Here is a 57,208-nt window from a genome sequence, read left to right as displayed (position 1 = left end):
CGGCGTCAACGGCGTCGCCCGGAGCACCGCTCGGGTTGTAGCGCGGTACCACGGGACATTTCGGCACAGATACGGACGCGGAGCAGACACATGGTTGATATCGGGGCAATGGATTCCGGATCGGTCGACATGGTCGCATGGCCGACGGCGGGAAATCTCGTCGTCTCACCCGCGATGCTGGACGACCTGACATATCTGCGGGGCGAGTTGGCGGCCGCCGAGGTGCCGTTCCTGCTCATCCGCGATTGCGAACATCGGTTGGCGCTGGCGGCGGATGCGGCGCATCAGGCGATGATGCGTCGGGTGACGGCCACCGCAATCGCCACCGGCTTCACTTGTGATGAGGTGCGGCACAACGTCTTCCGATTCAGTCGCAATACCGATCCGGCGCACTATGTGGATCTGGAGTTGTGGGAGTTCCACGGCGATACCGTCGAATGCCCGCGCCCGAATGCCTTTACCCGCAACGTCTTCGACCTCGCCGATATCGAACGCACGGAAGTTAGTCTGTTCGATCGCAATTGGCCGACGATAACCGATATGTTCGCGCCGCAGCCGAACGATGTCGGCTTCGATATCGACCTGGTGTTTTCCTGGGTCGACGGCTCCGATCCCGAATTCCGCGCCCGCCGTGCGGGAATGCTGGCCCAAGTGGTGGTCGGGGAGGGCGATGCCGCCGATGCCAGGATCCGCCAGGTCGACGAATTGAAGTATGCGCTGCGCGCGGTGTACACGAACGCTCCGTGGATCCGCCGGATCTTCATCGCCACCGACTCCACGGTGCCGAACTGGCTCGACGAACATCCGCGAGTGACGGTGGTGCGCGCGGTCGATCATTTCAGCGATATCAGTGGGCTGCCCACCTTCAATTCCCATGCGGTGGAATGCCAACTGCAGCATATCGATGGGCTCAGCGAGCACTTCCTGTATTCCAATGACGATATGTTCTTCGCGCGGCCGGTGCGTCCATCGATGTTCTTCACCCCGGCCGGGGTGAGCCGGTTCATCGAGGCGGGCACCCGAATCGGTCCCGGCCGAAATAATGAGCGGCGCAGTGGTTTCGAGAATGCCGCGCGGGTGAACCGGGAACTGCTGGCCGGACGGTTCGGACATGTCATCACCCGGCATCTGGAGCACACCCCGGCGCCATTGCGACGAAGCGTATTACTCGAGATGGAGCAGGAATTCGCGGCCGATTTCGCGCGGACGAGAGCCAGCAGATTCCGTGCGGCCACCGACATTTCGGTGACCAACTCGCTGTACCACTATTACGCCATGCTCACCGGCCGGGCGGTACCGCATGAAGTGGCGCGGATGCGCTACGTCGACACCACGAGTCGACGCGGGCTCGCGCTGCTCGACGGTCTCGCCGAACATCGCGACGTCGACTTCTTCTGCCTCAACGACGGCAGTTTTCCGGAAATCCCCGAGGCGGAGCGGGTGCGCGCGGTGTCGGAGTTCCTGTCCGCCTACTTCCCGGACCGCGCGCCGTGGGAACGGGTCAGCGCACCGCCTCGTCGTCAGATTCCGGAGTCTGCGCCTGGCGCCGCATGACCCGTGGGATGCGCGCGGCGGGCGGGATCACGATGCCCTCCTCGGCGAGCGTGCGTGCCGCCGCCTTCGGGGTGGACGGGGAGCCGACAGTCGGGCCGCGATCGATCGGGACCACCGAGTGGACGATGGTGTCCGGGTAGATGTGCACGTAATTGAAGGCCTGCGCGCCGTCGCGGCCGCGCAGGCCGCCCTCGGCGACGGCAAGATCCTGGCTGTAGCAGGTCGCCGAGGCGACCGAAACCGGAATGCCGGCGAAGGTGGCGCTGGTCGAAAAGTGCAGGTGCCCGGCCAGAATCGCGCGCACATCACTGCCGTCGAGCACATCGGCCAGCCTGCGCTGATCGCGTAATTCCACGGTGACAGCGAGATCGAGCACGCACGGCACCGGCGGGTGGTGCATCGCGAGGATCGTGCCGAACGGCGCGGGTTCGGCCAGTATCGAACGCAGCCAGGCCAGTTGCTCGTCGCGGATTTCGCCGTAGTGGTGGCCGGGGACGGTGGTATCGAGAGCGATGATCCGCAGACCATCGATCATGTGCACCCGATCCATTGGCTTCGTCGACGCGTGCTCACCGAGCAGGGTCCGGCGCAACACACCGCGATCGTCATGATTACCGGTGACCCATACGATCGGCGCGCGCAATTGGCGTGCGAAGGGCTCGACCATCGCGCGCAGCTTCTCGTAAGCCTCCGGCTCGCCCTTATCGGTGAGGTCACCGGTGAATACCAGCGCGGTCGGCCGGATCCGGCTGGCCGCGGCCTGGTCGAGCAACTGTCGCAGCCGCTGATCAGCGTCCACGTCACCGTATAGATCGCCGTCGCCGATCAAATGGGTATCGCTGAAATGAAACAGCACATGATTCGGTCGCGGGTGCTCCGCGACTCTGCTGATGGGCACCGAACCGAACATCCTTCCCCGGCGGCTCTACCCGCCATTGGCTTCGGGTTCCATCGCCAGGATAGCGAAGACCTATTGACAAACTTCCCGACGCACGGTGACAACATGCTTGCGGGTAGATGAGAGTTCGGTGTCATCTTTTGCGGCGGCTACGGATGGCGAAATAGCGGCGACACCCACCGATAGATGTTTTCGGCGGGGGCGACCGAACTCAGCGCGTGCCGAGGGCGTCGGCGGTGCGCAGGGCGTCGAGCACCATTGGCGCGTCGACGGTGAACGGCTCGTTGTGGATGGTTTCGCCCGGTGCGATGGCGCGTTCGGCGATCGCGGTCAGGATCCGGTTATCGGCGTCGGCCAGGCCCAGCGCGGCGAAGGTCGTCGGCAGTCCGACCGCCGCACAGAACTCGAGGACCGTCGAAATCTCTTCGGCGGCGGCACCTTCCAGTACCAGTTGGGTGAGTACGCCGAAGGCGACCTTTTCGCCGTGCAGGTAGGGGTGGGTTTGCGGGGCGGCGGTGAGGCCGTTGTGGACCGCGTGGGCGGCGGCGAGGCCGGAGGATTCGAAGCCGAGGCCGGAGAGCAGGGTGTTGGCCTCGACGATGCGCTCGAGTGCCGGGGTGACGGTATGTTTGCGGACCGCGGCAAGAGCTTGGGATCCGTCGGCGAGCAACGTGTAGTAGCAGAGTTCGGCCAATGCGGTGGCGCTGCGCGTGGAGGCGCCGCCGCGCATATTTCGCACCCGCGCGACACTGCAGGTCCGCGCCTCGAACCAGGTCGCGAGCGCGTCACCCATCCCCGCGGTGAGCAGCCGCGCCGGAGCCTGCGCGACAGCGGAGGTATCGACCAGCACCAACGCCGGATTCCGCCGCACCAACTGATAAGCCTCGAATTCCCCACTGTCGGTATAGATCACCGATAGAGCACTGCAGGGCGCATCACTCGACGCCGCCGTCGGACAACTGATCATCGGCAGATCCAGATCATCGGCCACCGCCCGCGCGGTATCGAGGACTTTGCCCCCGCCCGCCCCCAACACCACGGTGCTCGCACTCTCCTGCACCGCCGCGGTTGCCCGCGCGATCTCGGCCCGACTGCACTCACCCCCGGACCGATGCACGGAATACTCGATTTTCGCCTCGGTAAGCGACTCCCGCCACGTATCGGCCAACAGCCGATACGCGCTCCCCCCAGCCACAATCGTCACCGGCCCCCCGATCCCCAACCGCGTCATCTCCGCCCCCAGCGCGGCAGTCGCATCTCGCCCCTGCACGTAATGTCCGGGCGAAGAAAATACGCTCAGCATTTGCCACCTCCCGATCCCGGGCACCCACCCGGTAGCGCCGCAACGCCCGCGCACCACCGCTGCCCAACAGCCGCTCTCGTATCGGCAACGCTACGCGCACCATGACCCGCGCTGCCCCCAGTTCGAGCCACCATGCATCAGCCAGCGAGGAATGGGCTGGCTGCGGCTACCGGACTTGATAGACCGTCGAGGCGACCGCGGCCCACGATCACGAAGAGGTCCATCGTTTGGTGGACCGAATGTCGCCTGCTCAGGTTCATCGGCACACTCGATGCCGAGCCTGACCCAGCCGAGCCTGCCTACCGCGGCCAGTAGTCGCGCCATTCCGCGGCCGACAGCGGCGCCCGGTCACCGCGGGCGGCCTCGGCGGCATCTTCTGCGGCGCGGATTTCGGAGGCGAAGGACAGCGTTGCCTTGCGGAGGCGTTCTTCGGCGCTGTCTTCGCCGCCGAGGTGGATGACGCGCAGTTCGGCGGGGATCAGATCTTCGGGTAGGCCGGCTTTGAGGCTGCGGAAGCGGATCTTTTCGGCCAGCGCGAGGGCGGGTTGGGCCATGGCTATGCCGTCGAGGCAGGAGCGGCGGGACTTTTCGGCGGATTTGCGTTCCTCCCAGGCTTTTTCCTGGGCGGCGATTTTTTCGGCGACGGTGGCTGATGGATCGATGGGCTCGTCGGCGAGGTGGGGGCTGCGGTTGACGAGTTTGGCGACCAGTGCGGCGGCGACATCGTCGACGGTGAATTCGCCTGCGGCCTGGGCGATTCGGGAGTGGAACAACACCTGTAGCAGCAGGTCGCCGAGTTCTTCCTTGATGGTTTCGGCATCGTTGTGCTGGATGGCGTCGAGGAGTTCGTAGGTTTCCTCGAGCAGGTAGGGGCGCAGGGAGTCGTGGGTTTGGGTTACTTCCCAGCCGCCGAATTTCCAGAGGCGGTCCATTACTTCGACGGCGTCGGCGAGGCCCGCGGCGACTACCGCGGCATCGGTTGTCGGCTGATGACCGCCGTCGGCCGAACGCCGCGCGCCGGAAGCCTGCGCCGCACCGTTCGGCGGGGCATTGGACGCCGCGGAACGGGCGGCCCGCAGTACCGACTCGTCGCGGTCCGCACTCATGCCCGCGCTCCGCCCGGCACCGGCATGCGTGATGCGCGCTGGCACATGATTCGCTCGCTCATCGGGCCGTGGCCTCGGTATCGACCCGCAAATCGACAAAACCCTGCGGCTTTCCATCCAACTGCAGCAGCAGGTCGGCGACGAATTGCAGCAGGACCAGATCGCGGACCCGGTCCGCACCGACACTGTCCTCGACCCGGGGCAGCGGCAGTTGCACGACGCCACTGGCGGCGCGATAGCCCGCACTGGGATACAGACGCTTCAAACGCATCTGCTTGGAATCGGGCAGACTCAGCGGCGAAACCTTCAAGGTCGTTCCGGTCACCGCGATTTCGGTGACTTCGTAATCGCGAGCCAGCAGCCGCAGTTTCGCCACCGACACCAACCTGCCGACCTCAACGGGCAGCGGGCCATAGCGGTCGACGAGCTCCTCGACGACCGAAGCCAGCGCCGGATGATCTTGTGCGGCAGCCAGTTTCCGGTAGGCCTCCAGCCGGAGCCGGTCACTGGTGATGTAGTCGGGCGGAATATGCGCGTCCACCGGGAGGTCGATGCGGACCTCCTTGATCTCCTCGGTGGTGATCGGCTTACCGTCGGCGGCGGCGCGATACGCCTCCACCGCCTCACCGACCAACCGCACATACAGATCGAACCCGACACCGGCCACATGACCCGACTGTTCTGCACCGAGCACATTTCCGGCACCGCGGATTTCGAGGTCCTTCATGGCCACGGCCATACCGGCCCCGAGATCCGAATTCTGGGAAATAGTGGCGAGCCGGTCGTAGGCCATCTCGGTGAGCGGCTTCTCGGGCGGGTAGAGGAAGTACGCATACCCGCGCTCCCGGCTGCGCCCGACCCGGCCACGCAGCTGGTGCAACTGCGAAAGTCCCAGGGCGTCGGCGCGTTCCACGACCAGCGTATTCGCATTGGAGATATCGAGGCCGGTTTCGATAATGGTGGTGCAGACCAGCACATCGAATTCGCGCTCCCAGAATCCCTGCACGGTCTGTTCCAGCATGTCCTCGTGCATCTGGCCGTGCGCGACCACCACCCGCGCCTCGGGCACCAGATCCCGAATTCGCTTGGCCGCCTTGTCGATCGAGGAGACCCGGTTGTGCACGTAGAACACCTGACCGTCACGCAGCAGTTCGCGCCGAATGGCCGCGGTGACCTGCTTGTCGTTGTAGCCACCGACGTAGGTGAGCACCGGATGGCGCTCCTCCGGCGGGGTGAGAATGGTCGACATCTCGCGGATGCCGGCCAGACTCATCTCCAGGGTGCGCGGAATCGGCGTGGCAGACATGGTCAGCACGTCCACATGGGTGCGCAACGCCTTGATGTGTTCCTTGTGCTCGACACCGAAGCGCTGTTCCTCGTCGACGACGACCAGGCCGAGGTCCTTCCACCGCACACCGGTCTGCAGCAGACGGTGCGTACCGACCACGATATCGACGGAGCCCTCCGCCATCCCTTCCAGCACCGCGCGGGATTCGGCCGGATCGGTGAAGCGCGACAGACCCTTCACCGTGACCGGGAATCCGGCGACGCGTTCGGTGAACGTCTGCAGATGCTGTTGCGCCAGTAGGGTCGTCGGCACCAGCACGACGACCTGCTTACCGTCCTGCACCGCCTTGAATGCGGCGCGCACGGCGATTTCGGTCTTGCCGTAGCCGACGTCGCCACAGACCACGCGGTCCATCGGGACCGCCTTCTCCATATCCGACTTCACCTCGGCGATGGCGGTCATCTGGTCGACGGTCTCGGTGAACGCGAATGCGTCCTCCATCTCCTTCTGCCACGGACTGTCCGGACCGAACGCGTGACCCGGCGCAGCCTGGCGCGCGGCATACAACTGCACCAGCTCACCTGCGATCTCGCGAACCGCCTTGCGCGCCTTGCGTTTCGTATTCGCCCAGTCGGAACCGCCGAGTTTGGACAGGCTCGGCATCTCGCCGCCGACATAGCGTGAGAGCTGATCGAGCGATTCCATCGGCACGAACAGCCGGTCGCCGGGCTGGCCACGTTTCCCGGGTGCGTACTCGATGACGAGATATTCGCGCCGGGCCCCGCCGACGGTGCGCTCGATCATTTCCACGAACCGGCCGATGCCGTGCTGATCGTGCACGACCATATCGCCCGCGTTCAGTGCCAGCGGGTCGACCTGGTTGCGGCGCTTGGCCGGTAGTCGCTTCCCCTCCGCCGGTGCGGTGACCCGGTTGCCGGTGAGGTCGGATTCGGCGACGACGACCAGACCGGCATCGTCGAAAATCAACCCGTCGTGCAGCGAACCGCACAGCACACCGACCAGCCCGGGCGTCGGCTCGACACCGGCCGCCAATGCGGCGGACGGCACATCGGCATCGCCGAGTCGTTCCAGAATGCGTTGCGCCGTACCGTGACCCGCGACGACCACCACGGCGCGGCCGCCGGTGAGCACATGCGCGCGCAGCGACGCGAAGATCGTCGCCACCAGTTCCTCGGAGCCGCGCGCCGCCGGACCGGCCAGCACCGGCAACACCACCTCGGCGGGATCTCCGGAGGTCAGCGGGCTCAGACTCCACCAGGGCAGGCCGTGCTGGTTTGCGCTGTCATGGATTTCGGGCAGCGCGCGGTAGCCGGAGGCGGCCAGATCGAGCCCGTGCCCGCCGAGCGGAGCCGCGCCACCGAATGACGCGGCGGTCCACGAGGCTTCCAGGAACTCCTCGCCGGTGCGCACCAAATCGGCCGCCCGCGTGCGGATCTTCTCCGGATCGCACAGCAGCAGCTGGGTGCCATCGGGCAAAACCTCGGTGAGCAGCCGCAATTCGCCGGGCTGCAGCACCGGCAGCAGCGCCTCCATACCCTCGACCGGAATGCCCTCGGCCAGCTTCTCCAACATCTCGACCAGCGCGGCATCGGCGGCATTGGCCACCGCGACCTCGGCGGCGCGCTCGCGAACGGCCGCGGTGAGCAGCAGTTCTCGACACGGCGGCGCGACGACCACATCCACCGTCACATCAGTGAGCGACCGTTGGTCGGCGACCGCGAAGGGCCGCAGCTCGGTCACCTCATCGCCCCAGAACTCCACGCGCACCGGATGATCCGCGGTCGGCGGGAAGACGTCGAGGATGCCGCCGCGCACCGCGAACTCACCGCGCTTGCCGACCATATCGACACGGGTGTAGGCGAATTCGACCAGGCGCATGAGCAATTCGTCGAAATCGAATTCGGCGCCGACGCGCAGCACGATCGGTTCGATATCGCCGAGGCTCGCCGCCATCGGCTGCATCAGGGAACGAACGGTGGTCACCACAACCCGCAGCGGTACCGGGAATACCGGATCCTCCGGATGCGCGAGCCGCCGCAAAACCGCTAGCCTGCGTCCCACGGTGTCCGCACCCGGCGACAGCCGTTCATGCGGCAGCGTCTCCCAGGACGGGAACTGCGCGACCGCCGCGCCGAGCATCTCTTCGAGCTCGACCGTCAGATCATCGGCCTCTCGCCCGGTCGCCGTCACCACAACCAGCGGCCGCTGCGCGGCAATGGTCGCCGCGACGAACGGCCGCACCGCCGACGGGCCAACCAACTCGACCGGCGACTTCCCGACCAGGTCAGCGACGGTCCGCAAGGCAGAATCGGCCCCGGCCACCGTGGCCAGTCCTGCGAGAGGTGGACGGTGGGTGGGCATCAAACACTCCCTGAGCTCAGGTGGGGTTTTCAGGATGGCAACCGAGTCTAATCACCACCACCGACACCCGAACTTCCCGCACCGGGGTCACGCCCCGACCCTCCCCGCACATCTCGCGACGCCGTCGCATATCTCCTGACTGCGTCGCACAAACTATGGCCCTATGCGAGGCAGTCCCACGTCATGCGTCAATTCGCATGGCGGCAGTGCGCCGCCGGGCGACGGCTCGTCTTGGAGGCGTCAGCGCTAAGGGACGTAGCGCCGGAGGCGGCGGGCGGCGAATTCTCGGAAGTAGGAGAGCTTCTCTGCGGGCACGATCGAGGGCAGCAGGAAATACCAGGCCCGTTCCATTCGCGTCGCCATTTGATCGATGGAATCGGTGCCGACTGCCGTGATGTGCACACCCGCGGTCATCTCCTGCAGCAGCAGGCCGATCACCTCGGCGTCCAGATCGGCCTCTAGATCGCCCTGGGCAATGGCGCGTTCGGACAGGACACGGTAGGTATCGCCCCAGGTCTTGGCGATATTGTCGCCTTGGGCGCCGCGGTAGTCGCCGATCTGATGGGTCAGCTTGAGCATCGCGCCGACCATCGGATCGTTCATGGATAGGTCGGCGACGACGTAGGTGATCCCGATACATGCCTCGAGCGCGGGCACTCTCGGATCGAAGAAGCCCTGGCACGAACTGACCAGGCGCTCATTGCCCTGGTCGACCACGGCGCGCGCTAGCTCTTCCTTCGAGCCGAAGTGAAAGTACAAGGCGCCCTTGGTCACGTTCGACTGCGCGATGATCTCGCTCAGGCTCGCATTCGCATATCCCAAGCGCAGAAAGACATCGGCAGCGCCCGCAAGGACGGAATCGCGGGTAATCTCCGCGCGCGCTTGCCTAGCCATCAGATCCGCCTGTCATCCTTAAAACCAGCCATCCTGAAGTAGACCGACATCCCGAAGTAGACCGACTTACCGCTCGAACAGCACCCTGAGGATGGGTGAACCGTACCACCAGGTGGGCGCCCGCCAGCGAATTCGAGCATTCGGACGGGCATACTGCGCAATTCACTGGCTACCAATGCGGTCAATCCCTCTTACCGGCGCGCCATTCCGAGCTGAGCTGAGGTTCGGCTTCCAAATGACTGAGCCCGTTCCAGCACAGGTTCACCAGATGTGCCGCCACAACCTCTTTCGACGGTGTGCGCTCGTCCAGCCACCAGGTCGCGGCGGTCGACACCATGCCGACCAACGCCTGCGCGTACAGACCGGTCAGACTGGTATCGAATCCGCGGCGCTCGAAATCCCCGCCGAGGATGTGCGCGACCTGGTTGGTGGCCTCATTGAGCAGGCTCGAGTAGCGCCCCTCTGCGGTGGCGGCGGGCTGGTCGCGCACCAGGATTCGAAATCCGTCGGTGCGTTCTTCGATATAGGTCAGCAGCGCGAGCGCGACCTGTTCGAGCCGGATCCGGGACCGGTTCTGGGTCAGCGAGGAGGTGATCATGTCCAGCAACATCGACATCTCGCGATCGACGACCACCGCGTAGAGCCCCTCTTTACCACCGAAATGTTCGTAAACCACGGGTTTGGAGACCTGAGCCCGCTGCGCGATCTCCTCGATCGATGTCGCGTCGTATCCGCGCTCGGCGAATAACGCGCGACCGATCTCGATCAACTGCTGCCGCCGTTGCGTTCCCGTCATCCGCGGCCGGGACACCTTGGGCGGCTCCTCCGAAGACACCGTCCCGCCTCCTCGCGCATGCCAATAGTCGTCGGCCTCAACTGTTCCAGACAGCATCGCGCCGTCGTGCGTCGCCCCGCCCAACAGCCTTGATCATCTCGCCGACGCAACAACTGATCTCGCATGAACATGGGTAACTCGCCGGGAACGCCCAGAACCCGATCACCTGCTCATCCGCCGGCCCGCAACGGCACTCGCGATGCGCCCCACGACCGGCAAAAGACGCGGGGAGGCGGGCTAGCTCGACTAACCGGAGGTCTTCATGCGAGGATTCATGCCGTGCCGCTGGCGCAGCGGCGGGTTTCAGAGATCCGCCGGTGTGACAATCCGCCGTAGTGTAATGGCAGCACCTCTGATTTTGGTTCAGATAGTTCAGGTTCGAGTCCTGGCGGCGGAGCGCATCGGCACGATGGCTTATCGTTGGCCGCGCACATCACTGGCACGATGACAGGCAGCCGAGGGAGATCCATGCCACAGCAGACCGCCGTCGTCGTTCTCGCAGCCGGTGCCGGGACGCGAATGCGGTCGAAGACTCCTAAAGTGCTGCATTCGCTGGCCGGTCGAAGCATGCTCGCGCACGCGCTGCATGCGGCCAACGAGATCGACCCCGCGTTCCTCATTACCGTGGTGGGACACGACCGCGAACAAGTCGGCGCAGCGGTCGCCGATGTCGCCGCCGAACTGGGCCGCGACATCACCACCGCCATCCAAGAAGAACAACTCGGCACCGGCCACGCGGTGCAGTGCGCGCTGGCGTCGGTTCCGGCGGATTTCACCGGTGACCTGCTGGTCACCTCCGCTGACGTGCCGCTGCTCGACGGGCACACCCTGTCCGCGCTGCTCGATGAGCACCGCAGTTATCCGGAACGCTCCGCGGTCACCGTGCTGACCTTCGTACCGGAGGACCCGAACGGGTACGGCCGCATCGTTCGCAATGCCAAGGGCCAGGTCATCGAGATCGTCGAACACGCCGACGCCACCCCTGAGGAGTCGGCGATCACCGAGGTCAACTCGGGTGTCTACGCCTTCGACGCGGCGGTGCTGCGCACCATGATCGGGCGGCTGTCCACCGCCAACGCCCAACACGAGCTGTACTTGACCGACGTACTGCGGCTGGCCCGCGAGGCCGGACATCCGGTGCACGGCGCCCGACTGCTGGACGCCGCCAAGGTCACCGGCGTCAACGACCGGGTGCAGATGTCGCAGGCGGCGCGCACCCTCAACCGCTACATCCTGGAACGGCATATGCGCTCGGGGGTCACCATTATCGACCCCACCACCACCTGGGTGGACGCGAGTGTGAAGATCGCCAGGGACGCCGAAATCCGGCCGGGCGTGCAGTTGCTCGGCGGGACGGTAATCGGCGAGGACGCCGTGATCGGACCGGATTCCACACTGACCGATGTCGTCGTCGGTGACGGCGCGCACGTTGTTCGCACCCACGGTGATCAGGCCGTGATCGGTCCCGGCGCGAATATCGGGCCCTTCAGCTATCTGCGCCCCGGCACGGTTGTCGGCGATTCCGGGAAGCTCGGCGCATTCGTCGAAACGAAGAACGCCTCGATCGGCGCGCACTCGAAAGTGCCGCACCTCACTTATGTCGGCGATGCCACCATCGGCGAGCACAGCAACATCGGCGCCTCGAGTGTTTTCGTCAATTACGACGGTGTGAAAAAACATCACACCGTGGTCGGCTCACATGTGCGGACCGGCAGCGACACCATGTTCGTCGCACCGGTGACCGTGGGTGACGGCGCATATACGGCGGCGGGTACTGTGCTGCGTAGAAGCGTTCCGCCGGGGGCTCTGGCGGTGTCGGGCGGACCGCAGAAAAACATTGAGGGCTGGGTGCAGCGACACCGTCCAGGGACGGACGCGGCGCTCGCGGCGGCGGAAGCAATCGCGGCCAAAGAGATGTCGGGTCAGGCAATCGAGCAAAAGGATGGCAAACAGCAGTGACCGCGTCATGGATCGACAACCAGAAGAACCTGATGCTCTTCTCGGGACGCGCTCATCCTGAGCTGGCCGAGCAGGTCGCCAAGGAACTCGACGTCCACGTCACCCCGCAGACCGCGCGCGACTTCGCCAACGGCGAGATCTTCGTCCGGTTCGAGGAGTCCGTCCGCGGATCGGATGCCTTTGTGCTGCAGAGCTTTCCGGCGCCGCTGAACCAGTGGCTGATGGAACAGCTGATCATGATCGACGCGCTCAAGCGCGGTTCGGCCAAGCGGATCACCGCGGTGCTGCCGTTCTACCCGTACGCACGTCAGGACAAGAAGCACCGCGGCCGCGAGCCCATCTCCGCCCGCCTCGTCGCCGATCTGCTGAAGACCGCTGGTGCGGACCGCATCATCACCGTCGACCTGCACACCGATCAGATCCAGGGCTTCTTCGACGGCCCGGTCGATCACATGCACGCACAGCTGCAACTGGCCGAGTACGTGCGCAACAACTACACCCTCGACCACATCACCGTGGTCTCCCCCGATTCCGGTCGCGTGCGCGTCGCGGAGAAGTGGGCCGACTCGCTGGGCGGGTCGCCGCTGGCGTTCATCCACAAGACCCGCGACCCGCTGGTACCCAACCAGATCAAGGCCAATCGCGTGGTCGGTGAGGTCGAGGGCCGCACCTGCATCCTGATCGACGACATGATCGATACCGGTGGCACCATCGCGGGCGCGGTCAAGGTGCTCAAGGCCGCCGGTGCCGGTGATGTGGTCATCGCCGCGACGCACGGCGTGCTGAGCGATCCGGCCGCCGAGCGCCTGGCCAACTGTGGCGCCAAGGAGGTCGTGGTCACCAATACGCTGCCGATCAGCGAGGAGAAGAAGTTCCCGCAGCTGACCGTGCTGTCGATCGCGCCGCTGCTGGCGCGCACCATCCGCGAGGTCTTCGAGAACGGTTCGGTCACCGGACTTTTCAACGGCAACGCTTGAACCGCTTGACCGCCTCCCCGAATATTTAGGCCGTACCAGTCGGGAGCCGCACGGCCTGCGTTCAGGTCCTGCGTCGGGTGCATGGTTGCGTTCTGGGCGTGGCCGGTGAGTTACCCGTGCGCTCACGAAATCAGGCATTGCGTATGAAGGTCATGGCGGCTCGGACGATGTCCGGGCCGCCATTGTCGTTTCGGTGTATACCCTTGTGCCAGTTGGACGACGATCAGGGGGGACGCTATGACTACACCGCAGGATTCCGAGCCGAATATCAATCTCGGAAAGTCGCAGGACGCTGGTCCGGCGCAGGTTCACCAACCGCAGGACGGCGCAGACGCGACCAAAGTCTGGTCGCCGAACAACGCGCCCGGTATCGATTCGACGCTGATCTACCAACCGGGACAACCGTTTCCGGCCGATAGCCCCCCGCCAGCCGCACCGTACACCCCGCCCGCGGGCTACCCGCAGCCCAGTGCCTACCCGCCGCCGCAACCTGTATACCCCCAGCCCGGCTACCCACAACCCGGTCCCTACGGCGGCCAACCGGGCTATCCGCAACCGCCCGGTGCTTACCCCGGGTATCCGTACCAGCCCTATATGCCGCCGCGGCAATCCGATGTCCCGATCTTCTCGATCATCAGCTTCTCCTGCCTGGCCGCGACCGCACTGTCGGTCGTAATGTTCTGCGGGCTTCCGATCGTGATCACCGGACCGGCGGGCATCGTCCTCGGCATCATCGGACACAACAAGGGCGAATCCTTCGGCAAGTGGGCAGCTATCGCCAATGGCGCGGTGCTGGCGATCGCGATCGTCCTGGTCATTGCCTTTGTCGGGTTCCTCGGAGCCTTCGACTGAACGCTTGCGGATCGCCACTCGCAAGCATCGGATCCCGTTTGCCACCGAGGTCACGGGGGATACTGGGGGTATGGACCGCGACCCACTTGACCTGGATATGGGGGACGACAGGCAGGAAGACGACATCCGCGCGTATCGGCGCAACATCGAGGATCCGCCCGATGACCTGCGCATTCGGTATCGCGAGAACGACGATGACGGCTGGCTCGGCATCAGCGAGGAACTCGAACAGGAGTGGACCGCGCAGCAGCAGGCCGCCGAACTCGCCGAGGAGGACGAACGGCCCGCCGAGGCGGCAGCGATGGAGATCGTCCGCGACATCGACCTGTAGCGCACCGCCCCGGCGTGGCATCGCGCAGCCGGCGACATGAGGAGAGTTCGATGACCACTCCGCAGAATCCCGAGCGCGACGACGCGACGCCCGAGCAACCGGCCGACCATAAATCCGCTGCTGGTGAACCCGAGCCGCTGGAGTCCGCGGGCACGGATTGGGCGGCACCGGCTGCCAGCGGACCGTGGGAGTCATCGCATGTCGAGCCCGCCGCACCCCTTCCGCCCCAATCCGACGCACCGGATTCCGCGGCCCAACCGGAGAGCGCGGGCCCGGACGCGCAGACACCGGATCAGCGCGCGGCCGCCGAAACCGCACCCGATCTGGTGGCGCAACCACCACCGCCGTGGCGCGCGGAGGCTGAGCAGCCCTATCCGCCGGGCACCGTCTATCCGCCGATCAGGGACACCGCGCCGGAATCCCCGTACGGCCGCTATCCCGCCTACACCCAGCAGCCCTATCAGCCGTACAGCACGGCGGGCGCACGGTCCGACAGTCAGACCCTATCGATCATCGCCTTCGTCTGCGCGGGCATCTCATTGCTGTTCTGCCCGTATCTGTTCGGTCCCGCGGGCATCATTCTCGGCATCATCGGCCACAAAAAGGGCGAATCCCTCGGCAAATGGGCCGCCATCACCTCCGCGATCTCCCTGATCGTCGGATTCATACTGATCTACGCCGTCTTCAGCGGCAACATGACCCCCGATACGAACTGATCGGACGACCGTAGGCCCCGGCATCGAACCGCAGCGTCGTCGCTACACGAAGGTCTAGGCCCCGTCCACCCGCCTGCCCGGGAAGAGCAGCGGCCGTCGCGCGTAGGTGTTCTCCGGCGATACCGTGATCACGTCGCACACCTGGACCAACGGACCGGGAATCGTGCCGCCCATGTGTGCGACGCTGGGCACGATCACCGCGTCCACGTCCAAGGTTCGAATCACGTTCAGCAGCCGTGACTCCGGGCGATCGGTCTCCGGACCGAAACCACCGTCTTGGCCAGGTCGTAGCCGAAACACTGTGCAGTACTGCAGATCTGAATCTCGTCCCAGATTCGAGAGATCCCCGGAACGTCCCGGCGAAGGTATCCGATCACTGTTGGCCGTTGCCTCATCGCTTCGGCCCGTTCGCGGTAGGGGCTTCGCACCGCTCGAACTGATGGGCGACCACTGTCGCTCTCCGGCGCCCCAGCGTCGTAGCGTGTCACCATGAGCCGATTCAGTGGGTTCCCCCTGGCGGGGCTGGACTTCTACGAGGATTTGGAGGCCGATAACTCCAAGGCCTTTTGGACCGCGCACAAGGATGTGTACGAGGAGGCGGTCAAGGCGCCGATGGTTGCGCTGACCGCGGAGTTGGAGGCGGACTTCGGGACCGCCAAGATCTTCCGGCCGTACCGGGATGTGCGCTTCTCCAAGGACAAGGTGCCCTATAAGACGGCGCAGGGCGCGGTGGTCAGCGTAGCGCCGGGTACGGGCTGGTATGTGCAGATCAGCGCGGCCGGACTGTTCGTCGGCGGCGGGTTCTACGCGGGCTCACCCGCCCAGATCGCCCAGTTGCGCGCCACCATCGCTGACGAGGTTCGCGGCGCGGAACTGGAGGCGATCCTGGCAAAGCTCACCAAGGCGGGGTTCACCATCGGCGGGGAGCAGCTGAAGACGAAGCCCAAGGGGTACGACGCCGACCATCCGCGCATCGATCTACTGCGGCACAAATCACTTACCTGCAGTAGGGAGTTCGGGGCACCGGCCTGGCTGGACAAGCCCCGTGCCGCCAAAGAGGTCCGCACCACCTGGGAGACGATGCGGCCCTTCATCGATTGGCTCGGCGCGGTGGTCGGCGGCGCGCCCGACCGGTTCTAGCTCCGCGCCGCGAGGACGAGGGCGAAGCGGTCATCCGGGTCGGTCCAGACGTGTTCGGTCTTGAAACCGGCGGTGGCAAGTTCGGCGTCGAGTCCGTCGATGTGGAACTTGGCCGAGATCTCGGTGCGCATCTGCTCGCCGCGGGCGAACTGAACGGTGAGATCGAGGTCCCGGACGGCCACGGTCATATCTTCGGCCGCCTCCAGGCGCATTTCGATCCACTCGTGCTCGGCATCCCAGACCGCGACGTGCGCGAACTTATCGGGGTCGAAATCGGCGTCGAGCCGATTGTTCAACACGTGCAGCACATTTCGGTTGAACTCAGCGGTGACACCTGCCGCATCGTCATAGGCGGGGACCAGTACGGCGGGATCGATGACCAGGCCAGCGCCGAGCAGCAGCTGCTCGCCCGGCTCCAGCACCTCGTAGATGCTGGACAGGAATTCGGCCCGTTCGGCGGGGACCAGATTGCCGATGGTGCCGCCGAGGAAGGCGATCATGCGGCGGCCACCGCGCGGCAGATTGTGCAGGGTGTCGGTGAAATCGCTGACCACGCCGTGCACTGCCAGACCAGGAAACTCGGCCGCGATCTCCGCGGCGGCGGCCCGCAGCGCCGTGGACGAGACATCCTGTGGGACATAGGTCTTCAGCGGTCCCTCGGCAGTCAACGCGGAAAGCAGCAGCCTGGTCTTGGCCGCCGAACCCGAGCCGAGTTCGACCAGAACCTCGGCCTGTGCGGTGCGGGCGATCTCGCCGACGACCCGTTCCAGCAGCGCGCGTTCGGTGCGGGTCGGGTAATACTCGGGGAGTTCGGTGATCTGCTCGAACAGTTCACTGCCGCGGGCGTCGTAGAACCACTTGGGCGGCAACCATTTCGGATCTGCGGTCAGGCCCAGCCCGGCATCAGCGCGCAACGCCGAGGTGAGGTCGTCATCGGATAGGTAGATCTCCAGCGTCGGTGCGGTCATCAGAGCGAGCCTTTCGTGCTTGGAACAGCGAGCAGGGGTGCCACGGACAGCGCGCCGGGGCGGGCGCTGACCAGCTGCCGATCCGGAATCGACTGCCAGCGTGGATCGTCGTCGAAGGGTTCGGAGGAGAGGATGGCGAATTCGTCGGTGACCAGGGCGGACAGCGAGTGGTACACGGTGGTCGCCCATAGCTGCCGACCATCGCCGAGCAGGAAATTCAGTCTGGCGTCCGGGGATCGGGCGAGTACGGCGGCGGCGAGCAGACTCAATGCCGCCGGTGCCGCCGCCCACGAACCATCGGGCGCGCCGGTGGACAGCAACCCGCGCAGGATCACCCAGAGTGTCGCCGAATCGGTCGCGGATTCGGCCTCCAGCAATTGCACCGGCTCGAACAGCTGACCGGCACCGAGTTCGGTTGCGGTGGAGCCGAATTCGTCGGCAACCGCACTGAGGGCACGACGCCAGTCCGGTACCACGCCGTTATGGCTGAATGCCCATCGGCCGTGTGTGAACGGCGCACAGGCATTGCGCTCGACCGGCATACCCACGGTGGCCGAGCGCACCGCGGCCAGCACCGCCCACGATTCCAGTTGCGGCAGTACCTCTTCCACCGCCGGGTCGGTCCAGATGGGTGCGGGATTGCGATACCGGCTGACGGTCACCGAATCGTCAGCGGCCGCCCGCCACCACGCCACGCCGAACCCGTCGGCATTGATCGTGCCGCCGCCGCGCATATCTCGCGGTGCCCACGCCTGAGTCCGCAGGGAATGCGACCCGAGCGTCAGCATGTCGCCAACGTGCACTGGGGGACCGACGTAACCGAGTTGTCGACACATCAGTACCCACCTCCCGCACTCGCCTGTCGGCCGCGGCGGCAGTGTGCCGAGATCCTCACTCGCCCTCGCCTTTTCGCAGATCGCGGGCCAGGCGGAAGCCGGAGAAGATCTGGCGGCGGATGGGGTGGTCCCAGTTGCGGAAGGTACCGCGGCAGGCGACCGGGTCGGTGCCGAAGGAGCCGCCGCGCAGGACGCGGTAGTCACCGCCGAAGAAGACGTCGGAGTATTCGGCGTAGGGGAACGCACGGAAGCCCGGGTAGGCCTCGAAACTCGATGCGGTCCATTCCCATACATCGCCGATGAGCTGGTGCACCCCGGCCGGGGAGGCACCCGCCGGATACGCGCCGACCTCGGCGGGTTCCAGGTGGTGCTGGCCGAGATTCGCGGTGGCGGAATCGGGTTCGGTGTCGCCCCATGGGTAGCGTCGCGACGTTCCGGTCTCCGGGTCGAAGCGGGCCGCTTTCTCCCATTCCGCCTCGGTGGGCAGACGCTTGCCCGCCCAGGTGGCGTAGGCCTCGGCCTCGAACCAGCACACGTGCAGCACCGGCTGCTGCGGACGCAGCGGTGTCATTACGCCGAATACCCGACGCCACCAGTGCCCGCCCGGATCGCGCTCCCAGAACTGCGGCGCGACCAAGCCCGCCTGCTGCCGATGCGCCCAGCCACCGTCGGACCACAGTTCCGGCCGTTCGTACCCGCCGTCGGCGATGAAGGCCAGGTACTGCTCATTGGTGATGGGAGCGGCGTCGATGGCGAAGGCGGGCACGTGCACCGGATGCGCCGGGCGCTCATTGTCCAGCGCCCATGGGTCGGTCGAGGTGCCCATGGTGAATTCGCCCGCGGGAATGATGACTTCGCCACGCACCGGATTCGTCGCCGATGGCGCGGCGGGCGCGGACAGCGCAGCGGGGCCGGTGCGCAACTGGTGGGTGGCGAGCATGGTTTCGTCGTGCTGCTGTTCGTGCTGGGCGATCATGCCGAAGGCGAATCCGCCATCGACCAGCGGATCACCGTGTAAAGCGCTGGTGTCCAAGACATCCCAGACCTTGTCGCGCACGGTGCCGACATAGCCACGGGCCTGAGTCGGGTTGAGCAGCGGCAGCTCGGGACGATTGGCGCGAGCGTGTTTGAACGCGTCGTACAGCTCATCGATATCGGCGCGCACCGCGTCACGCCCGCCGACATCGCGCACCAGCCACAGCTCTTCCTGGTTGCCGATATGGGCGAGATCCCAGACGAGCGGGCTCATGAGTTGCGAATGCTGTGCGACCAGTTCCGCTTCGTCGAGGGTGGTGAGTCCGACTGTGCGATCCCGCGCGCGGGTGAGCACTTCGGCGATCCGGTCGCGCAACCGCTCGGTGCCGGAATTATCTGTTGCAGGGTGGTGAATGGTCACGATGACAATCTCCGGAACTCGTTCTGGTCAGCGACTCGAAGCGGCGGTCTCATCCGCAACGACCCGGTCACGCGCGGTCCTCGTGGTGATCCGCGCTGGGCGAGGCGAGTTCTGCGGTCGGGGTGCGACCGCTGCGACATCGCTCGGCAGCTGATTCGATTTCGCGGGCGGCCGCCGGACTCGCCGCATGGGCCGCGGCCAGGGTCAGCAGATCCACCGCGACGGCCCGGATCTGCGGATCGGCCAGCCCGCAGCGGGCCGCGTCGAGCCAGCGGCCCGCGACCGGCGCGGCGACCGCGGTCGCCTCGGCGACCACGTCCGGGGACGACAGCAGGGCGTCGAATACGTGGATCGGGACGGTCCAGTCGTTGTCCGGCTGAGCATCCAGATAGCGGATCTCCAGATGCCCCGAGGCCCGCACCGGCGGAAACAGCGTGGTCAGGTGGTAGTCGAGATCGCCGACGTCGGGGCGATGACCGATCTCGTCGTCCAGTGCACCGGACAACCAGTCCGCGAAGGTCGCGCCCGGTGGCGCGGACCAGCCGATCTCGCCGTCGCCGACGCCATCGGGGCGACGAACGCACAGCAGCGGGACATCGAGCGCCCAGCGCGCATAGCCCGCGATCGGATCCGGCCAGGACTCCGCCGCGGGGCGAGTGCGGGCATAGTCGAGGCGCATCCAGGTCCGCATACGCTGGGATGCCCACGTGCCCGCGGGTGCACCGCGCAATTCTGGTGAGCAGGCGAAGGCGGCGACCAGCGCGGGGCCGATGATGTACAGCGCGTTCCATCGGGCGGCGACCTCGGCGCGATCGGCACCGGCATCGACACTGACCTGTGTCGCGGCCGTATTGCACATCATCAATTTGCCGAAGGGGCCGATGCCGCCGAAGGACTCTTCCATGGCGCGATAGCGCGGTAACCGCAATACCCGCTTGGGGCGGCGGTCCGCATCGGCGGCGGCGGAGACGGTGCGGATGGATCGGGATTCGAGCAGATCCCGCAACATCCGAGCATCAGCGGATAATCCCTCGCACAGCTGCGCTGCAGCGGCGAACGGGGCGCTCGAGAGTTCGATCTGACCGCCGGGTTCGATGGTGACCCGGCTACCCCCTGGCAACGAGAGTGCCGGTGAATCGGGGGCGATGGACCGCGGTGCATAGGGTCCGAGTGCATCTGCGAATGCAGTCAGCTGCGGGCGGGGGGCGGCCGATGGGCCTGACGGCGAACACTCACCCTGCACGGTGAGCCACTCGAGTTCGGCGCCGATGAGCGTCGGTGGGCCCAACTTGAAACAGATTTTTTCGATATAGGCCTCGGCCGCAGCCCGCGAGGACAGTTCACCGTGCTCCAACGCGATGACCCGCTCCGGGTGCTCCAGCGTTACCGCCATACCAACCTCCACCATGTGAACCGGGTACCCGTTTTCGGGTTTCGTCTCCGCTGCCGGTAGTTGTCTCGGTAGTTCTGTATCGCCGCGATTGCTCGTCGTATTCCAGCGCGCCGACCCAATCCAGGGTAACGATGGGTACCGACAAAAAACGTGACAAGAATCTGAATTCGTGGTCACGCACAGCGAGGACCCGCGGCCCGGCCCCCGAGCTGCACCGACTCGAGCAACGGCGCGGTGGGCCCGTTTCGGCGATACTGTCGTCGGCATGCTGGACGAGAATCGCGTACGTGCCGATATCCCGGGTTACGAGTCCGGATCCGATCTGGTCTTCCTCGACAGCGCGGGATCGTCGCTGCCGCCGCGGATCGTGCTCGATACCGTCGTAGACCACCTGCGACGTGAGGCCGAAGTCGGCGGTTACCGCGCGGCAAACGAGCGACTCGACGATCTCGCCGCCGTGAAGACCGATATCGGCGCGCTCATCAACGCCGATCCGACCAGCATCGCGCTCAGCGACAGCGCCACCCGCGCGTGGGCCGACTTCTTCTACTCGGTCCCACTCGGGCCGGGCGACCGCATTCTGATCTCGGGCGCGGACTATGCCAGCAACGCGATCGCGGCCCTGCAACGCGCCAAGGCCACCGGTGCGGTGGTCGAGCCGATTCCCAGCGACGACAGCGGTCAAATCGACCTCGACGCGCTCGCGGAACTGGTCGACGAACGCGTAAAGCTGGTGTCGGTGCTGCACGCGCCGACCAACGGCGGCTTGGTCAACCCGGCCGCCGAGGCCGCCAAGATCGCACATTCGGTCGGTGCGCTGGTCCTACTCGATGCCTGCCAGTCGGCCGGACAGTTGCCGATCGATGTGGCCGAATTGGGCGTCGACGCACTCTCGGTCACCGGCCGCAAATGGCTGCGCGGGCCGCGCGGCACCGGATTCCTTTATGTGCGACCGGAATTGGCCGCGGCGATGGAGCCGCAGCGGCTCGACCTGCACAGTGCGCAGTGGACCGGCCCCGACGAGTACACCCTCCTGCCCGACGCGAGTCGCTTCGAATTCTGGGAATGCGATGTCGCCGCCCGCCTCGGTCTCGGCGCGGCCGTGCGGTACCTGCTCGACCTGGGGCCCGAGCACGTCTATGCCGCGATCGCGGCCCGTGCCGAATATCTGCGCACATCGCTGCCGGAGATCTCCGGAGTCACGGTGCGCGACATCGGTATTCGCCACAGTGGCATCGTTTCCTTCACCGTTGAAGGCACTTCCGCCGTCGAGGTGCGTGATCGCCTTGCCGCACAGAACATTACGGTGACGGTCAGCCATGCCAGCTCCACCCTGCTCGATATGACCGCGCGCGGACTCGATTCGGTCGTACGCGCCTCGCCGCACTGCTTCGTCAGCTTCGATGAACTGGACCGGTTCGTGGCCGCAGTCGCGGCGCTCTGATGTCACCTCGTGAACTGGTCGTCCTCGGCACCGCGAGTCAGGTTCCGACCAAGCAGCGCAACCACAATGGGTATCTGCTGCGCTGGGGCGAGGAGGGCATACTCTTCGATCCCGGCGAGGGCACGCAGCGGCAGATGACATACGCGGGTGTCTCGGTCACCGATATCACCCGGATCGCGGTGACGCATTTCCATGGCGATCACTGCCTCGGACTGCCCGGCATCATCCAGCGGATCAACCTCGACAAGGTCGCCCATCCGGTGGATGCCTACTACCCAGCCTCGGGTGAGCGGTTCTTCGATCGACTGAGCAATGCCAGCGCTTTTTACCGCACTGTCGACCTGCGGCCGCATCCGATCGCCGATTCCGGTGCGCTGGATGCGCCGGGCGCACCATTCGTCCTCGAAGCGGTCGCGCTGTCGCATCCGGTCGAGGCTTTCGGTTATCGGCTCACCGAGCCGAGCGGTGTGCGCATCCTGCCCGAGCGGCTCGCCGCACTCGGGCTGCGCGGCCCGGCGGTCGGGCAGTTGCAACGCGCGGGCAGTATCGAATACGACGGGCGCACAATCACTCTGGCGGATGTCAGCGAGCCGCGACCGGGCCAGAGCCTGGCCTTCGTGATGGACACCAGACTGTGTCCCGGCGTCGACACCCTCGCCGCTGGCGTGGACATGCTGGTGATCGAGGCGACGTTCCTGGATGCCGACGCCCACCTCGCCGAGGAATACGGCCATCTCACGGCCGGACAAGCGGCCCGGGTCGCCGCCGAGGCGGGCGTGCGCACCCTGGTGCTGACCCACTTCTCCCAGCGCTACCGCGATCTCGACGGCCATCTCGCCGAGGCGACCGCGCATTTCACCGGCGAGATCGTCATCGCCACCGATCTCGCGAGAATCCCACTCCCCCAACGCCGTTAGCCCGAACCAGCTCGCCGCACCCATTGCCGAGATCCGCACCCGAGCACGAGTGTGGATCGAGAGCGGTGCGACTGTCAGGCCAGGTGCAGTGCCAGGATCTGGCCGACGAGAGCACGGGCGCTGGTTGCCGGGCCGACGAGGCGCAGACTGCGGTTGGCCTGGAGCGCGGCGATGCCGTGCAGGTTGGTCCACAGGGCGATAGCGGCGGCCCTCGGGTCGGTGGCAGCCGGTGCGGCTTCGGCGACGAGCGCGGCGAAGCGCTCGAACAGCGGCAGGGTGATCGACCGCAGATTCTCGCCGGAACCTTCGAGCAGGTCGTGGCGGAACATCAGGGTGAACATCTCGGGGCGTTCACCGGCGAACTCGACATATTCGGCCGCCATGCGCTGCAGGTGCTCGCGTGGTGTGGTCGCACCTTCCTCCGCCTTCGCGAACCGATCTATGAGATCGGCGAAACCTCGCGCGGCGATGGCGGCCAGAAGCGCGCGGTGCGTGGGAAAGTGACGGCGAGGCGCACCATGGGATACCCCGGCCGCGCGGGTGATCGCACGCAAACCGAGCTGCGCGGCGCCGACCTCCTCGAGCATATCGACCCCGGCTCCGACCAACCGTTCCCGCAGCGGCTCGTTTCCGACCATGGAGACATTGTCTACGCCAGCCATCGAATCGCTCCTCACCGGTATCCGGACTTCGTCACATAGGTACAAATCCTCTATCGACAATAGTAGACAATGTCTACACTCATGCGGTAGACAGTGTCTACGCTAACTTTCTCGGAGGCTCATGTGTGGTACCGGTTGTTCAAGTACGTGCTGCTCGGCCCGCTGTTGCGGCTGATCGGTCGCCCCGGAGTGGAAGGTCTGCGGCACGTGCCACGCACCGGACCGGTGATCATCGCCGCCAACCACCTGGCCATGATCGATTCGCTCTATCTCGCGCTGGTCCTGCCCCGCCGCGTCACATTCCTGGCCAAGCAGGAGTACTTCACCGGCACCGGATTCAAGGGACGGTTCCAGCGCTGGTTCTTCACGGTCGCGGGTCAGGTCCCGGTGAACCGCACCGGTGGCACCGCCGCCGCGGACGCTCTCGCCGCCGCCACCAAAATCCTGGAATCGGGTGGTATCTGGGCGATCCACCCGGAGGGCACCCGCTCCCCCGACGGTCGCATCTACCGCGGCCGCACCGGAGCACTTCGGGTCGCGATGGCGACCGGCGCGCCGGTGATTCCGGTGGTGCTCTCCGGTACCGATAAGGTCAATCCGCGCGGCGCTAGATTGCCGCGTTTCGGCAAGGTACGCATCAGCTTCGGCGCGCCGCGCTACTACCCGCTGGTCACTGCGAGCCCTGTAGTCCGCACCGAGACCGACACACCGGCCGTATGCAAGGTCCGCGCCGCCACCGACGAGCTGATGCGGGAGTTGGCCGTCAGATCGGGCCGCCACTACGTCGACCGTTACGCCGCCACTTTCGGTTCGAACCGCTCGTAGCTTTCCGCCCCCGTTCGCCACCCAGATCGGACAAGTCTGCCGCCTCCCCAACGGAACCGTTAACACGACGCAGAATTGGCGGGATAGTTGGAAGCAGGCCGGTTCATAATTTCCGGCCATCGCACCGGGGTATCAGGGAGTTGGACTTGAGCAGGTTCACCGATGAGATGTACGCGACGGCGCAAACCTCGGTCCGCGGGCTGGTGACCGGGGAGCCGACTGCGCCGCTGCGGCAGACATGGGGCGAAATCCACCGGATCGCGCGACGGATGGCGGGTGGACTCGCGGCGGCCGGAATCGGACACGGCGACGCGGTCGGCGTGCTGGCCGGTATGCCGGTCGATATCGCACCGGCCTGTCAGGGCATCTGGATGCGTGGCGCATCGATCACCATGCTGCATCAGCCGACGCCGCGCACCGATCTGGTGATCTGGGCCCGCGATACCGAGACCGTCCTGTCGATGATCGACGCGCGCGCGGTGGTGCTCGGCGCACCCTTCGAGGCGGCCGAACCGCTACTGCGCGAGCGCGGTATCACCGTGGTGCGCATCGACCAGCTACGCGATAGCCCGGAGGCCGATCCGGTACCCACCGTCGAGACCGATATCGCCTTGCAGCAATTGACCTCGGGATCGACCGGATCGCCGAAGGCGGTGCGGATCACGCACGGCAATTTCTACGTCAACGCCTACGCCATGTTCGATCGGGTGAAGTTCCAGCTCGACGAGGATGTGATGATCAGCTGGCTGCCCCTGTTCCACGATATGGGCATGGTCGGATTCCTCAGCGTCCCTATGCAATTCGGTGCCGAAGTGGTCTGTGTGACGCCGATCGACTTCCTGATGCGCCCGCTGCTGTGGGCCGAGCTGATCGACAAGTACCGCGGAACCGTCACGGCGGCACCGAATTTCGCGTACTCACTGCTGGCCCGAAGACTCAAGCAGGCCGAGGACGGCGCCTACGATCTCAGCAGCGTCCGGTACATGTGGAACGGTGCCGAACCCGTCGACCCGGACACCATGGAGGCGCTCGCCACCGCCGGAAAACGCTTCCGACTCAACCCACTGGCGCTGACACCGGTCTATGGCATGGCCGAAACCACACTGGCCGTATCGGTTCCGGATCCCGGGTTCGGGCAGGTACTCGACATTATCGATGCCGACCTGCTGGAGGCACTCGGCAAGGCTGTGCCGGTACACGATCCGCACGGCGGCCACGCCAACGTCCGTCGCCTGCCCACACTCGGCTATCTGGTCGACAATCTGGAGGGCCGGATCGTCGACTCGGAACGCCAACCACTGCCGATCCGTTCCGTCGGTGTGATCGAACTGCGTGGTCCCGCAGTCACTTCGGGCTATGTCACCGTCAATGGCTTCCGTCCCGCACTGGACGCGGACGGCTGGCTCGATACCGGAGATATCGGCTACTTCACCGATGAGGGCCTGATCGTGGTGTGCGGCCGGATCAAGGACGTGATCATCATGGGCGGGCGCAATATCTATCCCACCGATATCGAGCGCGCCGCGATGCGGGTGGCGGGCGTGCGCCCCGGCAACGCCGTCGCGGTCCGTTTGGACGCGGGAGAAAAGCGCGAAAGCTTCGCCGTCGTGGTGGAAAGCAACGATTACCAGAACACCGACGAGGTCAAACGCATCGAACGCGAGATCGTGCACTCGGTGTTCTCCGAAGTCGGCGCCCGCCCCCGTACCGTCGCCGTGCTCGGTCCGGGCGCCCTTCCGAAAACCTCCTCGGGCAAACTCCGCCGCTCGGCCACCGCCATCCACCTGCGCTGAATCGATGAATTCCGTTCGCGCGCAGGGGCTTGCACACACCGAGACCCCGCGCTCGAACGGAGATCAGCGACCGACCCCCGGCCTGCGAGGCGCATAACGCGCGACATGGTGTGCGCGGATGCGAGAGGCTGTCGATATGGACGAAAATTCCGATCGCCGAGCCGCTTTCGAAGCCGCGCTCGGATCCGAATATTTTGCACTGCAAGGCGTGCGAGCCTCCAGCATCTCCGAAGCCGGGACCCGTGCGTCACTGTTCTTCACCACGCTGACCGGGACATTGCTCGCGCTCGGGTTTCTGGCGGGCACCACCGATGCGGTCGCACCCGTGGCCTACGCGAGTGTGCCGATCGTGATCGTCCTCGGCACGCTGAGTTTTCTGCGGCTGGTCGATATCGCCATCGAGGATGTCGTCGCCCTACAGGCGATGCAGCGCATTCGCACCTATTACGCGGAAATCTCGCCCGAGGCGGCGGCATACTTTCCGATGCCGCGCACCGAAGGTGAGGTCAATACCCTGCTCGATACCGGAGCCAGCCGGGCACGCTGGAAGGGGACACTGACCACGGCCGCCGCCGTCGGCACGGTGGTCTCATTAACTTTCGGTGCGGCAACGGCTTTCGCGCTGGCAGACCTCGGCGCACCGGTAACGGTAGCGGTAGTGTTCGGCATCGTGATCGCCATTGTGTTCGGCGGCTTGATGTTTCGCTATCAGGATCGCCGCTTCGTGCAATCCGTGCCGGACTAGTGCAGCTGGTTCTGCGCCGGTTCGAGCCCGACCCGCAGCAGCAATTCGACTGCGTCCGCGGCCTGTTCGACGATCACCGGAACTTCCTTGCGCTCCGCCGACGAAAACGGTTTGAGCACATAGTCCGCCGGATCCTGGCGGCCGGGCGGGCGACCGATGCCGATGCGGGTGCGCAGATAGTCCTTGGTGGTCAGAGCACTGGACACCGACCGCAACCCATTGTGCCCGCCCTCGCCGCCGCCGCGCTTGAGCCGCACCTGGCCGAACGGCAGGTCCAGTTCGTCGTGCACGACGATCACCTCGGTCGGCGGCACCGAGAAGAATTTCGCCAGCGCCGCGACCGGACGCCCGGACAGATTCATGAACGACCGCGGTTTGGCGATCAGCACCTGACGTCCGTCCAGCCGGGCCTGCAGTAGGTCGGCACCGGACTTCTTGTGCACGGCAAAACGGCCGCCGACGCGCTGTGCGAGCACGTCGGCGACCAGAAAGCCGATATTGTGCCGGGTGCGCTCGTATTCGGGACCTGGGTTGCCAAGTCCGACCACGAGCGCGGGCCCGGTCGAGGATTCGGTCATGCGGATAACCGACCCGGGGAGTTCTTACTCGGCGCTCTCGGCCTCGGCGGCGGCCGCAGCGGCCTCCTCGGTCTCCTGCGCGGAGGCCGGGGCGGCGATGATGTTGACGATCAGGGCCTCCGGGTCACCGGCGAGGGTGACACCCTTCGGCAGGGCGATCTCGCCCGCGGTGATCTGCGTACCCGCCTCGACACCCTCGATCGAGACCTCGATGGACTCCGGGATGTTCAGCGCGTCGGCCTCGATGGACAACGTGGTGGTGTCCTGGGTGACCAGGGTGCCCGAGCCGGCCTCGCCGGTCAGCGTGACGTTCACATCGGCGGTGACCTTCTCGCCGCGCTTGACGATCAGCAGGTCGGCGTGCTCGATGTAACGGCGAATCGGGTGCACCACAACGGATTTGGTCAGCGCAAGCTGCTTCTTGCCGTCGATGACGAGGTTCAGCACCGCGTTGGTGCCGTGCTCGCGCAGGATGGCGGCGAAGGCTTGGGCGTTGAGCGAGAGGTGCTGCGGGTCGGCGGCGTGGCCGTACAGCACGGCGGGGACGTTGCCCGCGCGACGGGTGCGGCGGGCTGCACCCTTGCCGAACTCCGTGCGGACGGCGGCTTCGAGAAGGTTGGCGTCGGACATGACTGGATCTACTCCCTACGGCTCTTCCGGGCTGTCAACAGTGCGCCAGGGACTGCTATCCACCCTGGCAAAGGTTGGTCTATTCGTCGGGCGAAGACCGAACGAGGACGGCCGAGAGCCGCGCCGCGTCGATCACGGTGAACGCATAAAGGTCTGCGGTCACCCTCGCCGAGACAACCCGAACACCATAGCGCAACTGTTTATCTCCAGATGAATCGGGTGGTCGTACTCGCCGGATTCCCGTTACCCGGGTCGCGTACGCTGGAGCGGTTGCCGATCGGCCGTCTGAAAGGTTGTTGAAGTTGACCGCGTCCACTGAGGGTGTCGTCGCGCCCGCCCCACGTGGGTTGCCCGCCGAGGTCGCCCGACGGCGCACATTCGCGGTGATTTCCCACCCCGACGCGGGCAAGTCGACGCTCACCGAGGCGCTCGCACTGCACGCCAAGATGATCTCCGAGGCGGGCGCGATCCACGGTAAGGCCGGACGCCGCTCGACCGTATCGGACTGGATGGAAATGGAGAAGGCGCGCGGAATCTCGGTGAGTTCCACCGCACTCCAGTTCAATTACCGCGCCGCTGGCTCCGATATCGATAACGTCATCAACCTGGTCGACACCCCGGGCCACTCGGATTTCTCCGAGGACACCTACCGCGTGCTCACCGCCGTGGACGCCGCCGTCATGCTCATCGACGCCGCCAAGGGGCTCGAGCCGCAGACGCTGAAGCTGTTCCAGGTCTGCCGCCATCGCGGCATCCCGGTCATTACGGTGATCAACAAGTGGGATCGGCCCGGCCGCGCGCCGCTGGAACTGCTCGACGAGATCAACGAGCGGATCGGGCTCACCCCAACGCCGCTGTTCCTGCCGGTCGGCATCGCCGGTGACTTCCGTGGCCTGCTGCGTCGTGGCCAAGAGGGCGAGGCCGTCGAATACATCCACTTCACCCGTACCGCGGGCGGCGCGACTATCGCACCGGAGGAGTCGATAGCCCCCGAAGCCGCACAGGCCCGCGAGGGTGAGGCGTGGACGACCGCGGCCGAGGAGAGTGAACTGCTCTCCGCCACCGGACAGGATCACGATCAGGAAATGTTCCTGGCCGGGCAGACCTCCCCTGTTATCTATGCCTCGGCGATGCTGAACTTCGGTGTGCGGCAGTTGCTGGAGACCTTGGTCGCGCTGGCGCCCGCACCCGGCTCGCGTGCCGATGTCAGCGGTACGTCGCGCGACACCACCGATCCGTTCAGCGCGGTCGTATTCAAGGTGCAGGCCGGAATGGATTCGGCGCACCGGGATCGGCTCGCGTTCATGCGGATCGTCTCCGGCGAATTCGAGCGCGGCATGGTCGTCACGCACGCCCAGACCGGTCGGCCGTTCGCGACCAAATACGCGCTCACCGTCTTCGGCCGGGAGCGCTCGACCGTAGACACCGCCTACCCGGGTGATGTGGTCGGCCTGGTCAATGCCACCGCGCTGGCGCCGGGGCACACGCTGTTCGTGGATAAGAAGGTGGAGTTCCCGCCGATCCCGTCCTTCGCACCGGAGCATTTCGCGGTGCTGCGCGCACAGAGTGCGGGCAAGTACAAGCAGTTCCGCAAGGCCATCGATCAGCTCGATTCCGAGGGTGTGGTGCAGGTGCTGCGCAATGACGCGCGCGGCGATGCATCACCCGTACTCGCGGCGGTCGGGCCGATGCAGTTCGAGGTGGTTACCGCACGGATGCTCGCGGAGTTCAACGTCGAGACCCATATGGAGCACCTGCCCTACACGCTCGCCCGGCGCACCGATGCGGAGTCGATGGCCGAACTCGACCGGCAGCGCGGGGTCGAGGTGTTCACCCGCTCCGACGGGGTGCTGCTGACTCTGTTCAGCGATAAGTGGCGGCTGCAATACATCGAGAAGGAGCATCCGAAGCTCACGCTCGAACCGTTGGTCGCGGCGGCGGACTGAACGCCCGCCCTCAGCCCGCTTCGGGTTCGGCTTCCGTCGCCGGTTCGGGCTCGCGGCGCAGCGGAGTAGTGGGCTCGCGTTCGACCGACGCGATGCCGTCCTCGCGCGCGATCAGCCCCCAGCGACTCGAGGTCAGCCGCAGACTCGGCAGATCGCTGAGCGAGAGCACCACCTCGTAGGTCCGCTCGTAGCCGGTGTGCGCGATGCGCCAGCGACCGTCCTGGCAGCGCACATAGCGATCGGAATAGAACGCGGCGCCGCGCAGCAGCATGTTGTGCGCCGGTATGAGCACGGTGTCGGCGAGATACCAAGTGCCGGTGGCGGTATCACCGACGACGTCGATCTCCGGATGGTCGCACCTGTGCTCGGTGATGACATGGGGACCGAGGGTGTTGCGCATGAACGCCATGAACGCGTCCCGCGACTCGAACTGCAGGTATTCGCTGTAAGTGGCGGTCGCCTCGGGAATCATGGTGTCGGCAAATTCATCCCATGACTTGGTATCGAGGGCGCGCAGATACCGAAACTTCAGGCGACTGATCGCTGACACAGCATCCTGATCCATACCCCAACAATCCCATTCGAAGCCGCCGCGCTACACGATTTGGGAGATTTGTATCAGATTGCTATCACTCGTAGTCGATAATCCGCCCCTGACGCGGTGTTCAGTTGCCGATGGTGAAGCAGGTGTTGCAGAAGTCGCTGCCGAACTCCGTCAGCCGCAGACTCTTGCGCACGATCTTGGGCGCGCGCCCGGCCTTCTTCAACGCCGCCTCGACCACCGGCTGCACCTCGAGCACCATGTATCGGCTCAGCACCACCGGATCCTCGGAGACCTGGGTCAGCCCGAGGCGGTTGAGATTGATCAGATAGGTGCGGGCGCGGTCCGGATAGCGGACACCCGCCTGCTCGGGCACCGAGGTCAGATCCCCGGTCACCAACTCCGAGCCGATGCCCAGCGGACGATTGGTCCGCACATCGACCGACGGCTGCGGACCGTTCAACGCCATGAACCGCAGGATGCGCGCCTCGTCCGGAGCCAACTCGTCGAGGATCCGGTCGTAGGCGGGGTGCACATCCTCGGTGAAGTAGACATCGGCCGAGCGGGCCAGCAGCGCATCGCCGCGGCGACGCAACTCCTCGCTGCTCGCCGAGCGCAGCGGTGCGCCGACGCCGATGGCCTGCTGCTGCGGCGGCGGCGCACCGTTGGAAGTCGGTACATAGCTGACGATTTCGCGCACCGACCCCTCGGTGACGCCGAGCGCGCTGCGCGCGATGGAGCGCAGTGCATTGCCGGTGCGTTCGGCGATATCGGCCGACGACTCACCGTCCAGTGCGGCCTGGGTGATCTCCTTGGTCACCTCATAGGTCGTCTCCACGGCCCACTGACTGCCGCGCACCACGGTGCCCGCCGCGAGGCCCGCCGCCCGGAACACGCCGCGAATCAGCCGCGCCTCATTGCTGATCTGCCGCTGTTCGACATCCGAGCTGCGCTCCACCGAGCGGGAACCGGCCCGGGCCACGTCCTGTCCGGTCCTGTCGTCTGTCACGTTCTACTCCGATGTATTGCCAAGTGAACGAATACGCCCACAGATTATTGCCCGCAAGCCTTCCAGGTATGCCTAACCGCGAGCCGAGTGGGCCAGCACTCACGTCGACCCCTGCTGTCGAACGTGTGGTGGTCGCCATTGTCTCCGGCGTCAGTTGACACTACGACATTCTGGACACACAGTGTGACTGATGTCTCAGACAATCGGCTGTGGCCCGGGACACTCGCGGTGGACCAGGCTCTCCGCTCACAGTAGGGTCCGTCTGCCGACTGGGTGCTAGTTTGGGTTGCCGGTGAGGCGGCGGTCACCGGTGTATCGGCAGGAGGGTGTCGTGTTAGAGAGCTTTTTCGGGATTCACCCGACGATCCTCCTCGAGTTAGTGACTATCCCGCTTTTCACTGGAATCATCGGCTACATCACCAACTGGACCGGCATCCTCATGCTGTTCAAGCCGGTCGCCTTCCACGGTGTGCATTTACCCGGACTGCGTGCGCTGTTTCCCTTCCTGCCCAAACGAATTCAGGTGCTTCCGCTACTGAGCTACGACGGCCGAATCGGCTGGCAGGGCATCGTGCCGTCGCGCGCGGACAAAATGGCGAGCATCGCCGTCGACAAGGGCCTGGCAAAACTCGGCAGCGTCGCCGACTTCTATCGCGAACTGGAACCGGACAAGCTCGCCGAACACCTCGCCAATATCGCCGATGCGCAGATCAAGGACATCGTCGAAGAAATCCTGCGCCGCGAGCATCCGCAACTCTGGTACAACTTGCCGACCGGGGTGCGCGAGATGATTCACGCGCGGGTCCGTCAGCAGTTGCCCGATATTCTGCGCGAGCTGACCGGGGAATTGGGCGCCAATATCGATCAACTGCTCGACGTCAAGCAGATGGTCATCCGTTATTTCCAGGCGCGACCGCACCTGCTCAACACCCTTTTCCAGGTGCTCGGCGCCAAGGAACTGCGTTTCATGCAGAACTTCGGTTTCTACTTCGGCGCGCCGATGGGTGTTGTGCTGGTCGGGATCCTGCATGTGACCGGCTGGTCGACGCTGGTGGTGCTGCCGGTCGGTGGCGTCATCATCGGCTGGGTGGTCAACTGGATCGGCCTGAATATGATCTTCGCGCCCGCCTACCCGAAGTGGTGGTGCCCGTGGCGGCAGGGTCTGCTGATCAAGCGGCAGTCCGAGATCACCGACGGCTACGCCGAATTGGTCTCCAGCCAGGTCATGACCGTCGCCAACATCGGCGACGAACTGCTCAACGGCCCGCGCTCGGACCGCACCATGCAGATGCTCGAGGACACGCTGCGCCCGGCCGCGGACCGCGCGCTCGGACCCGCCAGACCCGCCGTGAAGTTCATGCTCGGCAGCCGCGAGTACGACTCGCTGCAGTCGACGCTGACCACCGAGGCGATGTCCATCGCACCGATCGCCTTCGCCGATCCGGACTTCAACGTCCAGCAGGGCAGGCAAATCAACGACTACATCGCCAAACAGATGTCGGCCCTGTCGCCCCCGGACTTCGTGGATATGCTGCGATCGGCCATCAAACAAGACGAATGGCTGCTTTTTCTGCATGGCGGCGTGTTGGGGCTCTTCGCCGGATACGCTCACATCCTGATCTTCGGAACGGGAGTGGCGACATCATGGCTATGACGGAATCTGGCGGCGACGATCTGCGAGCCGCCGGGCAGGGCTCTGAGCACGTGGAGCACTCCGAGGTAGCCGAAACACCCCGGCTCTCAACGGAAATCGCGCGGCTGCCGACCACCTCGGCCGAGGTCGAATCCCACAAACGGCAACCGGGTTCGGTGCGCAAGACCGTCCGCGCGACCACCGGAGTCGCCCGGGTCGCGGTGACCGCCGCCGCCGAAGTGACCGCCTGGGGCATCGATACCGCACTCGGCGTCGGCGCGGCCGTGGTGCGAGGCAGTATCGCGGGGAATCCACCGCGCGAGGTCTTGGCCGAGGCCGAAGCCGAGGTCCGTGACGCGGTGCGTCGCGCGCTGCGCCTGCCCGCCACACCGGATCAGCCGACTCCCGACGCCGTTCCCACGTTGCGCGAGCAGGGCGCCGCATTGCTGCGCCTGTCGGCGAGCACACAGGGCGAACACCACGAAACCCACCCGGCCTTCGCCCATATGCTCGAGGAGCTCACTCCCGACGAGGCACGCATCCTGCGCTTCCTGCATCTCGACGGTCCGCAGCCCTCGATCGACATCCGCGCCGGACGTCCGCGCAGCCTCGGCGTCGAGCGGATCGTCTCCGGCCTCAACCTGATCGGCGAGCACGCGGGCCTGCGCTTTCCGAACCGCATCCAGCAGTACCTCCCCAACCTGCGCCGCCTCGGCCTGATCGAGTTCGCCAAGGAACCCGTCGGCAACCCGAACCGATACCAAATCCTCGAGGCCCAATCCCCGATCCGAGAAGTATTGAAGCGCTCCGGTTTCGGCACCAAGGTCTACTACCGCAGCATCACCCTCACCGGCTTCGGCGCCGACTTCGTCCAAACCTGCCTACCGATAGTCGTCCAAGACGGCCGCGCCTGCGGCACCGACTGACCCACCGCGCCGGATCCGCCGCCGCTCCCCCGCACGAGCGTAGTCAAACGGCGGTCCGCCACCATCGACTGTGAAATGGCGCCTCAAAAGGCCAACGCCAACAACCATTTGACACCCGCCATAGAGAGCCCGACACGAGCGCAGCCACATGGTTACGGCCCCGGCGAGGGTAGTCAGATGGTGGCTCGGAAGGCCGGTGGCAACGACCATTTGAACTACCCTCGGCGGGATACGGGCCAGGCCGCATTGGGGGGTGGGGGGCTGGTGAGCGGGCGGGGTCAGGCGCCGTCGGCTAGTTCTAGCCAGCGCTCCTCGGCGGTTTCTTTTTCGGCAAGGACCTGTTTGAGCTCGGTGCCGAGGGTGATGAGTTTGTCCGGGTCGGTGGCGGCGTCGGCCAAGGCGGTGTGCAGGCGTTGCTCGCGTTCGGTGAGCTTGTCGATGGCGCGCTCCAGTTTGGCCAGTTCTTTGCGAGCGGCGCGGTAGGCGGCCGAATCGGTGGCGGGGGTTTCGGCCGGCTTGGTGTCGGTGCCGGATCGCGTTGCGGCGGAACTCGATACGGCGCGCTTGTTCAGGTACTCGTCGATACCACCGGGGAGATTGGTGAGTTTGCCGTCGCCGAACAGGGCCCAGGTGGAGTCACAGATGCGCTCGATCAGGTAGCGGTCGTGGCTGATCACGACCAGGGTGCCCGCCCAATTGTCGAGGAGGTCCTCGAGCTGTTGCAAGGTGTCGATATCGAGGTCATTGGTCGGCTCGTCGAGGAGCAGCACATTCGGCTCGGCCATCAGGATGCGGGTCAGTTGCAGCCTGCGCCGCTCGCCGCCGGATAGGTCGCCGACCGGGGTGCGCTGGCGGGCCGGGGTGAAGCCCAGGCGCTCGGCCAGCTGCCCCGCGGAGATCTCCTTGTCGCCCAGCATGATTCGCTGCGCAACCTGCTGCACCGCCTCCAGCACCCGCAGGTCGGTCGGCAGGTCGTCGAGTTCCTGACGCAGCCAGCCGATCTGGACCGTCTGGCCCTGAATGCGTTTACCCACAGCAGGTTCGGCCGCACCGGCCAAAGTGCGCAGCAGGGTCGTCTTACCGGAGCCGTTCACCCCGACCAGGCCGACCCGCTCCCCCGGTGCGAGGCGCCAGGTCAAGTCGCGCACCAACTCTCGGCCGTCCGGCGTCGTCAAGGTGGTGCCCTCGAGTTCGATGACGACGCGGCCCAGGCGCTTTCGCGCGAACGCGGCCAGTGAGACGCTATCGCGCGGCGGCGGCACATCGGTGATCAGCGCCTCGGCCGCCTCCACCCGATAGCGCGGCTTCGAGGTGCGGGCCTTCGCGCCGCGCCGTAGCCAGGCCAGCTCTTTGCGCGCCAGGTTCGCTCGCCGGGCCTCGGTGGCATCGGCCTGCCTGGCCCGCTCGGCGCGCGCAAAGATCCAGTCGCCGTAACCACCCTCATAGCTCTCGACCTTGCCGCCGACCACTTCCCAGGTATCGGTGGCGACGGTGTCGAGGAACCAGCGATCGTGGGTCACGACCACCAGAGCGCTGCGGCGGTTGAGCAGGTGTTCGGCGAGCCACTGCACACCCTCGACATCGAGGTGGTTGGTCGGCTCGTCGAGAACGAGCAGATCGAGTTCGCGGACGAGCGCGGCGGCCAATGCGACGCGGCGGCGCTCGCCACCGGACAGATTGTCGACGGACGTATCCAGACCGAGGCCCTCGATTCCGATACCCGCCATTATCGAACGAATACGCGGATTCGAGGCCCATTCGTGTTCGGCAACATCATCTGTCATCGCATCATCGGCGAGTCCGGCCAGCACGACGGAACCGACGGTCGCGCCGGGTGGCAGCACGCCGCGCTGGGTCACCACCGCAATCCGCAGCCCACCGACCCGGCTCACCCGGCCGCTGTCGGGCGGCTCCAGACCGGTCAGCACCTCCAACAGGGTGGTCTTGCCGCCGCCGTTGAGGCCGACGACACCGATCCGCTCGCCCGCGTGGATGCCGAGCGATACGTTGTCCAAGAGCGGCTTGATACCGAAACTCTTGGAGACCTGCTCGAGGTTGATCAGGTTGGACATGGATCCTGCTAGCCCGCCTCTCCGCGTATTTTGCCGGCCGTCAGAGCCTACTCACCCACCGTCGCGGACCGGCGGTCGCGGTCCAGGCCCGGTTTTGGGCGTACCCGACGAGTTATCCATCTCCTTACGAAATCGTCTACCAGGACATGCGCCCCGGTAGACGCGAGAGAGGACTTGCGGAACGAACGACGTTCGTTTACGCTACTTGTAGCGAACATCGTTCGTTACGAACACAGTTCAATCGGCGCTCTCGAAGAACAGCCGCAGAATGGGAGCCCCACCTCGCGTCGAGGTGAGCGGGCGGCACAGTTCAACTACCCCTTACCCGGAGGTTTCTCATGCATATCGGTCTTGGTCTGCCCATTTCCGATCCCGCCGCGCTGCTCGATTGGGCCCGCCGCGCCGATGCGGGCCCGTTCTCCACCCTCGGCCTGCTCGACCGTCTCGTCTGGGACAACCCCGAGCCGCTGATCGCGCTCAGCATGATCGCGGGCGCCACCAGCCGCATCAAGGTGCAGACCGAGGTGCTCATCGCACCACTGCGCGAGCCCGCGCTGCTCGCCAAGCAGGCCGCCACCCTCGACCGCATGTCCGGTGGCCGCTTCGTGCTCGGCCTCGGCGTCGGCGGTCGCGCGGACGATCACATCGCCTCCGACACCGACCTGCGCACCCGCGGTCGCCGCCTGGACGAGCAGTTGGAGATCATGCGCCGCCTGTGGTCCGGTCAGCCGCACAGCGCCGACTGCGGACCGATCGGCCCGGCACCGCTGCTTCCCGCCGGCCCCGAGGTCCTCTTCGGCGGCTTCCAGCCCGCGGCCATCGATCGCGTCGGCCGTTGGGGCGGCGGATTTCTCGCCGCCGCGGCACCGTCCTGGGCCGGAGGACTCTTCGATGCCGCCCGTCGCTCGTGGAAGGAACACGGCCGCGACGGCGAGCCTCGTATCGTCGCCCAGGTCAATGTCGCACTCGGCGCGCCCGACCTGATCGAAGACGCCCGCACCTCGATGGGCGACTACTACGAATTCAGCGGTCGCGCCGACTACATGGTCGCGGGCATGCTCACCACACCCGACGAGATTCGCACGGCCATCGGCCAATTCGAAGATCTCGGCGCCGATGAGGTCATGCTCTACTGCTACGGCCGCGACGCCGACCAAGTAGACCGTCTCGCCGAGGTCATCGCATAACGTCAGCGCTTACCAGGCGTGTCACTGCTGATGACCCTGGCACCCGAGACCGGCCCGCTGGCAGTGCGCACGCTGCGGCACACACCCGCGCCGGCGAGTTCGGCGGCCACCGCCACCGCGCCATCCTCACTGTCACACAGGAACGCGCAGGTCGGACCGGAGCCGGAGACCAATCCGGCAAGCGCACCGGCGCCGACGCCAGCGCGCAGCGTCCTGCGCAGCTCCGGCTTCAGCGATAAGGCCGCCGCCTGCAGGTCATTACCCAGCAGGGGCGCAAGCTGTTTCGGGTCTCCGGAGGCCAGCGCCTGCATCAGCGCCTGCGGCTCGCCGAGCCGGGGCGGGGTGCCGTTCGCACGTAGTCGGTCGAGTTCGGCGAAGACGGCGGGCGTGGACAACCCGCCCTTCGCCAGCGCGAGCACCCAGTGAAAAGTATTGCGGGACAACACCGGAAGCAGCCGCTCACCACGGCCGGTGCCCAGCGCCGTGCCGCCGTGCAGCGCGAACGGCACATCGCTGCCGAGTTCGGCCGCGACCGCGAACAATTCGTCGCGGGTCAGCCCGACGTCCCACAGCTCGTTGAGGCCGACGAGCGCGGCCGCGGCGTCCGCACTGCCGCCCGCCATACCGCCAGCGACCGGAATGCCCTTGTTGATGGCGATTTCCACCAGCGGCGCCCGCCCGGCCAGGTGCGCGACGCGCACGGCGGCCTTCCAGACCAGATTGGTGCGATCGGTCGGCACATCGTCGGCGCCTTCGCCGCTGACTCGGACGGTCAGCGCGGCGGCGGGCGCGATCTCCAGATCGTCACTGAGCGATAGCGCCTGGAACACGGTGGTCAGATCGTGATAGCCGTCTGCGCGCACATCGCCGACGCCGAGATGGAGATTCACCTTGGACGGGGCGCGCACTATGACGGGACTCGGCACAACTGACAACACGGTGCTCAAGCCTATCCGCTGGGTCCGACAGGTGCTCGGCTCGAGCTGAGACATTCATCCGCCCTGTGTCGGACGGTTACAACAGGGCCCCGCCGGTGGCATCGATCCATTGTCCGGTGACCCAACGTGAGTCGTCGGAGGCGAGAAAGGCCGTGATATCGGCGACGTCGCCGGGCTGACCGACGCGGTTCAACGGGGACCATCCGGCGACCAACGCCTGGGTCTCGTCATTGCGCAGCCAGTTCGCGTTCATATCGGTATCGATCACGCCGGGCGCGACCGCGTTCACGGTGATGCCGCGTGCGCCGAGTTCCTTTGCCAGCGTTTGGGTGAACGTATCGATCGCACCCTTGGTCATCGTGTATGCGATCAGCTGCGGCATTCTCGCCCCGTGCGTGAGGCCGGTGGAGAGATTGATGATGCGGCCGCCGCTGCGCAACCGATCCAGCCCCAGCTTGGTCACGAAGAACGGCGCCTTCGCGTTGACGGCGAAGACCCGGTCGAAGGAGGCCTCGTCGGTGCCGCCGATCGGTTCGCGGATGCCATCGATACCCACGTTATTGACGATGATGTCCACGCCGTCGGCATGCGCGTCGAACGCGGCCCACAGTGCCGCGGCATCGCCGGGCACGCCGAGTTCGGCCCTGATCGCGAATGCCGAGCCACCCGCGCCCTCGATGGCGGCGACGGTCTCCTTGGCCGCCTGCTCATTGCCGTTGTAGTGCACGGCGACGCGCGCCCCCTCCCGACCCAGCCGTTCCGCGATGGCCCGGCCGATGCCGCGGCTGCCGCCGGTTACCAGTGCCGTCTTGCCGTCGAGCCGATCCGTTTGCAGCAGTGCATCCATGGCGAGTTCCTTTCTCTAGCGATCACTACAGAAGCGACGTTAGCATATTATCTAGCGACCGCTATAGAATGATGGGGTGAGTGCACCGACCAGGGGGCGACCCCGCTCGTTCGACCGGGATGCCGCGCTGGAAAAGGCGCTGCGACTGTTCTGGGCGCGCGGCTACGAGGCGACCTCGATCGGCGATCTGACCGCGGCGATGGGAATCGGCGCACCGAGCCTGTACGCCGCATTCGGCGATAAGGCGACACTGTTCAGCGAGGTGGTGCAGGTCTTCGGCACGCGCTACGGCGGATTCATCGCGCGTGCCCTCACCGAGGAGCCGACGGCCGAGGCGACGGTGCGGCGAATTCTGCGCGAGGCGGCGACGGAGTACACCCGACCCGATTGTCCACACGGCTGCCTGGTGATGAGCGCGGGACTCAACACCACCAGTACCGAGATCGCCGAGATGCTGCGCGTGATCCGCAATCGAAATGTGGAGAGGTTCGCCACGCGTATTCAGGCGGATATCGATGCGGGCTTGCTTGCACCCGATACCGATGCGGCCATGCTCGCGCGCTACGTGGGCACGGTTTTGCAAGGTATGTCGCAGGCGGCCCGGGACGGCGCGAGTCCCGCCCAGTTGGAGCGGGTCGCCGAATTGGCCATGCACGGTTGGTCTTCCACAGTTCGAGCCTGAACACGCCGCCGACCCGGAAACTGCTGGACGATGGGGAACTATCCGACCTTCCGGCACGACTGGTCGATGAGCAGGGCAACCCCACTTGCACTCAATACCCATGGGGGGTATGTTCATTTGCGTCGGGGATACCCCCGGACCGTATGATCGCATGCGAGCGAAGGAGTCGGACATGGCCACGAGCACTTACACCGTCACGGGGATGACCTGCGGACATTGCGTCAGCTCGGTCAAAACGGAGATCGGCAAGATCGACGGGGTGACCAGCGTGGACGTCGACCTCGCCACCGGTGCCGTCCGGGTGGACAGCGCCGCACCACTCGCCGATGCCGATATCGTCGCCGCCGTGGACGAGGCGGGGTACGAGGTCGCCGTCTGATGCAGGACCGGCTGAAGTTCGCCGCGGTCGGTGGCGGACTCGTCGCGCTGTTCGGTGTCGCGCTCGGAATCGGCGCCCTGGTGGGCGATCCGACCGGGTCGACACCGGACCACGGCGCGATGACGCACACCGAACAGGACGCCGGGCTGTCGGATTCACGATCCGGCTACACCCTGGGCGACCTGACCGCACCCGCGGATCCGAATCAAGCCGGTGCCCTGCGTTTTCGGATCATCGGACCGGACGCAATGCCGGTCACCCGATTCACCACACAGCACGATAAGAAGCTGCACCTGATCGTCGTCCGGTCGGACACCGCCGGATATCGGCATGTGCATCCGACCATGGACGACACGGGCACCTGGTCGATCGATTGGAACTGGGCGACACCGGGCACCTACCGTATCTTCGCCGATTTCGTCCCGGAACAGGGTCCGGGCGACCTGGTCCTGAGCCGCACCATCACAGTGGCGGGAACGGCTGCGACACAGCCACTTCCGCCCGAGTCACGGTCGGCGACGGTGGACGGCTACCAAGTGCATATGACCGGCGACCTGAGCACCGCGGGCAGCGAACTGCGCTTCACCGTGACGCGCGACGGCGCACCGGTGACCGATCTCGAACCGTATCTGGGTGCGTATGCGCATCTGGTTGCGCTGCGCGCCAACGACCTTGCCTACCTGCACGTCCATCCGATGGGCGAAGTCGGCCATACACCAGCGGGTCCAGCGGTCACCTTCCATGCACAGGCCCCGAGTGCGGGCGTATATCGGCTGTACCTAGACTTCTCACACGGCGGTGTCGTGCATACCGCGGAATTCACCGTGCGCGTCGAATTATCCACAGCGCCATCCACATCCAATGGTGGACACCATTCGGGTGGCGCTCACTCGTGACCGCAGCCGCCGACCGGCGCTCGATCGAGCCCGAATCGGCGTGATGACCTGCACTATTGTGCGGCGCCGAGCGCAAGGTGGCTCAGCCGACTTCGCTGAGCCCATGGCGACTGTCACCTTCGTGTCAACAAAGGCAAAAGTTCGTTATCCACAATCTGTTTCGGCCGAGCAGACGGAGGCGCTGGTGACGACAGGCGTCCTCCTGCCCCACCAGCAACAGAAACCGACCAGTCTGCCCCAGGTGCAGCGCGAGCGGCGCGAGCGCGAATATCTTTCGCCGCCTTCAGCACCATTGCACTACATGGGTTTCCAAGCGCACACGTGGGTCATCCCGCCATGCTCGCACGCTTCGACCGCCCCGCGATCTGCCGCCAGGTCAGCGATGATTCCGACCAGCCCCGTCCGCTGCGGGCTGCGCACCCAACCAATAACGTTCACCCGCAACGAGGTTCACGCGGGCTGAATCCGGCGCGCGAACCCGCCCCGGACTCACGCCTGGGCGGCGAGGCGGACGTAGGCCGCGGTGTCGAGGGTTTCGCCGCGGGCGGTCGGATCGATTCCAGCCGCAACCAAGCGGCGTTCGGCCTCGGCGGGGGAACCGGCCCAGTTGCCGAGTGCGGCGCGCAGTGTTTTGCGGCGTTGAGCGAAGGCGGCGTCGACGACCTCGAAGACGCGGCGGCGGTGTGCTTCGTCCATCGGCCACGGTGGTTCGGTGTACCGCTCGATGCGGACCAGGCCGGAATCGACGCGCGGCACCGGCCAGAAGACCTGGGTGCCGACCGCGCCTGCGCGGCGCACGGTGCCGAAGAAGCCCGCCTTGACGCTGGGGACGCCATAGATGCGGCCGCCGGGCTCGGCGGCGAGCCGATCGGCCACCTCCGCCTGCACCATCACCAAGGAGGTTGCGATGCTGGGCAATTCGGCCAGCAGATGCAGGAGCACCGGCACGGCCACGTTATAGGGCAGGTTGGCGACCAGCGCGGTCGGTCGCACCGGCAGATCCCCCGCGCGAACCCGCAGTGCATCGGCCTCGACGACCTTCAGCTGCCCGGCCAGCTCCGGTGCACGGTCCGCGATGGTCACCGGAAGATGTTGCGCGAGAACGGGATCGATCTCGACCGCGACAACCGAATCCACCACATCGAGCAGCGCCAAAGTCAATGAGCCGAGCCCTGGCCCGACCTCGAGCACGGTATCCCCGCGACCGACACCCGCGGCCGCGACAATGCGCCGCACGGTATTGGCATCGTGCACGAAGTTCTGCCCGAGCTGCTTGGTCGGCCGCACGCCGAGCCGCTCCGCCAATGCCCGCACCTCGGCGGGGCCGAGCAGCGCAGCACTCCCACGAGCGGAAATATCGGGTTCGGACACGTCCGACAACGTATCAACCCGCCGATCCGCTACCGAGCGGCAGTCGGACTCAGCCGATGCCGAGGCGGCTGGTACAGGCGGGCCAGGCGCCCCAGCCCTGGCGGGCGCGGGTGACTTCGGCGATGGCGATCTGCTCTTCACGAGTGGCGAGGTCGGCGCGGGGGGCGTATTTGAGTCCGCCCTGGCGCTCCCAGGTGCCCTGGTCGAACTGGATGCCGCCGTAGTAGCCGTTGCCGGTGTTGATGGCCCAGTTGCCGGTGGATTCGCAGCGGGCCAGTGCGTCCCAGGTCGCGCCGTCACGCACGGACGGCACCTCGGTGCCGGGCTTGGCGCCCTTGCGGACGGTCTTGGGCTGCGCGGTCATCGTCACACTGGACGCGATCGGCTGCCTATCGACCTCCTGGCCGTTGACCATGGTGACCGCGAAGGTGACGTCCTGCACGCCGGGTGCGCCCTGGGTCTCCACCACCGTCCGGCTCATATTCATGGTCGGATCCTCGATCACATTCTCCGGCGGATCCAGCGGCATGGTCTCGACCTTGTTCTCGATGCGCTTGCGGGTCACCACGATGCGCAGCCCATCGGTCAGCGCGGTGGTGGCCGCGGGCTCGACACTGTCCTGCTGGATCAGCGGAATGCCCGCGACGGTAAGGAAATCACCGACGGTCGGCGCGGCCAGTCGGACGTCGACCGGACTGCCGAAGCCGTCGAGCAGCGATACCGAGCGCGGGCCGACGATCTGCAACGCGGCGCCCTCCAGCGGCAGGCGCTCGGTGCGGGCCGGGGAAACGAACACCTCGCCGGGCAAGTGCAACTGGGCGGCCACGTCGCCCGCGGTCAGGCCGGTGGACCACACCTTCTCGACCTTGCCGTCCAGCGACACCGCGACCTCACGGGCCCGGTTCAGCGTGATGGTGGCGCCATCGGTAATCGTGGCGGCCAGCGCGGGCCGGACCAGGTCGCGGTCGTTCACATCGAATCCCGCGGCCTTCAACACTCCGCTGACGTTGGGCGACATGGTTGTCTGCGTCATCTGTTCGCCGTCCACGACGACGGTGACCGTCTTGCGGTTCACGATCGCCATCGCGGCACCGACGATCAGCGTCACCAGCAGCGCCGCGACAGCCGCGTACAACAGCGGCGAGCGGGACTGGTTGATCCTCGTGAATGGGGACATGATCACAGTACGATAACGAAGGGGTCAGGGGTCGACAACCGCAAACTTTCGAGCGGCGGGTTTCAATATCACAAACCGATATAGATGCCGCAGGTAAATCACAAAACGTGCCGACCGCAGTGACCTAGAACACACGTAGGCGATCCAGTCCCCTTGCACATACCGAGCGTCCGATGGCGGCGTCGAAGCAAGATCAATAGGAAGTCGGTTGGCCCGCAACCATTACGGCGCACGCCGATCCATGCGAGTCCCGACGCTCATCGAGACTTCGCGAAACAATTGCATTTCAGATTCCGTAGATGCGCCGGGCGTTGGCGGTGGTGATTTTGGCCAGTGCCCGCGGATCCTGTTCGCGCAATTCCGCGAGCGCGCGCACGGTGTACGGCAGGCAGTACGGCTCATTCGGCGCGCCGCGGAATGGGTGCGGGGTCAGATAGGGGGCGTCGGTCTCGACCAGAATCTGGTCGTCGGGTACCACCTTGGCGGCCTCGCGCAATTCATGGGCGTTCTTGAAACTCACCGTGCCGGAGAAGCTGAGGATGTACCCCTCGGCCACGCAGGACAACGCCATATTGGTGTCCGAGGAAAAGCAATGGAAGATCACGGTTTCCGGAGCGCCCTCGTCCAGCAATACCGCCAGCAGATCGTGGTCGGCCTCGCGGTTGTGGATCATCAGCGGTTTACCCAGGCGCTTGGCCAGGTCGATATGCCAGCGAAATCCCTCGACCTGATCCTCGATATCGGCGCAACCCTCGAGTTTGCCGGGCCAGTAGTAATCGAGTCCGGTCTCGCCGATCGCGACGACGCGCGGGTCCGCGGCCAACCGCTCCAGCTCCGCCTTGGTCGCATCGTCGAGCACATTCGCCCGCGTCGGATGGAGGGCGACGGCGGCGAACACCCGCCGATCCCAGTTCGCGGCCCGCACCGCCCACTGCGCGGCGGCCAGATCATCGGCGACGGTGACCACCTGGCCGACACCGACCGAGGCCGCGCGGTCCACGATCACGGCCGTCGACTCCGCATCGGTCGCCCCACAGGCATCCAAATGCGTATGCGCGTCCACCAGCGGCGCGAGCGGTTCCGGCAGCTCGGGCGCGGGACGCTGCGCGCTCATCGGCGGGCTCCGGCGACGCCGGGCACGAGCCGAGGACGGCGGCAGGCGCGTGCGGGGATATTCACGTGAGCGTCGGAATCCACGCGCATTACAGTAGATGCACCATGAGCGAAGCTGACCGCCCCGCCTTCTACATCACCACGGCCATCGCCTACCCGAACGGTGCGCCGCATATCGGGCATGCGTACGAGTACATCTCGGCCGACGCCCTCGCCCGCTTCAAGCGGCTCGACGGTTATGACGTCTTCTTCATGACCGGCACCGATGAGCATGGGCAGAAGATGCAGCAGACCGCGGTCGCCGAGGGCGTGCCGGTGGAGGAGCTCGCCGCGCGCAACTCGGATGTGTTCGAGGCGATGGACAAGACGCTCGACGTGTCCTTCGACCGCTTCATCCGCACCACCGACGACGACCACCAGGTGGCCAGCGTCGCGATCTGGGAGCGGATGCTCGCCAACGGCGATATCTACCTGGACAACTACTCGGGTTGGTATTCGGTGCGCGACGAGGCGTTCTACACCGAGGAAGAGACGACGCTGCTCGAGGACGGCGCCCGGATCTCGACCGAATCGAAGACGCCGGTCACCTGGACCGAGGAGTCGAACTACTTCTTCCGCCTGTCGAACTACCAGGACAAGCTGCTCGCGCTCTACGACGAACACCCCGAATTCGTCGCGCCCGCAACGGCTCGCAACGAGATGGTGAGCTATGTGAAGGCGGGTCTGAAGGACCTGTCCATCTCGCGCACCACCTTCGACTGGGGCGTGCCGGTGCCCGGCCATCCCGATCATGTGATGTACGTATGGGTGGACGCGCTCACCAACTACATCACCGGCGTCGGCTTCCCGAATACGGAATCCGTTGCGTTCCAGCGGTTCTGGCCCGCCGACGTGCACATCATCGGTAAGGACATCACCCGGTTCCACACCGTGTACTGGCCCGCGTTCCTGATGTCGGCCGGGATCGAGTTGCCGAAGCGCGTTTTCGTGCACGGGTTCCTGTACAACAAGGGCGAGAAGATGTCCAAGTCGGTCGGCAATGTGGTCGACCCGCTTGCGCTCGTCGACGAGTACGGCGTCGACGCGGTCCGTTTCTTCCTGCTGCGCGAGATCTCCTACGGGCAGGACGGCAGCTACAGCCACGAGGCGATCGTCGGCCGGGTCAATACCGATCTGGCCAATGAATTCGGAAATCTGGTGCAGCGCAGCCTGAAGCTGGTCGCACGCGACTGTGGCGGCGTGGTACCGACGCCGGGCGAATTCACCGACGCCGACCGCGCGCTGCTCGACCGCGCGAATGGTCTGCTGGAGCGCTGCCGCGTCGAATTCGACGTCCAGCAAATGCATTTGGCACTGGAGGCGATCTGGCTGACCCTCGGCGAGGCCAACCGGTACTTCTCCGCCGAGGCGCCGTGGGCGCTGGCCAAGACCGGCACCGAGGAATCCTTGGCCCGCGAGGCGACGGTGCTGTACGTAACCATCGAACTGCTGCGCATCGTCGCCATCCTGGTCCAGCCGGTTATGCCGGAATCCGCGGGCAAGATCCTGGACTTGCTGGCCGAGCAGAATCGCACCTTCGCCGATATCACGACCCCGCTGGTCCCCGGCACTGCGCTGCCGGAGCCCGAGGCGGTCTACCCGCGCTACGTGGAGCCGAAGAACTGATCGAGGCGATACGTAGCACGAGACGTTCCAGGCGCGCCTTACTGAAGCGCTACCGCTCGTTGGAGCGGTAGCGCTGCAGTGGTCCAGCCCGTCGAAACGGGCTACTTCCAGCGGTTCAGCAGTCGGTTGGCTTCCTCGGCGAGGGCCCACTGCAGCAGCGGGCCGAAGGTGATGCGGGCGACGCCCTGATCGGCCAGTACCGCCTTATCGGATACTCCCGGCTGCGCGACAGCGCTGATCGGCAGCGGCAATTCGCTGGTCAGACGGCGCATATCGGCGTCGGAATGCTGTCCGGCCGGGAACAGCGAGTCGGCACCCGCCGCGGCGGCCAGCTTCAGGCGCTCGATGGCGCGATCGACGCGATCGCTGTCGTCACCGTCCTTGCGCATGAACAGGTCGGTGCGGGCATTGACGACCACGTGTACCCCCGCGGCATCAGCGAACTGACGCAGACCGTGCACGAGATCGGCATGCTCCTCGGGCGTGCGCAACCTACCGCCTTCCTTGTGCACCGTGTCCTCGATATTGAGGCCGATCGCGCCCGCTTCCAGCAGACCCTCGATCAACTGCGCGGGCTCGAGCCCATAACCGGATTCGATATCGACGGAGACCGGAACTTCGACCGCATCGGTGATCTGCCGAACCCGGGTCAGCAATTCCGGGAACGTCATCCCCTCGTTATCGCTGCGACCGAGCGAGTCCGCGACCGGATGGCTCCCCAGCGTGATGGCCGAAAACCCAGCGGATACGGCAAGTTTCGCCGACCATGCATCCCACACCGTCGGAAAGACACCGGGATCACCCGGCACATGCAATTCGAGAAACGCTTTCGCCTTGCTTTCCAAAGAGGTCATGACACCGATCATCGTCTTGCCCGTGACCGATAGCACTATGACACTCCCCATCAGCTCGGCGGCGAGTGTCGGCGATGGCGAGTCGCGTCAGGAACTGTCGCCGCCATTGCGGCGTGCGATCAGGACCGCGTCGTAGAGCTCGCGGCGGGAAACGCCGGTCTCGGCGGCCACCTGAGCGCACGCGTCCTTGAGGCGAATACCTTCGGCGGTCAGCGATTCGACCTCCTCGACCAGGTCGGCGGGGTCGGCCGCGATGGGTTGCGCGCCTTCGAGGACCACGGTGATTTCGCCGCGCGCGCCGTCGACCGCCCAGGCGGCGAGTTCGCCGAGGTTGCCGCGGACGACCTCCTCGTAGGTCTTGGTCAGTTCCCGGCAGACCGCCGCGCGACGGTCCGGGCCGAGCACCTCGACGGCGTCGGCCAGGCAGTCGGCGAGCCGGTGCGGCGCCTCGAAGAACACGCAGGCCCGCGGCTCGGTGCGCAAGGTACGCAGCCACTCTCGACGCTGGCCGGACTTGCGTGGCGCGAATCCGTCGAAGCAGAAGCGTTCCACCGGCAGCGCGGACAGTGCCAGTGCGGTGGTCACCGCCGATGGCCCCGGCAAGCAGGTGACCGGAAGAGAGCGCTGCACGCAGGCGACCACCATGCGATAGCCCGGATCGCTCACCGATGGCATGCCCGCATCGGTCACCAGCAGCACCGTGCGACCGCTTTCGATCTCATCGAGCAGCGCCGGAATCTTCGCGGCCTCCACGTGATCGTCGAACCGCACCACCCGTCCGGTGATCTCCACCCCGAGCGCCTTCGCCAAGGTGCGGGTGCGCCGAGTGTCCTCGGCCGCCACGATATCGGCGGATCCGAGCGCCTCGCGCAGTCGTTGTGACGCATCGCCGATATCCCCCATCGGCGTCGCCGCGAGCACCAGCCGACCCGCCGTCACCGCGCTCCCTCCTGGGCCTTTTGCCGGTCGTCAGTCGCTGCCTTCACCAGTCGAGATTCTGTCATCACGCGAAAACGAATCCCGTGCCGGGTGATCACACCGAATGCCGACACGCAGGTGGACTCGCCGCACCCTGATCTGCGGTTGGTGCTCGCGACATCCCTCGACCACTGCTCAGAGTGTGATTCCCGCGGCGGCGCGCTCACCGGTGCGGGTCCCGGTGGCGCACACAGCATACGATCGGGGCGTGACCCAGGTGACCGACCAGCGCGCGACCGTAGCCGGGGCCGTGCCTTCTTGGTCGAGCCCCGCGCCACTGCGGCCATCGCCCGATTTCGGGCCATTCGACAGGATGCAGGGCTGGGTGGTCACCGCCGTCCTCACCGCGATCGCGGCGCTGACGCGGTTCATCATGCTGGACTATCCCACCGACGCGTACACCCCGGTCTTCGACGAGAAGCACTACGCGCCGCAGGCCTGGCAGATCCTCACCGGCGGCGGCGTCGAGGACAATCCCGCATACGGGCTGGTGGTGCATCCCCCGATCGGTAAACAGCTGATCGCGGTGGGCGAGTGGATATTCGGCTACAACGGCTGGGGCTGGCGGTTCAGCGCGGCGCTGGCGGGCACCGTGCTGGTGCTGCTGGTCATCCGGATCGTGCGGCGGATGGCGCGTTCCACCATGGTCGGCGCTATCGCGGGAATTCTGCTGATCGCCGATGGACTCACCTTCGTCTCCTCACGCATCGGCATGCTCGACATCTTCATGGGGGTGCTGGTCACCGCCGCATTCGGCTGTCTCATCGTGGACCGCGACGAGGTCAGGGCCCGGATCGCCCAGGTGGACTACGCGGGTCGCATCGACGCGAGCGAATGGGGTCCGCGACTGGGAGTGCGCTGGTGGCGCTTCGGCGCCGGGGTGCTGCTCGGACTCTCTTGCGGCACAAAATGGTCCGGCATGTATTTCATCCTCGCGTTCGGCATTATGAGCGTCTGTTTCGACGTCTCGGCGCGGCGCACCTACGGTGTGCGCCGCCCCTGGGTCGGCACTGCAGTGCGCGACGCCGGACCCGCGCTGTACGCGCTGGTGCTGATACCGCTCGGGGTGTATCTGGCCAGCTACTGGGCCTGGTTCGCCAGTGAGGACGGCGTGTTCCGCTATGCGGTCGGCAATCAGGTCGGTCGCGACGGACAGTGGTCGTTCCTCCCGAACGCCCTGCGCTCACTGTGGTACTACAGCGGCGAGACACTGCGCTTCCACGAGGGCCTGACCAATTCGGCGGGCAACCATCACCCCTGGGAATCCAAGCCGTGGACCTGGCCGATGGGTCTGCGGCCGATGCTCTACTACTACGCCGACAACGGCGTCACCGGATGCGGTCAAACCCAGTGCGTGAAGGCCGTCATGCTGATCGGCACCCCCGCGATCTGGTGGATCGCATTCCCGGTGCTGGCCTGGATGCTGTGGCGCACCGTCGTCCGCCGGGACTGGCGTTACGCCGCGATCCTCACCGGATACGGCGCCGGACTCCTGCCCTGGTTCTTCACCCTCGATCGGCAGATGTACTACTTCTACGCCGTGCCACTGGCTCCGTTCCTGGTAATGGGGATCGCGCTGGTCTGCGGCGATATTCTCGGCCCGGCCCGCTCGATGCCGATACCGCGAAGTCCCGCGGGCACCTATCTGCCCGCGGTACCGAACGAACGGCGCAGCCTCGGACTACTCGCGGTCTGCATCTACCTCGGTCTGGTGATCGCCAACTTCATCTGGCTCTGGCCCATCCTCACCGCACTCCCGATCACCCCGGGCAACTGGCACGACCATCTCTGGCTGCCCAGTTGGCGCTGACCCCGAGTTCCGACCGACGACCGAACCCACAATGCGCACCGGAATGCCGGGATCAACTCTCCAGAGCCGACCTGACATAGTGCAGCGCAGCTTCGTCATCGAGGCCGAGTCGTCGAATAGTTGCGACGTAATCGGTCGCGGCGCGGCCTGCCAAATCCTTGGTCGGGTCACCCGAGGACGCGATGAAAGATCCTTGCCTGCCGCGAGTTTCGACCACCCCGTCGGCTTCGAGTTCCCGGTAGGCGCGGGCGACGGTGTTCGGCGCGATCCCGAGTTGCGCGGCGAGGGCACGCACAGTCGGTATCTTCGTGCCCGCCGCCAACTCTCCCGAGCGCACCTGTGCGATGACACCGAGCCGCAACTGCTCGTAGGGTGGAATCGGCGAATCGTGGGTTACGGCAATGGTGAACATCGCACGCTCACCCATCATCTCGGGACAGTGGGCAGGACATGCACCGCGGTCCGCCACGGCCGGAACCCAGTTCGGAACCCGGGATGCGCAGCACCTCGATGCCGGCATCCTCGAGCCGCGAATTGGTCATATCGTTGCGCTCGTAGGCGACAACCACGCCGGGCGCGAGCGCCAGGGTGTTGTTCCCGTCGTCCCACTGCTCACGTTCGGCGGTGACGACGTCGAGCCCGGTATCGATGACCCGCAGCTTGCCGATGCCCATCGCCTCCGCGGCCGCCGGCAGGAACGGATCGGGACCGCGGACACTCACGCTGGCCTGGTCATTGCGCCCGCCATAGTCGTCCTCGCGATGAATCGTGAACGCGCACAGCGAATCCCGGACCGCCGGATACATCACCACGGCATCGGTATCGACCATGGTGCAGACGGTGTCCAGGTGCATGGTCGCGCGGTTCTGCGCGATCGGGACAACCAGCACGGTGTGCGCGAGATCGTCGTCGAACAGACTGCGCGCCAACGCTTCCGCGCCCGCGGGCGAGGTGCGCTCACCGACACCCACCGCTACCACCCCCGGCGCGAGCAGCAGCACATCACCGCCCTCGATCGGCGCGGTATGCGATTCGTAGGCCCGCCGCACCCCGAGGAAGCGCGGATGGAACGCGTAGATCAGATCGGTCAGCGAGGTCTCACGCATCCGGGCGGGCAGGGCGAGTGAGGTGATCGCCACCCTCGGGCCGACCCAGAATGACGAATCCCTGGTGAACAGCAGATTCGGCAGCGGATCGATGACGAAGTCCGCGCCGTGGTGCATGCGGCGCACCAGTGAGGCGTTGTCCCCGCCGAAGGGCAGTTCGTCGAAGGTCATCCCGGCCATCAGGATATTGGCCAGATCCCTGGCCCGGACACCCCGCAGGAACGCCGCGAGTTCGTCGGCCAGCGTATGCCCGAGCTTGCGCGCGTCGACGGCGCCGGAGATGCCCTGGATGCGGGCGGCGCCGCTGACCGAGAGGGTTTCGGCGAGCAGATCCGCGAGCAGCAGCACCTCGACGCCGCGCTCGCGCAGCACGCCGCTGAAGGTGTCGTGCTCCTGCTGGGCCCGCTCGACCCATGGGATGCCGTCGAAGAGCAGTTGATCGTTATTGCGCGGAGTCAACCGCCGCAGCTCGTCGCCGGGCCGGTGCAACAGCACCGTGTGCAGGGTGCCGACCTCGGAGGTGACCGCCAGTGGACCACCCGGATCGCCGACGCCATCCAGCCCATCGTCCGCACTGCCATCGTGCCCCGACCGCACCGCGTCTGCTCCCATGATCCGACCGTAGTTCGCCGAGGGCGTAAGAGCACGCAATTGGGGCCGACCCTTTCGAGCGACCTGCAAGCAGTCGCCACGGATGGCCCGATTCTCACCCCAGCACACCCTAACCTGAAGTATTGTTCAGGTGAATGGAGGAGCGTGATGTCGACAACCGATTGGCGGGCAAAGGAGCTGACCCCCGGGCAGCTGTCCGAGCGTAGCGGAGTAGCGGTCTCCGCGTTGCACTTCTACGAACGCGAGGGCCTCATCACGAGCCGTCGCACCAGTGGAAATCAGCGCAGATACGCGCGCGAAACGCTGCGCCGCGTCGCCTTCATTCGCATCTCCCAGCGGGTCGGCATTCCGTTGAGCGAAATCCGCGCCGCCCTGGACAAACTCCCCGAGGGCCGCACACCCACCCGCCGCGACTGGGAAACCCTGTCCACCACCTGGCGCGCCGACCTCGACGACCGCATCACCCAGCTGACTCGCCTACGCGACAACCTGACCGGCTGCATCGGCTGTGGCTGCCTCTCGCTCGGCAGCTGCCGACTGGTCAACGAACACGACCGCCTCGGCGAGCAGGGTCCCGGCGCCCGGGTACTCGACGTGACGCTCAACTGCCCTTCGAAACCAGCAGCCTGTTGAACCGATCGCTGGTGCGGCGTATGACGAATTCGTACGGGTAAGCGAATTTGCGTGCCCACCAATAGCTGAAGCGGATATCGAAAGAGGTATAGACAAGGAACCGATTGCGCTCGATACCGCGAAGGATCTCCGCCGCAACATGTTCCGGTGAAACCGCATGCTTGGTGAACGCGGCGGTGAGTCGCGCTACCCGCGGATCATGCTTGTCCACACCGACGAGTTCGATGGTCTGCACCAGTGGTGTATTCACCGCGCCGGGCACGACCAGATGCACCGAAATATCGTGGCGCCGTAGCTCGAATCGCAAGACCTCTGAGACACCGCGGATGCCGTACTTGGCCGCGCTATAGGCAGCATGCCATGGCAGTGCGAGTATTCCGGCCGCCGAGGAGACATTCACCAGTGCCCCACCGCGTTTCGCCCGGACCATCGGCGGCACGAAGTTCTCGATCACGTGGATCGGACCCATCAGGTTGACGTCCACCATCTTTCGCCAATGCCGATGCTCGAGATTCTCGACAGTGCCCCAGGTAGAAGTGCCCGCGATATTCATCACGACATCGAGGCTGCCGAATTCGGCATGCACATCGGTTGCGAAGGCGGTGACCGCGTCGTAATCGGTGATATCGAGGGCGCGCGACACGAGCACCACTCCACCCGCTTCCTTGATGACGCGAACCGTATCCTCGAGCCCTTCGGCATTGATATCGGTCAGCACCAATTCGGCTCCGGCCGCCGCCGACGCCAGTGCGGTCGCCCGGCCGATCCCGCTCGCCGCCCCGGTAACGAGCACCTTCGCGTCCCGCACTGTCTTCCTGCGACCAAAGCCAAGCACACCGGATCCCATCTCGAATTGCCCGAATCGGTAGCACGCAGGGTACGCGCCAACGGCAATGTTCGGAGGTTCAGGCCGGACTACCGCCCCAGCACCGCCAACATCCCCGCGACAGCCCGCGGCCAGGTGAACTGCTCGGCCCGGTTCCGCGCCGCCTGCCGACGTCGGGCGGTCGGCAGCGCGAGGACATCGGTGACCGCCTGGGCGAAGGCGGAGGGCCGATCGGCGGCGACCGCGCCGCATTCGGCGGTCACGATATCGGCCAGGGCCGAGGACCGGCTCGCAACCACCGGCGTTCCCGCGGCGAGCGCCTCCAGTGCGGCGAGCCCGAACGTTTCGTGCGGACCAGGCGCCAGTGACACATCGGCGGTGGCGAGCAGTTTTGCCACCATCGCCCGATCGGTGATGAATCCCGTGAAGTGCACGGCGGGTAGCCCGCCCGGTAGCGGCGGCAGCGACCGCGCCCGGCGCTCCAAAGCCTCCCGCCGCGGCCCCTCTCCCGCGACGACCAGCCTGGCCTCCACGCCGGCCTTACGCAACGCGCCGATGGCCTCGATGCTGCGATCCACCCGCTTCTCCACCGACAATCTGCCGCAGTGCACCAGTAGCGGATGTCCCGGAACGCCGAGATCGGCCCGCAGTCGGTAGTCGCGGCGGCGTGGACTGAACAACTCCAGATCAACCCCGAGCGGCACCAGTTCGACATTGGACGCGTCGATGCGCAGAAACTCCGCGCGTGCGAACTCCGTTGTGCAGACCACGATGTCGTAGTCGTCGGCGGTGCGACGATTGGCGATATCGGCGCACCTGCGGGCCACCGACCTCGGCATGACCTGCCCCAGCAGCCGGTCCAGGCGCTCGTGGGAGATCATTACGCTCGCCACGTCGCGGGTGCGCGCCCACCGCCCGAAGCCACGCAGCGTCAGCCGATCCGAAACCTCGAGAACGTCGGGCCGCAGTCCGGCCAGCACATCGGCCACCCGCCGCGGATCCGCCGCCCGATATCCTCCGGTCCACGGAATCGCCAAGGCGGGCAGGGTGATCCGCACCGCACCGGTCGGCAGGATCTCCTCGGCCCGGCGCGGTCCGGGCACGATCAGCACCACCTCGTGCCCGGCGGCCACATAGCCCTCGCCCAGATGATGCAGTGCGGTGCGCAGGCCACCCGACCGCGGACCGTAGAAGTTCGCCAGTTGCACGATGCGCACATCGCCGATCGTGCAGCGAATCGGGTTACCCACGGAACCGATGCGCCCAACGGCGCATGAACAGCCGTGAAAGACCCTGCTAACGGGTCCGAGCCCGTGGCCAGGATCTCCTCCACCACCCCCGGTAGTGGGCGCGTCCATTCGTCTGGGCGAGGGTGAGTTCGACGAAGCCGACTCCGGCCCCACCACAGCATTAGCAACCAGCTGTTTTCGAACACACACCCAGCTAACCCGCCGGTTCCGGCCACATCCGCAGCAACCCGTGCCGGTTTCGGACTGCCGCATCGGCATCAGCTCGGCCGGGCACCGGAAGTTCCGGTCAAGCCCGCGTCGTACCCCGCCCGGCCCGAGGCAGATCGAGATCCAGCGCGATCCGGCCGAGGGCCAGATGCGCCTCGACCTCGTCGGCGGGCATCGGCCGGGCGATCAGAAACCCTTGCGCCCGATAGCAACCCAATCCGACCAGGGTGCGCGCGGCCACCGGCGTCTCGACGCCTTCCCCGACAACGCCGAGCCCGAACGACCCGGCGAGCCCGATGATGGATTTCACGATCGCCAGATCGTCGGTACTCGCACCGAGGCGCTGTACGAAGCCACGATCGATCTTGACCGCGTCCACCGGGAGCGCCTTGAGATGCGATAGCGAGCTGTAACCGGTGCCGAAGTCATCGATGGCGATCTGCACGCCCATCCGCTTGAGTCCGCGCAGCGTGACCTGGGTGCGCGCCAGATCCTGCACGACCACATGTTCGGTGATCTCCAGACAGACCGAACTGCCATCGATCCCGAACAGCCGCAGCATGTCCTCGATCCGCTCCACGAAGTCCAGGCTGACCAGCTGAACCGGCGAAACATTGATCCGCATCACCACATTCGCCGCCAGGCCGCGCCTGCGCCACTCGGCGAACTGGGCGCACGCCGAGCGGATCACCCAGCGCCCCAATTCCCCCGCAAGATTGGTGGCCTCCGCGACCGTGACGAATGCACCGGGCGGCAGCAGCCCCCTGGTCGGATGCAACCAGCGCACCAACGCCTCCAACGCGACGACCCGGCCGGTGCGCAGATCGACCTCGGGCTGATAGTGCAGCAGCAGCGACCCGTCGGAGACCGCGCCGCGCAGATTCAGCTCCACATCGTCCTGCAGTTCGAACTGGGCGCGCATGGCGTCGGTGAAGACCGCGACACCATTGCCCCCGCCCGATTTCGCCGACAGCAGCGCGTGATCGGCCCGGCGCAGCACATCGGCGACCGTGGTCTCCCCCGGAATGCCGACCGCGACACCGACGCTGGCGCCGCGGCTGACCGATTCCCCGCCGACGGTGACCCGCCGTCCGATGAGTTGCTGGATCCGCGTCGCCTCCAACTCGGCCGCCACCGCGTCCATGGGTTTGGCGGGCACGATGACGAATTCATCGCCGCCGAGCCGGGCGATCATGTCATTGGGATCGAGGTTCTCGCGCAGTCGCGAGGAGAGTGTGCGAATGAAGTTGTCCCCCGCGGTGTGCCCCAGAAAATCGTTGAGCGCCTTGAGCCGATCGAGATCGAGGAAGAAGGCGGCCACCGGTCCGGGGCTGCCCTGTCCGAGCCGCTCCTCCATATGCTCGAGCAGCGCCCGCCGGTTCGCCAACCCGGTCAGATCGTCGTGCAGGGCGATATAGCGCAACCTCTCCTCGGCCACCACGCGCGCCTGCAACTGGGCGAAGAGTGCGGCGATCGCCTTGAGCACATTCAGTTCCCTGGTGCTCCAGTCGCGGTCGCCCTGTTTGATGAATCCGAGCACACCGGTCGACTCGCCGCGCGACAGCAGCGGCACGGCGGCCATGGCGACCTCCGGTATGCCCGAGGAGCGCCGGATCGTCTCCTGATAATCGGCGGACTGCTGGGATGGCCGCACGATGATCGGTTCGGTGGCGTGTTCCAACTCGCGGAACACCGAATCCGCATGCTCGAAATGCACGATCTTCAGCGGGTCCGGATCCGGTATATCACCGCGGTGCGGCCACTCCGCGATGAGTACGGTCGCCCGCTGCGCTCTATCGGTATGGCGTAGGTAGCTGAAGTCGACATCGAAATGCTCGACCAATCTGGCCAGCACGCGTTCACTCGCCGCCACCATCGTCGTGGCGTCGACGCCCATCAACTCCGAGGCGACCTGGGTCACCAGTGAGTCGAGCGTTCGCCGAGGCACCTATTCTCCGATCGCGCTAGCTGCGGTTGCCCGCGCCCGGCACTGGAAGCCGCCTGCTGCGGACCGTGGCTGCTGCCGCATAGCTCAGGCGAAGCACCAATGCCATGATCTCATGCCCAGGCACTCCCAGCAGGTCCAGGAAACGGCCCTGAAGTGACGTTAGTGTATCCGCGAAATCCG

At 66.0% G+C, this 57,208-nt stretch carries 53 protein-coding genes and 1 tRNA gene (1 of these 54 cut by a window edge); 24 read left to right on the top strand and 30 right to left on the bottom strand.

Annotated elements, in window-relative coordinates; genetic code table 11:
• Positions 1–108 precede the first annotated feature (108 nt).
• A complete protein-coding gene (locus tag ACQP1G_RS06225; RefSeq protein ID WP_433208219.1) occupies positions 109–1,554 on the top strand; it encodes a stealth family protein in 1,446 nt (481 codons plus the stop codon).
• On the opposite strand, the gene ACQP1G_RS06220 is transcribed toward ACQP1G_RS06225, so the two are convergent.
• The 6 genes from ACQP1G_RS06220 to ACQP1G_RS06195 all read right to left on the bottom strand — a co-directional run bounded on the left by ACQP1G_RS06220 (position 1,502) and on the right by ACQP1G_RS06195 (position 10,221).
• The gene (locus ACQP1G_RS06220) at positions 1,502–2,464 is read right to left on the bottom strand and encodes a phosphodiesterase (RefSeq protein WP_433199233.1); all 963 of its coding nucleotides are present in this window, start codon (positions 2,462–2,464) and stop codon (positions 1,502–1,504) included. The genes ACQP1G_RS06225 and ACQP1G_RS06220 overlap by 53 nt on opposite strands.
• Before the next feature lie 199 nt (positions 2,465–2,663).
• On the bottom strand, positions 2,664–3,755 hold the full coding sequence (locus ACQP1G_RS06215) for a glycerol dehydrogenase (RefSeq protein WP_433199230.1): 1,092 nt from the start codon (positions 3,753–3,755) through the stop codon (positions 2,664–2,666).
• 299 nt (positions 3,756–4,054) lie between these two features.
• Positions 4,055–4,687 (bottom strand): MazG family protein, encoded by a 633-nt coding sequence (locus ACQP1G_RS06210; protein WP_433208216.1) that lies wholly within the window; start codon positions 4,685–4,687, stop codon positions 4,055–4,057.
• Positions 4,688–4,919: 232 nt separating this feature from the next.
• Positions 4,920–8,531 (bottom strand): transcription-repair coupling factor, encoded by a 3,612-nt coding sequence (gene mfd, locus ACQP1G_RS06205; protein WP_433199227.1) that lies wholly within the window; start codon positions 8,529–8,531, stop codon positions 4,920–4,922.
• A gap of 246 nt (positions 8,532–8,777) precedes the next feature.
• Positions 8,778–9,425 carry a TetR family transcriptional regulator gene (locus tag ACQP1G_RS06200; protein WP_433199224.1) on the bottom strand — a complete coding sequence of 216 codons (648 nt, stop codon included), beginning with the start codon at positions 9,423–9,425 and terminating at the stop codon, positions 8,778–8,780.
• A gap of 181 nt (positions 9,426–9,606) precedes the next feature.
• Complete coding sequence (locus ACQP1G_RS06195) at positions 9,607–10,221, bottom strand: TetR/AcrR family transcriptional regulator (protein ID WP_433208213.1); 615 nt, start codon at positions 10,219–10,221, stop codon at positions 9,607–9,609.
• 365 nt (positions 10,222–10,586) lie between these two features.
• Here ACQP1G_RS06195 and ACQP1G_RS06190 point away from each other — a divergent pair.
• The 6 genes from ACQP1G_RS06190 to ACQP1G_RS06165 all read left to right on the top strand — a co-directional run bounded on the left by ACQP1G_RS06190 (position 10,587) and on the right by ACQP1G_RS06165 (position 15,095).
• Positions 10,587–10,657 (top strand) — tRNA-Gln (locus tag ACQP1G_RS06190).
• 71 nt (positions 10,658–10,728) lie between these two features.
• A complete protein-coding gene (gene glmU / locus ACQP1G_RS06185; protein WP_433199221.1) occupies positions 10,729–12,219 on the top strand; it encodes a bifunctional UDP-N-acetylglucosamine diphosphorylase/glucosamine-1-phosphate N-acetyltransferase GlmU in 1,491 nt (496 codons plus the stop codon).
• Entirely contained in the window at positions 12,216–13,196 is a 981-nt protein-coding gene (locus tag ACQP1G_RS06180) for a ribose-phosphate diphosphokinase (RefSeq protein ID WP_433199218.1), read from the top strand. Before glmU ends, ACQP1G_RS06180 begins: the two co-directional genes overlap by 4 nt.
• Positions 13,197–13,433: 237 nt before the next feature.
• A complete protein-coding gene (locus tag ACQP1G_RS06175) occupies positions 13,434–14,048 on the top strand; it encodes a hypothetical protein (RefSeq protein ID WP_433199215.1) in 615 nt (204 codons plus the stop codon).
• Positions 14,049–14,118: 70 nt separating this feature from the next.
• A complete protein-coding gene (locus ACQP1G_RS06170; protein WP_433199211.1) occupies positions 14,119–14,379 on the top strand; it encodes a hypothetical protein in 261 nt (86 codons plus the stop codon).
• 50 nt (positions 14,380–14,429) lie between these two features.
• Positions 14,430–15,095 (top strand): hypothetical protein, encoded by a 666-nt coding sequence (locus ACQP1G_RS06165; RefSeq protein WP_433199209.1) that lies wholly within the window; start codon positions 14,430–14,432, stop codon positions 15,093–15,095.
• Positions 15,096–15,149: 54 nt separating this feature from the next.
• Here the strand turns inward: ACQP1G_RS06165 and ACQP1G_RS06160 are convergent, their stop codons facing one another.
• On the bottom strand, positions 15,150–15,320 hold the full coding sequence (locus ACQP1G_RS06160) for a hypothetical protein (RefSeq protein ID WP_433199207.1): 171 nt from the start codon (positions 15,318–15,320) through the stop codon (positions 15,150–15,152).
• 264 nt (positions 15,321–15,584) lie between these two features.
• Here ACQP1G_RS06160 and ACQP1G_RS06155 point away from each other — a divergent pair, with 264 nt between their 5' ends.
• Positions 15,585–16,235: a DUF2461 domain-containing protein gene (locus tag ACQP1G_RS06155; RefSeq protein ID WP_433199205.1), complete on the top strand. Its 651-nt coding sequence runs from the start codon at positions 15,585–15,587 to the stop codon at positions 16,233–16,235.
• Here ACQP1G_RS06155 and egtD read toward each other — a convergent pair.
• The 4 genes from egtD to egtA all read right to left on the bottom strand — a co-directional run bounded on the left by egtD (position 16,232) and on the right by egtA (position 20,828).
• Positions 16,232–17,203, bottom strand: a complete 972-nt coding sequence (gene egtD, locus ACQP1G_RS06150) for an L-histidine N(alpha)-methyltransferase (RefSeq protein ID WP_433199203.1) — start codon at positions 17,201–17,203, stop codon at positions 16,232–16,234. The two genes, ACQP1G_RS06155 and egtD, sit on opposite strands and share 4 nt — an antisense overlap.
• Complete coding sequence (gene egtC, locus ACQP1G_RS06145) at positions 17,203–18,039, bottom strand: ergothioneine biosynthesis protein EgtC (RefSeq protein ID WP_433199201.1); 837 nt, start codon at positions 18,037–18,039, stop codon at positions 17,203–17,205. The genes egtD and egtC overlap by 1 nt, the downstream gene beginning before the upstream one ends.
• A gap of 55 nt (positions 18,040–18,094) precedes the next feature.
• On the bottom strand, positions 18,095–19,435 hold the full coding sequence (gene egtB, locus ACQP1G_RS06140; RefSeq protein WP_433199199.1) for an ergothioneine biosynthesis protein EgtB: 1,341 nt from the start codon (positions 19,433–19,435) through the stop codon (positions 18,095–18,097).
• 67 nt (positions 19,436–19,502) lie between these two features.
• Entirely contained in the window at positions 19,503–20,828 is a 1,326-nt protein-coding gene (egtA, locus tag ACQP1G_RS06135) for an ergothioneine biosynthesis glutamate--cysteine ligase EgtA (protein WP_433199197.1), read from the bottom strand.
• Positions 20,829–21,093: 265 nt separating this feature from the next.
• Here egtA and ACQP1G_RS06130 point away from each other — a divergent pair, with 265 nt between their 5' ends.
• Positions 21,094–22,272, top strand: a complete 1,179-nt coding sequence (locus tag ACQP1G_RS06130; protein WP_433199195.1) for an aminotransferase class V-fold PLP-dependent enzyme — start codon at positions 21,094–21,096, stop codon at positions 22,270–22,272.
• A complete protein-coding gene (locus tag ACQP1G_RS06125) occupies positions 22,272–23,189 on the top strand; it encodes a ribonuclease Z (RefSeq protein WP_433199193.1) in 918 nt (305 codons plus the stop codon). The genes ACQP1G_RS06130 and ACQP1G_RS06125 overlap by 1 nt, the downstream gene beginning before the upstream one ends.
• Before the next feature lie 74 nt (positions 23,190–23,263).
• Here ACQP1G_RS06125 and ACQP1G_RS06120 read toward each other — a convergent pair whose 3' ends face one another.
• Positions 23,264–23,851, bottom strand: coding sequence for a TetR/AcrR family transcriptional regulator (locus ACQP1G_RS06120; RefSeq protein WP_433199191.1), 588 nt, complete (start codon positions 23,849–23,851; stop codon positions 23,264–23,266).
• 123 nt (positions 23,852–23,974) lie between these two features.
• Here ACQP1G_RS06120 and ACQP1G_RS06115 point away from each other — a divergent pair, with 123 nt between their 5' ends.
• The 3 genes from ACQP1G_RS06115 (at position 23,975) to ACQP1G_RS06105 (ending at position 27,214) form a co-directional block, all read left to right on the top strand.
• Complete coding sequence (locus ACQP1G_RS06115) at positions 23,975–24,676, top strand: lysophospholipid acyltransferase family protein (protein WP_433208210.1); 702 nt, start codon at positions 23,975–23,977, stop codon at positions 24,674–24,676.
• A 146-nt stretch (positions 24,677–24,822) separates the two neighbouring features.
• On the top strand, positions 24,823–26,469 hold the full coding sequence (locus tag ACQP1G_RS06110; RefSeq protein WP_433199189.1) for a fatty acyl-AMP ligase: 1,647 nt from the start codon (positions 24,823–24,825) through the stop codon (positions 26,467–26,469).
• 136 nt (positions 26,470–26,605) lie between these two features.
• Positions 26,606–27,214 carry a hypothetical protein gene (locus ACQP1G_RS06105; RefSeq protein WP_433199187.1) on the top strand — a complete coding sequence of 203 codons (609 nt, stop codon included), beginning with the start codon at positions 26,606–26,608 and terminating at the stop codon, positions 27,212–27,214.
• On the opposite strand, the gene pth is transcribed toward ACQP1G_RS06105, so the two are convergent.
• Entirely contained in the window at positions 27,211–27,792 is a 582-nt protein-coding gene (gene pth / locus ACQP1G_RS06100) for an aminoacyl-tRNA hydrolase (protein WP_355176648.1), read from the bottom strand. The two genes, ACQP1G_RS06105 and pth, sit on opposite strands and share 4 nt — an antisense overlap.
• A 24-nt stretch (positions 27,793–27,816) precedes the next feature.
• Positions 27,817–28,422 carry a 50S ribosomal protein L25/general stress protein Ctc gene (locus tag ACQP1G_RS06095; RefSeq protein ID WP_433199185.1) on the bottom strand — a complete coding sequence of 202 codons (606 nt, stop codon included), beginning with the start codon at positions 28,420–28,422 and terminating at the stop codon, positions 27,817–27,819.
• 302 nt (positions 28,423–28,724) lie between these two features.
• On the opposite strand from ACQP1G_RS06095, the gene ACQP1G_RS06090 reads away from it, so the two are divergent.
• Entirely contained in the window at positions 28,725–30,368 is a 1,644-nt protein-coding gene (locus ACQP1G_RS06090) for a peptide chain release factor 3 (protein ID WP_433199183.1), read from the top strand.
• A 10-nt stretch (positions 30,369–30,378) separates the two neighbouring features.
• Here ACQP1G_RS06090 and ACQP1G_RS06085 read toward each other — a convergent pair whose 3' ends face one another.
• Together ACQP1G_RS06085 and ACQP1G_RS06080 are read right to left on the bottom strand one after the other, a co-directional pair.
• The gene (locus ACQP1G_RS06085; protein ID WP_433199181.1) at positions 30,379–30,933 is read right to left on the bottom strand and encodes a nuclear transport factor 2 family protein; all 555 of its coding nucleotides are present in this window, start codon (positions 30,931–30,933) and stop codon (positions 30,379–30,381) included.
• Positions 30,934–31,033: 100 nt separating this feature from the next.
• Positions 31,034–31,918: an Abi-alpha family protein gene (locus tag ACQP1G_RS06080; RefSeq protein WP_433199179.1), complete on the bottom strand. Its 885-nt coding sequence runs from the start codon at positions 31,916–31,918 to the stop codon at positions 31,034–31,036.
• A 379-nt stretch (positions 31,919–32,297) separates the two neighbouring features.
• On the opposite strand from ACQP1G_RS06080, the gene ACQP1G_RS06075 reads away from it, so the two are divergent.
• Positions 32,298–33,572: a DUF445 domain-containing protein gene (locus ACQP1G_RS06075; protein WP_433199177.1), complete on the top strand. Its 1,275-nt coding sequence runs from the start codon at positions 32,298–32,300 to the stop codon at positions 33,570–33,572.
• Positions 33,569–34,477 carry an Abi-alpha family protein gene (locus ACQP1G_RS06070; protein ID WP_433199175.1) on the top strand — a complete coding sequence of 303 codons (909 nt, stop codon included), beginning with the start codon at positions 33,569–33,571 and terminating at the stop codon, positions 34,475–34,477. The genes ACQP1G_RS06075 and ACQP1G_RS06070 overlap by 4 nt, the downstream gene beginning before the upstream one ends.
• Before the next feature lie 278 nt (positions 34,478–34,755).
• Here ACQP1G_RS06070 and ACQP1G_RS06065 read toward each other — a convergent pair whose 3' ends face one another.
• Entirely contained in the window at positions 34,756–36,549 is a 1,794-nt protein-coding gene (locus ACQP1G_RS06065) for an ABC-F family ATP-binding cassette domain-containing protein (protein WP_433199173.1), read from the bottom strand.
• Between the two features lie 338 nt (positions 36,550–36,887).
• On the opposite strand from ACQP1G_RS06065, the gene ACQP1G_RS06060 reads away from it, so the two are divergent.
• Positions 36,888–37,736 (top strand): LLM class flavin-dependent oxidoreductase, encoded by an 849-nt coding sequence (locus tag ACQP1G_RS06060; RefSeq protein WP_433199171.1) that lies wholly within the window; start codon positions 36,888–36,890, stop codon positions 37,734–37,736.
• Between the two features lie 2 nt (positions 37,737–37,738).
• On the opposite strand, the gene ACQP1G_RS06055 is transcribed toward ACQP1G_RS06060, so the two are convergent.
• Positions 37,739–38,674: a 4-(cytidine 5'-diphospho)-2-C-methyl-D-erythritol kinase gene (locus tag ACQP1G_RS06055; RefSeq protein WP_433199169.1), complete on the bottom strand. Its 936-nt coding sequence runs from the start codon at positions 38,672–38,674 to the stop codon at positions 37,739–37,741.
• Between the two features lie 76 nt (positions 38,675–38,750).
• Positions 38,751–39,521 carry an SDR family oxidoreductase gene (locus tag ACQP1G_RS06050; protein WP_433199167.1) on the bottom strand — a complete coding sequence of 257 codons (771 nt, stop codon included), beginning with the start codon at positions 39,519–39,521 and terminating at the stop codon, positions 38,751–38,753.
• 76 nt (positions 39,522–39,597) lie between these two features.
• On the opposite strand from ACQP1G_RS06050, the gene ACQP1G_RS06045 reads away from it, so the two are divergent.
• The 4 genes from ACQP1G_RS06045 to ACQP1G_RS06030 all read left to right on the top strand — a co-directional run bounded on the left by ACQP1G_RS06045 (position 39,598) and on the right by ACQP1G_RS06030 (position 41,941).
• On the top strand, positions 39,598–40,203 hold the full coding sequence (locus ACQP1G_RS06045) for a TetR/AcrR family transcriptional regulator (protein ID WP_433199165.1): 606 nt from the start codon (positions 39,598–39,600) through the stop codon (positions 40,201–40,203).
• A gap of 172 nt (positions 40,204–40,375) precedes the next feature.
• Complete coding sequence (locus ACQP1G_RS06040; protein ID WP_420772437.1) at positions 40,376–40,582, top strand: heavy-metal-associated domain-containing protein; 207 nt, start codon at positions 40,376–40,378, stop codon at positions 40,580–40,582.
• On the top strand, positions 40,582–41,478 hold the full coding sequence (locus tag ACQP1G_RS06035) for a hypothetical protein (RefSeq protein WP_433199163.1): 897 nt from the start codon (positions 40,582–40,584) through the stop codon (positions 41,476–41,478). The genes ACQP1G_RS06040 and ACQP1G_RS06035 overlap by 1 nt, the downstream gene beginning before the upstream one ends.
• Before the next feature lie 103 nt (positions 41,479–41,581).
• Positions 41,582–41,941, top strand: a complete 360-nt coding sequence (locus tag ACQP1G_RS06030) for a hypothetical protein (RefSeq protein ID WP_433199161.1) — start codon at positions 41,582–41,584, stop codon at positions 41,939–41,941.
• A gap of 26 nt (positions 41,942–41,967) precedes the next feature.
• On the opposite strand, the gene rsmA is transcribed toward ACQP1G_RS06030, so the two are convergent.
• From rsmA to ACQP1G_RS06015, 3 genes are all read right to left on the bottom strand, one after another.
• Positions 41,968–42,849: a 16S rRNA (adenine(1518)-N(6)/adenine(1519)-N(6))-dimethyltransferase RsmA gene (rsmA, locus tag ACQP1G_RS06025; protein WP_433199159.1), complete on the bottom strand. Its 882-nt coding sequence runs from the start codon at positions 42,847–42,849 to the stop codon at positions 41,968–41,970.
• A 49-nt stretch (positions 42,850–42,898) separates the two neighbouring features.
• Positions 42,899–44,026: a transglycosylase family protein gene (locus ACQP1G_RS06020; protein ID WP_433199157.1), complete on the bottom strand. Its 1,128-nt coding sequence runs from the start codon at positions 44,024–44,026 to the stop codon at positions 42,899–42,901.
• Positions 44,027–44,312: 286 nt separating this feature from the next.
• Positions 44,313–45,140, bottom strand: a complete 828-nt coding sequence (locus ACQP1G_RS06015) for a TatD family hydrolase (RefSeq protein ID WP_433199155.1) — start codon at positions 45,138–45,140, stop codon at positions 44,313–44,315.
• 77 nt (positions 45,141–45,217) lie between these two features.
• On the opposite strand from ACQP1G_RS06015, the gene metG reads away from it, so the two are divergent.
• On the top strand, positions 45,218–46,804 hold the full coding sequence (metG, locus tag ACQP1G_RS06010; protein ID WP_433208207.1) for a methionine--tRNA ligase: 1,587 nt from the start codon (positions 45,218–45,220) through the stop codon (positions 46,802–46,804).
• A gap of 101 nt (positions 46,805–46,905) precedes the next feature.
• Here metG and ACQP1G_RS06005 read toward each other — a convergent pair whose 3' ends face one another.
• On the bottom strand, positions 46,906–47,658 hold the full coding sequence (locus tag ACQP1G_RS06005; RefSeq protein ID WP_433199153.1) for an isocitrate lyase/PEP mutase family protein: 753 nt from the start codon (positions 47,656–47,658) through the stop codon (positions 46,906–46,908).
• Between the two features lie 87 nt (positions 47,659–47,745).
• Entirely contained in the window at positions 47,746–48,597 is an 852-nt protein-coding gene (gene rsmI / locus ACQP1G_RS06000) for a 16S rRNA (cytidine(1402)-2'-O)-methyltransferase (RefSeq protein WP_433199151.1), read from the bottom strand.
• Between the two features lie 247 nt (positions 48,598–48,844).
• Here rsmI and ACQP1G_RS05995 point away from each other — a divergent pair, with 247 nt between their 5' ends.
• Positions 48,845–50,446, top strand: a complete 1,602-nt coding sequence (locus ACQP1G_RS05995) for a dolichyl-phosphate-mannose--protein mannosyltransferase (protein ID WP_433199149.1) — start codon at positions 48,845–48,847, stop codon at positions 50,444–50,446.
• A gap of 52 nt (positions 50,447–50,498) precedes the next feature.
• Here the strand turns inward: ACQP1G_RS05995 and ACQP1G_RS05990 are convergent, their stop codons facing one another.
• Together ACQP1G_RS05990 and arcA are read right to left on the bottom strand one after the other, a co-directional pair.
• Positions 50,499–50,858, bottom strand: coding sequence for a GntR family transcriptional regulator (locus tag ACQP1G_RS05990; protein ID WP_433208204.1), 360 nt, complete (start codon positions 50,856–50,858; stop codon positions 50,499–50,501).
• Between the two features lie 7 nt (positions 50,859–50,865).
• Positions 50,866–52,164, bottom strand: a complete 1,299-nt coding sequence (gene arcA / locus ACQP1G_RS05985) for an arginine deiminase (RefSeq protein ID WP_433199147.1) — start codon at positions 52,162–52,164, stop codon at positions 50,866–50,868.
• Between the two features lie 147 nt (positions 52,165–52,311).
• Here arcA and soxR point away from each other — a divergent pair, with 147 nt between their 5' ends.
• Entirely contained in the window at positions 52,312–52,797 is a 486-nt protein-coding gene (gene soxR / locus ACQP1G_RS05980; RefSeq protein ID WP_355176626.1) for a redox-sensitive transcriptional activator SoxR, read from the top strand.
• Here soxR and ACQP1G_RS05975 read toward each other — a convergent pair.
• The 4 genes from ACQP1G_RS05975 to ACQP1G_RS05960 all read right to left on the bottom strand — a co-directional run.
• A complete protein-coding gene (locus ACQP1G_RS05975) occupies positions 52,766–53,644 on the bottom strand; it encodes an SDR family oxidoreductase (RefSeq protein WP_433199145.1) in 879 nt (292 codons plus the stop codon). The two genes, soxR and ACQP1G_RS05975, sit on opposite strands and share 32 nt — an antisense overlap.
• A gap of 68 nt (positions 53,645–53,712) precedes the next feature.
• Positions 53,713–54,840, bottom strand: coding sequence for a glycosyltransferase (locus ACQP1G_RS05970; RefSeq protein WP_433199143.1), 1,128 nt, complete (start codon positions 54,838–54,840; stop codon positions 53,713–53,715).
• Between the two features lie 319 nt (positions 54,841–55,159).
• Positions 55,160–56,977 carry a putative bifunctional diguanylate cyclase/phosphodiesterase gene (locus ACQP1G_RS05965; RefSeq protein WP_433208201.1) on the bottom strand — a complete coding sequence of 606 codons (1,818 nt, stop codon included), beginning with the start codon at positions 56,975–56,977 and terminating at the stop codon, positions 55,160–55,162.
• 67 nt (positions 56,978–57,044) lie between these two features.
• Positions 57,045–57,208: the final stretch of an Rv1355c family protein gene (locus tag ACQP1G_RS05960; RefSeq protein WP_433199141.1), read on the bottom strand. 1,984 nt of this gene lie beyond the right edge of the window; only the last 164 of its 2,148 coding nucleotides appear in the window; its start codon lies beyond the right edge, outside the window; it ends in the stop codon at positions 57,045–57,047.

The sequence above is a fragment of the Nocardia sp. CA-107356 genome (genome assembly GCF_050946365.1).
Classification (GTDB): Bacteria; Actinomycetota; Actinomycetes; order Mycobacteriales; family Mycobacteriaceae; genus Nocardia.
Note: the sequence above shows the minus strand (reverse complement) of the source record. Positions and strands in the feature narration are given on the sequence as shown.

Coding starts and splice junctions, on each gene's coding strand:
- ACQP1G_RS06095 (WP_433199185.1), bottom strand. CDS start 28,422: ATGTCCGACGCCAACCTTCTCGAAGCCGCCGTCCGCACGGAGTTCGGC.
- ACQP1G_RS06015 (WP_433199155.1), bottom strand. CDS start 45,140: ATGAGCGCGCAGCGTCCCGCGCCCGAGCTGCCGGAACCGCTCGCGCCG.
- ACQP1G_RS06040 (WP_420772437.1), top strand. CDS start 40,376: ATGGCCACGAGCACTTACACCGTCACGGGGATGACCTGCGGACATTGC.
- ACQP1G_RS05990 (WP_433208204.1), bottom strand. CDS start 50,858: ATGTTCACCATTGCCGTAACCCACGATTCGCCGATTCCACCCTACGAG.
- ACQP1G_RS06195 (WP_433208213.1), bottom strand. CDS start 10,221: ATGACGGGAACGCAACGGCGGCAGCAGTTGATCGAGATCGGTCGCGCG.
- mfd (WP_433199227.1), bottom strand. CDS start 8,531: ATGCCCACCCACCGTCCACCTCTCGCAGGACTGGCCACGGTGGCCGGG.
- soxR (WP_355176626.1), top strand. CDS start 52,312: ATGTCGACAACCGATTGGCGGGCAAAGGAGCTGACCCCCGGGCAGCTG.
- egtC (WP_433199201.1), bottom strand. CDS start 18,039: ATGTGTCGACAACTCGGTTACGTCGGTCCCCCAGTGCACGTTGGCGAC.
- ACQP1G_RS06200 (WP_433199224.1), bottom strand. CDS start 9,425: ATGGCTAGGCAAGCGCGCGCGGAGATTACCCGCGATTCCGTCCTTGCG.
- ACQP1G_RS06020 (WP_433199157.1), bottom strand. CDS start 44,026: ATGTCCCCATTCACGAGGATCAACCAGTCCCGCTCGCCGCTGTTGTAC.
- ACQP1G_RS06065 (WP_433199173.1), bottom strand. CDS start 36,549: ATGTCCAACCTGATCAACCTCGAGCAGGTCTCCAAGAGTTTCGGTATC.
- ACQP1G_RS06130 (WP_433199195.1), top strand. CDS start 21,094: ATGCTGGACGAGAATCGCGTACGTGCCGATATCCCGGGTTACGAGTCC.
- ACQP1G_RS06070 (WP_433199175.1), top strand. CDS start 33,569: ATGACGGAATCTGGCGGCGACGATCTGCGAGCCGCCGGGCAGGGCTCT.
- ACQP1G_RS06170 (WP_433199211.1), top strand. CDS start 14,119: ATGGACCGCGACCCACTTGACCTGGATATGGGGGACGACAGGCAGGAA.
- ACQP1G_RS06220 (WP_433199233.1), bottom strand. CDS start 2,464: ATGTTCGGTTCGGTGCCCATCAGCAGAGTCGCGGAGCACCCGCGACCG.
- egtD (WP_433199203.1), bottom strand. CDS start 17,203: ATGACCGCACCGACGCTGGAGATCTACCTATCCGATGACGACCTCACC.
- pth (WP_355176648.1), bottom strand. CDS start 27,792: ATGACCGAATCCTCGACCGGGCCCGCGCTCGTGGTCGGACTTGGCAAC.
- ACQP1G_RS06030 (WP_433199161.1), top strand. CDS start 41,582: ATGGCGACTGTCACCTTCGTGTCAACAAAGGCAAAAGTTCGTTATCCA.
- ACQP1G_RS05965 (WP_433208201.1), bottom strand. CDS start 56,977: ATGGGCGTCGACGCCACGACGATGGTGGCGGCGAGTGAACGCGTGCTG.
- ACQP1G_RS06060 (WP_433199171.1), top strand. CDS start 36,888: ATGCATATCGGTCTTGGTCTGCCCATTTCCGATCCCGCCGCGCTGCTC.
- ACQP1G_RS06105 (WP_433199187.1), top strand. CDS start 26,606: ATGGACGAAAATTCCGATCGCCGAGCCGCTTTCGAAGCCGCGCTCGGA.
- egtA (WP_433199197.1), bottom strand. CDS start 20,828: ATGGCGGTAACGCTGGAGCACCCGGAGCGGGTCATCGCGTTGGAGCAC.
- glmU (WP_433199221.1), top strand. CDS start 10,729: ATGCCACAGCAGACCGCCGTCGTCGTTCTCGCAGCCGGTGCCGGGACG.
- ACQP1G_RS06050 (WP_433199167.1), bottom strand. CDS start 39,521: ATGGATGCACTGCTGCAAACGGATCGGCTCGACGGCAAGACGGCACTG.
- ACQP1G_RS05975 (WP_433199145.1), bottom strand. CDS start 53,644: ATGGGATCCGGTGTGCTTGGCTTTGGTCGCAGGAAGACAGTGCGGGAC.
- ACQP1G_RS06155 (WP_433199205.1), top strand. CDS start 15,585: ATGAGCCGATTCAGTGGGTTCCCCCTGGCGGGGCTGGACTTCTACGAG.
- arcA (WP_433199147.1), bottom strand. CDS start 52,164: ATGGGAGCAGACGCGGTGCGGTCGGGGCACGATGGCAGTGCGGACGAT.
- ACQP1G_RS06125 (WP_433199193.1), top strand. CDS start 22,272: ATGTCACCTCGTGAACTGGTCGTCCTCGGCACCGCGAGTCAGGTTCCG.
- ACQP1G_RS06005 (WP_433199153.1), bottom strand. CDS start 47,658: ATGACCTCTTTGGAAAGCAAGGCGAAAGCGTTTCTCGAATTGCATGTG.
- ACQP1G_RS06210 (WP_433208216.1), bottom strand. CDS start 4,687: ATGGACCGCCTCTGGAAATTCGGCGGCTGGGAAGTAACCCAAACCCAC.
- ACQP1G_RS06215 (WP_433199230.1), bottom strand. CDS start 3,755: ATGCTGAGCGTATTTTCTTCGCCCGGACATTACGTGCAGGGGCGAGAT.
- ACQP1G_RS06225 (WP_433208219.1), top strand. CDS start 109: ATGGATTCCGGATCGGTCGACATGGTCGCATGGCCGACGGCGGGAAAT.
- ACQP1G_RS06085 (WP_433199181.1), bottom strand. CDS start 30,933: ATGGATCAGGATGCTGTGTCAGCGATCAGTCGCCTGAAGTTTCGGTAT.
- ACQP1G_RS06035 (WP_433199163.1), top strand. CDS start 40,582: ATGCAGGACCGGCTGAAGTTCGCCGCGGTCGGTGGCGGACTCGTCGCG.
- ACQP1G_RS06120 (WP_433199191.1), bottom strand. CDS start 23,851: ATGGCTGGCGTAGACAATGTCTCCATGGTCGGAAACGAGCCGCTGCGG.
- ACQP1G_RS06165 (WP_433199209.1), top strand. CDS start 14,430: ATGACCACTCCGCAGAATCCCGAGCGCGACGACGCGACGCCCGAGCAA.
- ACQP1G_RS06175 (WP_433199215.1), top strand. CDS start 13,434: ATGACTACACCGCAGGATTCCGAGCCGAATATCAATCTCGGAAAGTCG.